We start from the raw sequence: 57,671 nt of genomic DNA on the forward strand, positions 1-57,671 counted from the left end.
CAGGATCGCGTACATGATCTCGTCGGTGATCGCGCGCAGGACGGCCTTCTCGTTCTCCATCCCGGCGTAGCGGGAGAAGTCGAGGGGCTTGCCGAAACGGATCACCACCGGGTGCAGGTTCGGGACGACCTTGCCGGGTGGCTGCGCCTCGAAGGTGCCGATCATCGCGCACGGAATCACCGGCACGCCGGCCCTGAGCGCCATCACCGCGACGCCGACCTTGCCCTTGTAGAGCCGCCCGTCATGGGAGCGCGTGCCCTCGGGATAGATGCCGAGCAACTGGTCCTTGCTCAGCACACCGAGGCCCTCGCGGATCGCGGCCTGACCCGCCTCCTTGCCCGAGCGGTCCACCGGGATCTGACCGGCGCTGCGGAAGAAGGCCGCGGTCAGACGGCCCTTCAGGCCGGGGCCGGTGAAGTACTCCGCCTTGGCGAGGAAGGTGATGCGCCGCTTCAGGACGGCGGGCATCAAGAAGTGGTCGGAGAAGGACAGATGGTTGCCGGCGATGATCGCGGCACCCGTGTCCGGTACGTGTTCCAGGCCCTCTATCCGGGGCCGGAAGACAAGTCTCAGCAGGGGGCCCAGCAACACGTACTTGAGCACGTAGTAGAACAACGGGTCGCTCCTCACTCCGGCGGTGGGCCGGGCCGCCGTGTTCCAGCAGGTCAACCGGCGTGCTGTGGGGGTGTCAAGTGTAGGGGCAGGACGGGAGGGGCGAAACCGCGTCCGGTCCATCACCCCGGCCCGGACGAGGGCCCGTTGGGGATTGCCCGGACGACCCGACCCGCAGGGCTTCCCCGTCCGGCCCCGGGGTGGTGCCCTCACAGCCGCACCACGATGAGCGCCGTGTCGTCGGTGGCGCCTCCCGGGGGCAGCAGTTCCAGCAGGACGGAGTCCGCGAGGACCTCGGGGTCGGCCCCGCGATGCCGGGTGAGCGAGGCGGTGAGCCGGGCGAGGCTCGTGTCGATGTCCTCGTGGCGCCGCTCGATCAGGCCGTCCGTGTACAGCACGAGGGTGGCGCCATCGGTGAACGCCGTGTCGGCCTGGGGTCTGGGGGCCGGGTCGGGACGCGCGTCGAGCGGCGGGTCGGTGGCCCGGTCGAGGAACTCCGTCCGGCCGTCCGGATGCACCAGCACCGGCGGTGGATGTCCGGCGCTGCTGTAGGCGATGGTGTGCAGGTCGAAGTCGATGAACGTGGTGACGGCGGTGGCCGATTCGGCACCGTCGACCACGTGCGCGTAGCGCCCCAGCACGTCCAGCGCCTCGGCGGGGCCCTCGGCCACCCGGGAGGCGGCGCTGAGGGCGCTGCGCAACTGGCCCATGACGCCGGCGGCCTCCAGCCCGTGGCCGACCACGTCGCCCACGGACACCCCGAGCCGATGGCCGCCGACCAGGTCGATCAGGTCGTACCAGTCGCCGCACACGTTCAGCGCGCCGACCGCGGGCCGGTAGCGCACCGCCGCCCGGTGGTCGCTCACCTGGCGGCCGGCCGGCAGCATCGCCTCCTGGAGCGCCAGGGCCACCTCGCGCTCACGGGCGTGCAGGCGCCGCAGCCGTTCGTTGAGCTCCTGGAGCTCACGGGCGCGGGTGTACAGCTCGGCCTCCAGCACCCGGGCCTTGCCGGTGTGCGCGCCGCCGCGGGCCTGGATCAGTTCGGTGACCTCCTCGACCCGGTGCACCAGCAGCACCACCGTTCCGTCCGGGCCGAGCACCGGCGCGTTGACGGGGCTCCAGTAGCGCTCCTGCCAGTGCCCGGGCCGCTCCGGGTCCTCGATGTCATAGCGCTGGAGTGCCATCGCGTCGCGCTCACCGGTGGTCAGCACCCGCTGCAGGGAGGCCTCCAGATTGCGCCTGCCGGTCGCCGAGGGGTCGTTGGGATTGTCCGGGAAGACCTCGAACAGATGGCGGCCGATCACCTGCTCCCGCCTGCGGCCGGCGGTGCGCAGGTACTCCTCGTTGACGTCCACGAACACGAGGTCGGGCGTGAGCAGGGCGACGATTCCGGGCAGGGCCTGGAACGCCGCCGCGTAGTCGACCGCCGAATCGTTCATGGCTCCCGCTCTCGCCACCGAGATCACCCCAGTTTCGCACGATATGCGGTGTTCTACGTCATGCCGATGGCTCCGTCAGGGGCTGCTCGGCCCAGATGATCTTCCCTTCGGGGGCGAAGCGGGTTCCCCACCGCTGGGTGAACTGGGAGACCAGCAGCAGCCCGCGCCCGCCCTCGTCCGTGGTGCGCGGATGACGCAGGTGCGGTGCGGTGGCGCCGCCGTCGAGCACCTCGCAGATCAGTGCCCGCTCCTTGATCAGACGCAGCCGGATGGGCCCGGAGGCGTACCGGATGGCGTTGGTGACCAGTTCGCTGACGACCAGCTCCGTGGTGAACGCCAGCTCCTCGAGGCTCCACTCGGTGAGTTGCCGGGTGGCCGCCTTGCGCGCCTCGGCCACCACGGCCGGGTCACCGGGCAGGTCCCAGTCCGCGACCTGGTCGGCGCCGAGGAGCCGGGTCCGCGCCATCAGCAGGGCCACGTCGTCGTCCGGATGCTCCGGCGCCAGCGCGTCGACCACGCTCTGGCAGCGCACGTCCAGCGAGGTCGCCTCCCGCTCCAGGGCCCGTCGCAGCCGGTCCCGGTCCGAGTCCACGGACCGCTTCGGACCATGGGCCAGCAGACCGTCGGTGTGCAGGGCCAGCGTGCTGCCCTCCGCCAGCGCCAGCTCGACCGCCTCATAGGGCGGCCCGCCCACGCCGAGCGGCGCCCCCTGCGGAAGATCGACGAAGGTGATCGTCCCGTCGGGCAGCACCACAGCGGGCGCGGGATGGCCCGCGGCGGCCATCGAGCACCCACCGTCGGCGGGGTCGTAGACGACGTAGACACACCCGGAGCCCACCGCCTGGGTGCTGTCCGCGCCCACCGGATCCGCCTCGACGCCCTCCTCGCGGGCGGTCCGCGCCACCAGGTCGTCCAGGTGGGCGAGCACCTCCTCGGGCGGCAGCTCCAGCGCCGCGAGGGTCCGTACGGCGGTCCGCAGACGTCCCATCGCGGCCGCGGCCCCGATGCCGTGCCCGGGCACCTCGCCCACCACGAGGGCGACCCGCGCGCCCGACAGCGGGATCAGGTCGTACCAGTCGCCGCCCAGGCCGGTCAGCTCGTCGGCCGGGCGGTAGCGGACGGCGACCTCCACCGCGAACTGGTCGGGCAGCCGGTGCGGCAGCAGGTTGCGCTGCAGGACCAGGGCGGCGTCCCGTTCGCGGGTGTAGCGGCGGGCGTTGTCCACGCACACGGCCGCCCGCGAGACGAGATCCTCGGCCAGATGCAGGTCGTCCTCGTCGAAGGGCTCCTGGTGGCCCCGCCGGACGAACGTGCTGACCCCCAGGGTGACCCCCCGCGCCCGGACCGGCACCACCATGACACTCTGCGGGCCCGGCTCGGAGGCGTCGGGGCCCTCGAGGGAGTCGGTGTCCCACTCCGGGGTGAACGGGTCGAGCCGCTCCCGGAGCCAGGACCGGCCGGTGGTCAGACAGTGGACCGGTGGCGACCCGGGTGGGTGGACGACGTCCTCGCCGATGCCGACGGTCCAGGCGACCACGGCGTCCGCCGACCGACGTCCGGCCCGTCGCAGCCGCACCGGAGCGACCCCGTCCAACGGGCCGGGGGCCGGTTCCGCGCCCCGCAGCACCGACTCCAGCAGGTCCACGACGACGTGGTCGGCGAAGGCCGGGACCGCCACGTCGGCCAGCTCCTGCGCCGTTCGCACGATGTCCAGACCGCGACCGATCCGCTCACCCGCCCGGTCCAGCAGGGCCAGCCGCTGCCGGGTGCGATGGTGCGCGGTGATGTCGACGACGGTGTAGTAGACGCCCATCGGGTGACCTTGCTCGTCGTCGAGCCGGGTGAACGACAGCATCTGCGCGGTCTCCCGGTGCGGTGAGGACCGCAGATTGCCGATCTGCTCGTATCCGATGACCGACTCCCCGGTCGCCAGGACGTGGCGCATGTGCGCCTCGGCCTCGTCGGTGTCCAGGCCCGGCTGTACGTCCCGCAGCCGCAGCCCCAGCCGCTGCTCGGGCGGCCCGCCACCGAACCGGGCCATCGCGGCGTTCGACCAGACGAACCGCAGGTCCGTGTCGACGATGGCGATCCCGATCGGCGAGCGGGCCACCATCTGCTCCAGCACCGTGCGGTGCATGTCCCACCCCGAGGCCCCCGTCAGTTCCGACAGCAGCATCAGCCACCGCGAGGGCCCCCGGGCCTCCTCGGTGGAGGCGACCCGCGCCATGACCCTGACCGGCCCTCCGTCGCCGCGCCGGACCGTCAGCAGCCCCGCCCAGCCGCCGTCCCGGTGCCACCGCTCGATCAGGCCCGGCACCCGACCGGCGTCCTCGGCGGACACCAGATCGGCCAGGCTCGTGCCCACCGCCTCGGCGGCGGGGTGGTCCAGCAGCCGTTGCGCCTGGGCGCTCCAGCTCGTCACCACCCCCGCGGAGTCGAGCAGCAGGGGTGCGGCATCCGCCACGTCGAACCGCCGACGGGCAGTGTCACGCTCCTCGTCTGTGCCCACGGCCGACCTCTCTGTAGCCGAGAGTGGTCTACCACCCCGTGACTCAATCTTGCCCCTTTCGGCAGAGATCGCGCGGTCGGCCGGTGCCCGCCGGGGCGGCACCGAGGGGACGGACGGCGCCGCACCGGCCGACCGCCCGGGTCACCCCCTGCCCAGCACCCTCTCCAGCGCTCCCAGCGCCATGGCGAGCTCCTCCTCGGTGATCGTCAGCGGCGGGGCCAGCCGGATGGTCGAGCCGTGGGTGTCCTTGACCAGGACGCCCTCCCGCAGCAGCCGCTCGCCGATCTCACGACCGGTGCCCACGGCCGGGTCCACGTCGACGCCCGCCCACAGCCCACGCGCACGGAAACCGACCACGCCGCTGCCGACCAGAGCCGTGAGCCCGTCGCGGAGCACCGTGCCGAGATCGGCGGCCCGGCGCTGGAACTCGCCCGTCTCCAACAGCTCCACCACCGCCGTGCCGACCGCGGCGGACAACGGGTTGCCGCCGAACGTCGACCCGTGCTCGCCCGGCCGCAGCACGCCGAGCACGTCCCGGCGGGCCACGACCGCGGACACCGGGACGATGCCGCCGCCCAGCGCCTTGCCCAGCAGCAGCACGTCCGGCACCACACCCTCGTGCTCCACGGCGAGCGTGCGTCCCGTGCGGCCGAGCCCCGACTGGATCTCGTCGGCGACGAAGAGACAGCCCAGGCGTCGGGTCAGCTCCCGTACGCCGGTCAGATAGCCCTCGTCCGGGACGACCACGCCGGCCTCGCCCTGGACGGGCTCGATCAGCACCGCCGCGGTCGTCTCGTCGACGGCCGCCTCCAGAGCGGCCAGGTCGTTGTACGGCACCACCCGGAAGCCCGGCGTGAAGGGGCCGAAGCCCGCCCGGGCCGTCTCGTCCGTGGAGAACGACACGATCGTCGTCGTACGGCCGTGGAAGTTGTCCGCCGCCACCACGATCGTGGCCCGGTCCGCCGGGACGCCCTTCACGTCGTACGCCCACTTGCGGGCCACCTTGATCGCGCTCTCCACCGCCTCGGCGCCGGTGTTCATCGGCAGCACCATGTCGAGCCCGGTCAACTCCGCGAGCCGCTCGGCGAATTCGGCGAGCCGGTCGTTGTGGAAGGCGCGCGAGGTGAGCGTCAGCCGGTCCAGCTGGCGGTGCGCCGCCTCGATCAGCGCGGGGTGCCGGTGACCGAAGTTGAGAGCCGAGTAGCCGGCCAACAGGTCGAGGTAGCGGCGGCCCTCCACGTCCTCCACCCAGGTGCCCTCCGCTCGGGCCACGACCACGGGCAGCGGATGGTAGTTGTGCGCCAGCACCGGCCCCTCGGCGTCGATCAGGTCGGCGGACGAACGCGTGCGGACGGGAGCGGTCATGAGCGGATCTCCTGAGTGCAGCACTTGATGCCGCCGCCGGCCTTCTGGAACTCCGAGAGGTCGACGGGGACGGGGACATAACCGCGGTCGGCGAGGCGGGTGGCCAGTGCCTCCGCGCGGGGCGCGATGAAGACGTTGCGGCCGTCGGAGACGGAGTTCAGTCCGAACGTCATGGCGTCGTCGCGGGTGGCGAGCACCGCGTCCGGGTACAGCCGCGCGAGGACCTCCCGACTGCCGTGGGAGAAGGCCTGCGGGTAGTACACGATGTTGCCGTCGTGCCCGCCGTCCAGGACGAACAGGGCCGTGTCCAGGTGGTAGAAGTACGGGTCCACCAGCGTCAGGCTGATCACCGGGTGCCCGAAGAACTCCTGCACCTCACGGTGTGCCTCGCGGGTCGTGCGGAAGCCGGTGCCGGCCAGCAGGTACCGGCCCGTCCACACCAGGTCGCCCTCGCCCTCACAGACGGACGTGGGGCGGTGGACGTCGTAGCCGGCCGCCTTGAACCAGGTGTTGTAGTGCGTGGACTCGGGGCGGCGCTCCGGCGCGTGGAAGAGCGAGCCGAAGACCCGGCCGCCGACCACGACCGCCGAGTTGGCGGCGAAGACCATGTCCGGGAGGCCCGGGACCGGCTCCAGGGTGGAGACCTCGTGGCCGTGGGCCCGGTAGGCGCGGATCAGCTCCTGCCACTGCTCGTGCGCCAGATCGGTGTCGACTCGGGTGTCGGGATGCATCCAGGGGTTGATCGCGTACTGCACGGCGAAGTGTCTGGGTTCGCAGACGAGGAAGCGCCGTCGGCGCGGCACACGGGTATCGGTCACAGAGGGGTTCCTCCGCTTCCTGCGGGTGTCGACTGAGGGTTGACACCAAGGTAGGAAGAGGTGGATACACCCGACAAGAAACAAGAAGTGCGCGCTTGCGCAGGATTGCTGCGTCTTCGGCCTATTCAGCGCACGTCCGTTGCGCCGCCCGGGTTTTCCTCCGGCGCGGGCTGGCTGGCGCCCGCCTCCGGGCTCTCCGGGAGCAGGTGGGACAGCACCATCACACTGATCGTCTTCCGGATGAACGGCTCCGTCCGGATCCGCTCCAGCACCTCCTCGAAGTGGTCCACGTCCCGCGCCCGCACATGCAGCAGCGCGTCCGCCCCGCCCGTCACCGTCATCGCCGCGGTGATCTCCGGATGGTGGCGGACCATCTGAGCGAGCCGCCGGGGCGGGGCCGCGCCCTCGCAGTACACCTCGACGTAGGCCTCCGTGAGCCAGCCCAGCGCCGACGGCCGTACCGTCGCCGTGAACCCGGTGATCACACCGGTCTCGCGCAGCCGGTCCACCCGCCGCTTCACCGCCGTCGCGGACAGCCCGACCACCGCGCCGATCTCGGCGAAACTGGTCCTGGCGTTCGCCATCAGCGCGGTGAGGATCTTCCGGTCGAGGTCGTCGAACGGTGTGGGCCTGCTGTTCATGCGGGCACTGTATCCAGCACCCGCGGGGCACCCGCCACCGGCGCGCACCTCCGCACGCAGGCACATGTCCAGTCGTACGAATTGCTCCTACACTCCACCTTCATGCTGCGCGCCCTGGCTGTCGACGACGAACACCCCTCACTGGAGGAACTGCTCTACCTCCTGAACGCCGACCCCCGCATCGGCAGTGCGGAGGGCGCCGGTGACGCGACCGAGGCGCTGCGCCGGATCAACAGAGCCCTGGAGTCCGGTCCGCTCGGGCCGGAGGCGATCGACGTGGTCTTCCTCGACATCAACATGCCCGGCCTCGACGGGCTGGACCTGGCCCGCCTGCTGACCGGGTTCGCGAAGCCGCCGCTGGTGGTGTTCGTCACCGCGCACGAGGACTTCGCCGTCCAGGCCTTCGACCTCAAGGCCGTCGACTACGTCCTCAAACCCGTCCGCAAGGAACGCCTCGCGGAGGCCGTCCGCCGGGCCGCCGAGCGCAGCGACCTGAGCCCCCGCATCCCCGTGCACGAACCCGACCCGGACCACATACCCGTGGAGCTCGGCGGCGTGACCCGCTTCGTCCTGGTCGACGACATCACGCACGTCGAGGCGCACGGCGACTACGCCCGGCTGCACACCGACAAGGGCAGCCACCTCGTACGGATCCCGCTGTCCACCCTGGAGGAACGCTGGCGCTCGCGGGGCTTCGTCCGCATCCACCGCCGCCACCTGGTCGCACTGCGCCACATCGGCGAACTCCGCCTGGACGCGGGTACGGTGAGTGTCCTGGTCGGCGCCGAGGAACTCCAGGTCAGCCGCCGCCACACCCGTGAGCTGCGGGACCTGTTGATGAGGAGGCCGTGACGGTGCCCCAGCACCCCACCGAACGCCGGGTCGTCGTCACCGGCCCGCCCCGACGGGAACGCCGCGTCCTCGGCTACTACCGGCCGCGCACCGAGATCGACGAACAGACCACCCTCGGCCACACCTACGTCCGCTCCCTGATGCGCAGTCAACTACGGGCCGCCCTGACCGTGTTCGCGGTCCTCGCCCTGCTGGTGGGCCCGCTGCCGCTGCTCTTCGCGGCGATGCCGGACGCCCGCCGCCTGGAATGGGCCGTCCTCGGCTTCGGCCTCTACGCCCCCCTGGTGCTGCTCGCCCGCTGGTACGTGCGGCGCGCCGAACGCAACGAGCGGGACTTCGTGCGCCTCGTCGAAGACCGCTGAACAGATCGCGGATGAACTCGAACTACGCCGTCCCCGCCGTCGCCCTCGTGGTCGTCGCGACCGTCCTCGTCGGCGCCTTCGGCCTGCGCATCTCCCGCACCACCTCCGACTTCTACGTGGCCTCCCGCACCGTCGGCCCCCGCCTGAACGCGACCGCCATCAGCGGCGAGTACCTGTCCGCCGCCTCCTTCCTCGGCATCGCCGGACTGGTCCTGGTCCAGGGCCCGGACATGCTCTGGTATCCCGTCGGCTACACCGCCGGCTATCTGGTCCTGCTCCTGTTCGTCGCCGCCCCGCTGCGCCGCTCCGGCGCCTACACGCTGCCCGACTTCGCCGAGGCCAGACTCGCCTCCCAGGCCGTACGGCGACTGGCGGGCGCCTTCGTCGTCGGGGTCGGCTGGCTGTACCTGCTGCCGCAACTCCAGGGCGCCGGGCTGACGTTGACGGTGCTGACGGGGGCACCCGAGTGGCTCGGGGGAGTGATCGTCGCGGTCGTGGTGGTGGCCACCGTCGCCGCCGGCGGCATGCGCAGCATCACCTTCGTGCAGGCCTTCCAGTACTGGCTCAAGCTCACCGCCCTGCTGGTCCCCGCCCTTTTCCTGTTCCTCGCCTGGCAGGGCGACGGGACACCCCGGCACGCCTTCGAGGAACCGGTGACCCTCCGCGAGCAGCGCGTCGTCCGGGTCGACGACAGCCTCGACCTCAAGCTCGACGGGCCGCTGACCGTCACGGTCACCGGCACGGTCGACGGCCGCCCGCACGAGGGGCAGCGCCTGCGCCTCCCGGCCGGCACTCACCGCATCGAGCAGGGCACCCGGCTCACCTTCGCCAAGGGCGCCACCGTCCCGGCCGCCGACCGCGGCACCAACGGCGGCATGTCGACCTCGCTGGCCGCGAGCCGTGAGGAACGCCCGCTGTACGCCACCTACGGACTGATCCTCGCCACCTTCCTCGGCACCATGGGCCTGCCGCACGTCGTCGTCCGCTTCTACACCAGCCCGCACGGTGTCGCCGCCCGGCGCACCACGGTGGCCGTGCTCGCGCTGATCGGCGTCTTCTACCTGCTGCCGCCGGTCTACGGCGCCCTCGGCAGGCTCTACACCCCCGAACTCACCCTCACCGGCAACACCGACGCCGCCGTCCTGCTGCTGCCCGACCGCATGATCGGCGGCGTCGGCGGCGACCTCCTCGGCGCGCTGGTGGCGGGCGGTGCCTTCGCCGCGTTCCTGTCCACGGCCTCCGGGCTGACCATGGCCGTCGCCGGCGTCCTCACCCAGGACGTGCTGCCCTCGCGCGGAGTACGGCACTTCCGGCTCGGCACGGCCCTTGCCATGGCGGTACCCCTCGCCGCGAGCGTCCTGGTCGGCGGACTGCCCGTCGCGGACGCGGTGGGCCTGGCCTTCGCCGTGTCGGCCTCGTCGTTCTGCCCGCTGCTCGTGCTCGGCATCTGGTGGCGCAGGCTGACCCCGCCCGGCGCGGCCACCGGGATGCTGGTCGGCGGCGGCTCCGCGTTCGTCGCCGTGGCCGCGACCATGGCGGGCTTCCCGGGCACCGGCCCGCTGCACGCCCTGCTCGCCTGGCCCGCGCTCTGGTCGGTACCGCTGGGCTTCCTGACCATGGTGCTGGTGTCCCTGGCGACGGCGGGACGGGTACCGGCGGGGACGGCGGCGATCCTGGCGCGCTTCCATCTGCCGGAGGAACTGCGGGCGGAGGTGAAGGCATGAGCGTGCCTCACCGGGGGGCGGCGTCACCATGAGCGGATTCCTCGCCGGGCTGTGCGTGGCGATCCTGCCCCTGCTGGCCGCCGGTTTCTGGCTCGGCCGACGTACGGGGCGCCCGCAGCACCTCGGCGGCCTCGGCACCCCCGTCGAGCACGCCACCTTCGAGACCCTGCACACCGCCTCCCTCGCCGCGCCTCCGCTGCGGGCCGGCCTGACGGAGGAGACCGCCCGCAAGTCGGCCCGCCGTCTGCGCACCCTGCTCGGCACGGACGCGCTGTGCCTGACCGACCAGCAGGACGTCCTGGTCTGGGACGGCGTGGGCGGCCACCACCGCTCCGAGATCATGGACCGTCTTGCGGGCCCCTTGGAGACCGGCCGCGGGGAGGCGTTCCGGCTCAGGTGCGACGCCCCCGACTGCCCGGTGCGCTGGGCGGTCGTCGCCCCACTCACCGTCGACGACCGGGTCCACGGCGCCCTGGTCGCCTGCGCGCCCCGCGAGTCCGCCGTCCTGGTCAGGGCCGCCGGAGAGGTCGCGCGCTGGGTCTCCGTACAGCTGGAACTCGCCGACCTCGACCAGTCCCGCACCCGCCTCATCGAGGCCGAGATCAAGGCCCTGCGCGCCCAGATATCCCCGCACTTCATCTTCAACTCGCTCGCGGTGATCGCCTCGTTCGTCCGCACCGACCCGGAGCGGGCCCGCGAACTCCTCCTGGAATTCGCCGACTTCACCCGCTACTCGTTCCGCAGACACGGCGACTTCACCACCCTGGCCGACGAACTGCACGCCATCGACCACTACTTGGCGCTCGTCCGGGCACGCTTCGGTGACCGCCTCTCGGTGACCCTGCAGATCGCCCCGGAGGTGCTGCCGGTCGCCCTGCCGTTCCTGTGCCTGCAGCCCCTCGTCGAGAACGCCGTCAAGCACGGCCTGGAGGGCAAGGCCGCGCCAGGCAAGAGCCACATCACCATCACCGCACAGGACTCCGGCGCCGAGGCCCTGGTCGTCATCGAGGACGACGGCGCCGGAATGGACCCCGCGCTGCTGCGCCGCATCCTCGCGGGTGAGATCAGCCCGTCCGGCGGCATCGGCCTGTCCAACGTGGACGACCGGCTCCGCCAGGTCTACGGCGACGCCTACGGCCTGGTCATCGAGACTGCCGTGGGAGCGGGCATGAAGATCACCGCCCGGCTGCCGAAATACCAGCCGGGGGTGCACTCCGCGAGCCGCCTCAGTGGCGGCTGACGGTCAGGTGCTGCGCGTGGCCACCATCCCGAGGGTGATCAGGCCCAGCACGACCCAGCCGAACCACAGCCAGCCGTTACTGCCGAGAGCAACCGTGTAGGCGGTCACCGCGACGAGTCCGCCGACGGTGAGCACCCCCATCGTTCTGATCGAGCCGTCCGGGGAACCGGGCATCGCAACACCCTCCTCATGGTTCGTCTCCCTCCATGGTGCCCCCGTTCTGCCTCAGAACGGCGCAGACGACGAAATGTGTGCCGCTGTTCCGCCTGCGGTGGCCGCCCGACGGCCCGTGCACGGGCCCGTGCGCCCCCAGCACCAGCGCGAGCGCCGGCCCCAAAGCACAGGCGACGGCGGCTCGCCGCGTGAGTCAACGCCCGCGTGAGTTCAATGAGGCCAGATAGGCGTTGTATGCCTCGAGTTCCTTGTCGCCGTCCCGGTCGGCGGCCCGGTCCTGGCGCTTTGCCTGCCGCTGCTCGGATCCGTACCACTGGAACAGCAGTGCGACCAGTACGAGCACGGACGGAATCTCACTGAACGCCCACGCGATCCCGCCGGCCGCGTTCTGGTCCGACAGCGCGTCGATACCGAGGGAGGCGGGCGGGTTCTCGAACGTCTTGACCATCGGCGTGGACGCCATCATGAGCGCGATGCCGAAGAAGGCGTGGAACGGCATGCCGGCGAACAGCTCCAGCATCCGCATGAGATAGCCGGGACGGTTCGGGCCCGGATCCACCCCCATGATCGGCCAGAAGAAGACCACGCCGACGGCGAGGAAGTGCACCATCATCGCGACGTGCCCGGTCTTGGACCCCATCAGGAAGTCGAAGATCGGGGTGAAGTACAGCGCGTAGAGGCTCGCGATGAACAGCGGGATGGTGAACGCGGGGTGCGTGATGATCCGCATGTAGCGGCTGTGCAGGAACATCAGCAGCAGTTCCCGCGGACCCTTGCGGCCGCGCCCCGCCGGTGGCAGCGCGCGCAGGGCCAGCGTGATCGGGGCGCCGAGCAGGATCAGGATCGGCGACAGCATGCTGATCACCATGTGCTGCACCATGTGCACGCTGAACATGACCATGCCGTAGTCGTTCAGCCGGGTGCACATCACCAGCGCGATGGTCAGGACCCCCACGACGTACGCGACCGTCCGTCCGACCGGCCAGGCGTCCCCACGCCGCCGCAGCCGCACGACCCCCCACCCGTACAGGCCGAGGCCCACCAGGCAGGCCACCAGGAAGAACGGGTCAGCCGACCACTGAAGACCCCGCCCCAGCGTGAACGGCGGCAGATCCATGGTCATGCCGTGCCCGCTGTGATCCATTCCGCCGGCTCCTGATTCGTGGGGGTTGTACGGTTTCGATCCGCCCCAAGACTAGAACCGCCCCCGGCCACTGATGTGACCGGGGGCGGGACAACCGGCTCGACGGCACGCGCCGAGCTGTCATCGGCACGTCACAACACGCACTCCGCTTCCGCGTACCGCTCCGCCGGCACCGTCTTCAACGTCTCCACGGCCTCCGCCAGCGGCACCATCACGATGTCCGTCCCGTGCAGGGCCGTCATCTTCCCGAACTCACCCCGGTGCACCGCCTCCACCGCGTGCCACCCGAAGCGGGTCGCCAGCACCCGGTCGTACGCGGTGGGCGTGCCACCCCGCTGCACATGCCCGAGGATCACCGGCCGCGCCTCCTTGCCCAGCCGCTGCTCCAGCTCGATCGACAGCTGCCGCGCGATCCCCGCGAACCGCTCGTGCCCGTAGATGTCCTTGCCGCCCTCGTCGAAGGTCATGGTGCCCGGCGCAGGCTTGGCGCCCTCCGCCGCGACGACGATCGCGAACCGCTTGCCCGCCTCGAACCGCTCGCCGACCCTGCGGGCCAACTCCTCGATGTCGAAGGGCCGTTCCGGTACGACGATGGCGTGGGCGCCGGCCGCCATACCGGACTGCAGCGCTATCCAGCCGGTGTGCCGGCCCATGACCTCGACGACCAGGACACGCTGGTGGGACTCGGCGGTGGTCTTGAGCCGGTCGAGGGCGTCCGTCGCGACACCCACGGCCGTGTCGAAGCCGAAGGTGACATCGGTGACCGCGATGTCGTTGTCGATCGTCTTCGGCACGCCCACGATGGGCAGACCGCCGTCCGACATCAGCCGGGCCGCCTTCAGCGTGCCCTCGCCGCCGATCGGGATGACCGCGTCGAGGCCGAGCTCCTCGAGATGGCCCCGGGCCCGCTCCACACCGTCCCGCAGATGCGAGGGCTGGACCCGGGAGGAGCCGAGGATCGTGCCGCCGCGAGCGAGGATGCCGCTCACCGCGTCGAGGTCGAGTTTGAGGTAGTCGCACTCCAGGAGGCCCTTCCAGCCGTCCCGGAAACCGATGACCTCGTCGCCGTGGTCGGCGACGGCACGGTGCACGACGGACCGGATGACCGCGTTCAGCCCGGGGCAGTCGCCGCCGGACGTCAGGACACCAATGCGCATAGCCCGAAATACCTTCTCAACGTGGGCCGGGTCCGGACCACGTCGTCCGGCTGGATTCCGGCCACCTTATCGGCGTCTGGGGGTGGCTCCGTAGCAGGCGTCCGCCTGATGGACGCAGCCGCACAAGTGAGCGGATGACGTGTCAGGCGGGCTCGACGACGACGATGCCGGACGGTACCAGCGGCCGCCTGGAGTTCCCCTGGAACGCACGACGGGCGCGCCCGAGGTCTCCCTCGTACGCGCCCGTGGCGAAACCGGCCCGAACCTCACGCCGGCCGCCGTGCGGCCGCCCTCACGCGGGCTGCTGCGCGGCTGTCCTCACGCGGGCTGCTGCGCGGCAGCGATGCGCTCGTTGCGCAGCGCCTCGTACCACCGGTCGTCGGTCGGCGGCAGCGCGTTCACGTCGAGCGCCAGCTTCAGCAGCAGGTCGGCGATGAGCGGGTTGCGCGCCAGCACCGGGCCGTGCATGTACGTGCCGAAGACCGTGTCGTTGTACGCGCCCTCGGTGCCGTCCCCGGTGCCGTTGCCGTTGCCGAAGCGGACCTGGCAGAGCGGGCGGGCGGTGGGGCCGAGGTGCGTGACGCCCTGGTGGTTCTCGAAGCCGGTCAGCGGGGGCAGCCCCAGGCGGGGGTCGATGTCCCCGAGGACGTCACCCACGCACCGGGCGCCCTCGCCGCGTACCGACACCACGTCGAGCAGGCCGAGGCCGGGCTCGCGCTGACCGAGGTCGTTGATGAACTCGTGGCCGAGGATCTGGTAGCCGGCGCAGACCGAGAACACGATGGCCCCGTTCTCCACCGCCCGCTGCAGACCGCCGTCCCGGCGCAGCCGCTCGGCCGCGAGCCGCTGCGGGCGGTCCTCGCCGCCGCCGATCAGGTAGATGTCGCCGGAGGTCGGGATCGGCTGGTCGCTGCGCACGTCCAGACGGGCCACGTCGAGGCGGCGCTGCCGGGCCCGGCGCTCCACCACGAGGACGTTGCCCTGATCGCCGTAGGTGCTGAGCAGGTCGGGATAGATCCAGACGACCCGCAGTTGGTTGTCGCTCACAAAAGTCCCCTGAAGTCCGGTGCTCAGTTGCCGACCCGGCGGCGCAGGTCCTGGAAGGCGGTGTAGTTGGCGATGACCTCGATGCGGCCCGGCGGGCTCAGCTGCACCGCCTGGTCGAGGTTCTCGCACACCTGGAAGTGCTGGTTGGCCACCTCCAGACGCACCGCGAGGTCCAGCTTCCGATCCCCGATCACGCAGATGGGGTGGCCGGTCAGACGCGTGTAGTCGACGTCCCACAGCCAGGAGGTGTCGGTGCCGTCGGCGCCGCGCGCGTTCACCGAGAGGATCACCGGGGTCGGCGGCGGGTCGATCAGGCTGAACGTCTCCAGCCAGCCGGCCGGGTTCTTCGCGAGCAGCAGTCGCAGGTCGCGCTCCATGAACTGGACCACGTCGTACCGTCCGGCCACCGCCTGCACCTGGTACATGCGCTCCAGCGCGACCTGCGGCGGCACTCCGAAGACGGCGGCGACGGCCGCCGAGGAGGCGGCGTTGGCCTTGTTGGCGCGGCCCGGCAGCTGGAGGTGGATCGGCCAGGCGGACCCGTGCGGATCGAGGACATGGTCCCCGGACAGGGCCCAGCTGGGCGTCGGCCGCCGGAATCCGCACTCGCTGCAGAACCAGTCGTCGCCCGGCCGCTGCATCACGCCGCCGCAGGACGGGCAGGACCAGGCGTCGTCCTTCCACATCTGCCCGGCGGCGACCCAGATCACATTGGGGGAGGATGACGCGGCCCACACGACCAGCGGGTCGTCCGCGTTGGCCACGATCACGGCCTTGGAACCGGCCAGGCCCTCCCGCCAGTTCTCGGCGAGCATGCGGGTCTCGGCGGCGCGGTCGAGCTGGTCGCGGGAGAGGTTGAGCAGCGCGATGCACTTCGGGTCGGTGTCCTTGGCGACACCGGCCAGGTACTTCTCGTCGACCTCGATGACGCCGTAGCGGGCGTCCGAGCTGCCCGCCAGCGCCGAGGTGATGCCGGCCGGCATGTTGGCGCCGAGCGCGTTGGAGACGACCGGGCCGGCCGCCCGCAGTGCCTCGGCGATCAGCCGGGTCGTCGTGGTCTTGCCGTTGGTCGCCGACACCAGCACGACGTCCAGGTGCTGGGCGAGCCGGGCGAGCAGGTCGGGGTCGAGTTTGAGCGCCACCCGGCCGCCGATCACGGAACCGCTGCCGCGTCCGGCGGCGCGCGACGCCGCCGCGACCGCCTTGCCCGCGGTCACGGCGATCTTGGCCCGCGGCGAGAGCGGGTCCGAGTTGCCTGCCATCAGTTCTCGATCCTCCTTGCGTACGCGCCGCGCTCCTGCCTCCGGCAACGTGGTGTGGACCTCAGCCTATCGAGATCCATTCGCACTCCCGAATCGCGGCGCCCGTACGGCCTTCGCGTGACAAAGAGGACCGTACCCTTGCCGCCATGCGAAACGGCTCCATCCCGGGCTCCCGAGGGCGCGTGAGGCCCCTCGCCCTGCTCGGCGACCCGGCACTGCACGCCCCCTGCGAGGAGGTCGCCGACTTCGGCCCCGAACTGGGGCGTATCGTCGAGGACTTGTTCGCGACGATGTACGCGGCCAAGGGCGTGGGCCTGGCCGCCAACCAGATCGGCGAGCCGCTACGGGTGTTCGTCTACGACTGCCCGGACGACGAGGAGGTCCGTCACCTGGGCCACGTGGTGAATCCGCGCCTGGTGGACGCGGACGGGGTGGTGCTGCGGGGCCCCGAGGGCTGCCTGTCCCTGCCGGGTCTGGAAGCCGGAACCGAACGCTACGACCACGCGGTGGTCGAGGGCTTCACGGTGACCGGGGAGCCGGTCACCGTGCACGGGACGGGCTTCTTCGCGAGATGCCTGCAACACGAGTGCGACCACCTGGACGGCACGGTCTACGCCGACCGCGTGAAGGGCTGGCGCCGCGCCAGACTGATGAGACAGGCAGGGCGAGCCTCTTGGCACAGGGGGACTGAAACGGCTTAGGGGCGCGGGGAACTGCGCGACCAGCCCCTACCGACCCGCAGCCGCCCACAATGCGACAGGCAGGGCGAGCCCCTTGGCGCAGGGAGCTTGATCCCACCCAGGGGCGCGGGGAACTGCGCGACCGGCCCCCATCGACCCGCAGCCGCCCGCAATGCGGCAGACAAGGCGAGCCTCTTGGCGCAGGGAGCCTGATCCCACCTAGGGGCGCGGGGAACTGCGCGGCCGGCCCCCACCGACCCGCAGCCGCCCACAACCGTCAGAACCCCGGGCTGCCGATCTTGTCCCCCGCCGCGGCCAGCCGCCCCCACAGCAGATCCGCCAGGCTCCGCACCAACTCGGCCCGCGAGCACGGCCGTTCCTGCAGCCACCAGTCGCCGGCCGCGTGCATCATCCCGACGATCCCGTGGCCCCACACCCGGGCCAACTGCTGCCCCCCGGGCCCGAGATCCAGCCGGTCCTCGATGACCTGGGCCAACTCCTCGCCCATCCGCCGCAACAGCGGAATCGAGTGCTTGCCGACATCGAACGCCGGGTCCCCGGCCTGCCCCCCGTCGGCGTGGCCGCCGTCCGCCGGGTGCATCAGGAACCGGTACACCTGGGGCCGGGCCTCGATCGCCGCGAGATACGTGTCCAACGTGGCCTCGACCCGTTCCCGCCGCTCCGCGGGAGCGTCGAGCGCCGCCCGCAGCGAATTGAGCAGGGCGTCGGTGTGCCGCTTGGCCAACGCGGCGTAAAGTCCGCCCTTGTCGCCGAAGTGGCGGTAGAGAATCGGCTTCGTGATGCCGGCTTCCGCGGCGATCGCGTTCATCGAGGCCTGAGGTCCGTCGCGCAGCACCACTCGGTCCGCGGCCTCCAGTAGCTCGCGTCGGCGGCGGTCGGCGGACCGTTGCTGATCGGTCCGCTGCGTGGTGTCCATGTGCTCTCCCCACCCGTTGGTTCAGGTAACGCCTGCGCAAACTAACACCAAGGATGCACCGCACATCGAACGGGCGGTCGGGCAGTCACCAGGAGTTGACTTTGCCGATCAAGAGTTGACTTTTCCTACCCGCGAGTAACACACTCGGTGTTACCGTAAGTAACACGCACGTGCTTCGCCGCTGGAGGGGACATGGCCGAGTTCACCATGGAGCTCAATGACGAGCAGAAGGAGGTCAGGGACTGGCTGCACGGCTTCGCGGCCGACGTCATCCGCCCCGCGGCAGCCGAATGGGACGAGCGGGAGGAGACTCCCTGGCCGGTGATCCAGGAGGCCGCCAAGGTCGGGATCTACTCCCTCGACTTCTACGCCCAGCAGTACTTCGACCCCACCGGCCTCGGCATCCCGATGGCCATGGAGGAACTGTTCTGGGGCGACGCGGGCATCGCCCTGTCCATCGTCGGCACCGGCCTCGCCGCCGTCGGCGTCCTCGCCAACGGCACCGAGGAGCAGATCGGCACCTGGATCCCGCAGATGTACGGCGATGCCAACGATGTCAAGGTCGCCGCGTTCTGCTCCTCGGAGCCAGACGCCGGCTCGGACGTCTCCTCGATGCGTACCCGCGCCGTGTACGACGAGGCCACGGACGAGTGGGTGCTCAACGGCACGAAGACCTGGGCGACCAACGGCGGCATCGCCAACGTCCATGTCGTGGTCGCGGTCGTCGACGCGGAGCTGGGCTCCAAGGGCCACGCCTCCTTCATCGTCCCGCCGGGCACGCCGGGTCTCGCGCAGGGCCAGAAGTTCAAGAAGCACGGGATCCGTGCCTCGCACACCGCCGAGGTCGTCCTCGACAACGTGCGCGTCCCCGGCTCCTGCCTGCTCGGCGGCAAGGAGAAGCTCGATGAGCGGCTGGCGCGGGCCCGGGAGCGGGCCAAGGCCGGTGGTGAGAGGGTCAAGAACGCGGCGATGGCCACGTTCGAGGCCTCACGTCCGGCCGTCGGCGCGATGGCGGTCGGTACGGCCCGTGCCGCGTACGAGGAGGCCCTCGACTACGCCAGGACGCGCGAGCAGTTCGGCCGGCCCATCATCGACAACCAGGGGGTGGCCTTCCAGCTCGCGGACATGCGCACCTCCATCGACGCGGCCCGCCTGCTGGTCTGGCGGGCGTCCTGGATGGCGGTCAACGGCAAGCAGTTCACGGCCGCCGAGGGATCGATGTCGAAGCTGTTCGCGAGCGAGACGGCGAAGAAGGTGACGGCACAGGCGGTCCAGATCCTGGGCGGGAACGGCTACACGCGGGAGTACCCGGTGGAGCGGATGCACCGGGACGCGGCGATCTACACGATCTTCGAGGGAACGAGCGAGATCCAGCGGCTGGTGATCGCCCGGACCCTGTCGGGGATGCCGATCCGGTAGCGCCCGTCAGGGGTGTGGGTCCGTAGCGCCGACGGCCGTCCGCGGCCGGTGCGCCCACGCGCGCGGCTCAGCCGCGATGCGACACGGCCCCACACCCGCGGGCCCTCACCAGGAATCCAACCGATGCGAGGGGTGCCGCCTACGGCGTGGTCCCGCTGCTGTGCGCGATGCACGCCACGTCGATCCGGTCGGCGAGCTTCGCGAGCTCGATGGTCAGGGCCGCCACCGTGTCCTCGTCGAGCCCGTCCTCCCCGGCCTCGACGAGGTGCAGCCAGCGACCACCCACCGTCCGCAACAACTTGCTGACTTCGGCGGCAGCCACCTGCAAGGTCCCGCGGTCGTCGACGATCAGAGGCAGAGTCACTTCGCGGTTCACAAAGGGGATCGTAGTCGCGGAAGCGTCACGCTCCGTGCCATACCGTGGTGATGTTGCAGAACTCCCGGATTCCGTGCCCGGACAGCTCACGTCCGTACCCGGACCTCTTGACTCCGCCGAACGGGAACGCCGGGTGGGACGCGGTCATCCCGTTCACGTACACCCCGCCTGCCTCCAGGTCCCGTACGAACCGGTCGACGTCCGTCTCGTCCCGCGTCCACACATTCGAACTCAGGCCGAACGGTGAGTCGTTGGCGATGAGCACCGCCTCGTCCAGGTCGGCCGCGCGATACAGCGTGGCGACCGGGCCGAAGGCCTCCTCCCGGTGGATGCGCATCTCGCGGGTGATGCCGGCCAGCACGGTCGGCGGGTAGTACCAGCCGTCCCCGTCGGGCCGTTCGCCCCCGCACAGCACACTCGCGCCACCGCGCCTCGCGTCGTCGACGAGTTCCTCCAGGTCGGCCCGCCCCCGCTCGCTGGACAAGGGCCCGACCTCGGTGTCCTCCTCCAGCGGATCGCCGACCTTGAGCGCCTTCATGCCCTCGACGAACCGCTCGGCGAACGCGTCGTAGACGTCCGTGTGGACGATGAACCGCTTGGCGGCGATACAGGACTGCCCGTTGTTCTGCACCCGCGCGGTCACCGCCACCTGGGCGGCCCGGTCGACGTCGGCGGAGGGCATCACGATGTAAGGGTCGCTGCCGCCCAGCTCCAGCACCGTCTTCTTGATCATCTCGCCGGCGGTGGACGCGACCGCCCGGCCCGCGGGCTCGCTGCCGGTGAGGGTGGCCGCCTTGACCCGGTCGTCCCGCAGGATCTCGTCGACCGCGCTGGATCCGATCAGCAGGGTCTGGAAGGTGCCCTCGGTGAAACCCGCGCGGTGGAAGAGGTCCTCCAGGTACAGCGCGGTCTGCGGGACGTTGGAGGCGTGCTTGAGCAGGCCCACGTTGCCCGCCATCAGGGTCGGCGCCGCGAAGCGGACCACCTGCCACAGTGGGAAGTTCCACGGCATCACCGCGAGCACCGGGCCCATCGGCCGGTAGCGGACCAGGGCGCGGGAGGCGCCGGAGTCCTTCACGTCGTCGGAAGCGGGTTCCTCGTCGGCGAGCAGTTCCTCGGCGTGGTCGGCGTACCAGCGCATCGCCCTGGCGCACTTCGCGGCCTCGGCGCGGGCCTGCTTGACCGGCTTGCCCATCTCCGTCGTCATCACGCGGGCGATGTCCTTCTGGTCCTCGTCGAGGAGGTCGGCGGCCCGGTGCAGCAGGCGGGCGCGCTCGGCGAAGGACGTGGTCCGGTACGTACGGAACGTGGCCTCCGCGAGCTGGAGCCTGCGCTCGATCTCCTCCTCGCCCATGGCTTCATAGGTCTTGAACGTCTCGCCGTTCGCCGGGTTGACGGTTGCGATGGGCATGGCTGGCCTCCCTGGGACGGCTGTGTTTCCGACCTTCCCGCGCGGCGGTGCGGGCCGCAACGCGGGTGCGTCTGCCTAGAGCCTCGCGTTTGGATCACGCCCGGCTCGCGGGCCTGATCCAGACGAAGGACCCTAGACCGAGTGCTCCGTCAGCCGGTCGAGAAACGCGGCCTGCGCCTGCACGATCACCGCGCGGGCGGCGTCGAGGCCGAACCACGCCACCCGGTCCAGCTCGGGGAACTCCTGGGTCTGTCCGGACTTCGGCGGCCACTCCATGCGGAACGTGCCCGGCGTGATCGTCGCCGGGTCGAGGTCCGCCGCCACCGCCCACGCCGTGACGATCTTGCCGTTGGTCTGCCGGACCTCGCCCAGCGGCACGGCCTCGCCGTCGGGCGGCGGCAGCCCCAGCTCCTCCTGGAACTCGCGCCTGGCCGCGTCCCAGGCGGGCTCGTCGGGTTCGTACTCGCCCTTGGGCACCGTCCAGGCCCCGGTGTCGCGCCGCGCGAAGAAGGGGCCGCCCATATGCCCGAGCAACACCTCCAGCCCCTGATCGGTGTGCCGGAACAGCAGCAGGCCCGCGCTGCGTTTCATGGCCTCACCTCGGGGTGGGCGGCCAGCAGCGTCTCGATGGTGTCGGCGTCCTCGGGGCGTTTGTCCTCGCGGTAGCGGACCACGCGGGCGAAGCGGAGGGTGACGCCGGCCGGGTAGCGGGTGGACCTCTGCAGACCGTCGTAGGCGATCTCGACGACGAGCTCGGGACGTACGGTCACCACGTACCCGTCGGCGTCCAGGGCCAGTTCCTGGAGCCGCTCGGTCTGCCAGGCCAGCATCGCGTCGGTCATGCCCTTGAAGGTCTTGCCGAGCATCGCGAACGAACCGTCCGCGGTCCGAGCCCCCAGGTGCAGGTTGGACAGCTTCCCGGTGCGGCGGCCGTGGCCCCACTCGGCGGCCAGGACCACCAGGTCGAGCGTGTGCACGGGCTTGACCTTCAGCCAGGAGGCACCCCGCCGACCCGCGCTGTAGGGAGCGTCGAGGGATTTGGCGACGACGCCCTCGTGGCCGCGCTTCAGGGTCTCGGCGAGGAACTCCTCGGCCGCCCCCACCTCCTGCGGGCCGGGCACCAGGGTCCGCCGTACCCTCATCGGTTCCGGCACCAGCCGGGCCAGCTCCGCGTGCCGCTCGGCGAACGGCAGGTCCAGCAGGTCACGGTCGTCGACGGACAGCACGTCGAAGAAGACGGGGGAGACGGGGACCGCCCGGGCTGCCGTGGTCACGTCCACCCGGGAGCCCACCCGCCCGGCGGTCTCCTGGAAGGAGCGGGGGCGTCCGGCGGCGTCGAAGGCGATCACCTCGCCGTCCAGGATGAACCTCTCGCCCCTCAACTCCAGTGCCGCCGAGGTCAGTTCGGGCAGCCGGTCGGTGATGTCGTCGAGGGTGCGGGTGTACAGCCGTACGGAGTCGCCGTCCCGGTGCACCTGGACGCGGATGCCGTCCAGCTTCTCCTCCACCGCGCACGCGCCGAGCTTGTCGACCGCCTCCGACACCGAGGAAGCGCTGTGCGCCAGCATCGGCAGGACCGGGCGGCCGACGGTGAGCCGGAAGCGGTCGAGGGCGCCCGGGCCGTCCGAGAGCAGGGCCTCGGCCACCGTCTGCAGGGAGCCCGCGAGCATCACGGCCCGCCGTACGTCCGCCGCCGGCGCCCGGGTGGCCTGGGCGAGGCCCTCGATCGCGACGGCGTCCAGCGCGCCCTGCCGTACCTCGCCGCTGATCAGTCCGAGCAGGAACCGCTGCTCGTGCTCGGTGGCCGCGCCCATCAGCTCGCCGACCAGGCGGGTCCGCTCGGCCTGCGATCCGGCGCCCGAGACCTCGCCGAGCGCGCTCAGCAGGTCGTTCGTGTCGCGCACGGTCAGGCTCGGCTCGGCGGCCGGGGGGACGGGCCGGCTCAGCACCTTCCAGCCGACGCCGAGCCGCCCCTGGGGCAGCCGCCCGGCGAGGTACGGGATGACGATCGGCACGTCCTCCGCTTCGGCGTCCCGGAACAGCTCGGCGAGAAGCGCGATCTTCCGGGAGCGCGCCGAGGTGGCGGCCACCTCCTGGGACACCTGGGCCAGCCGGGTCAGCAGCATGCAGCCATGGTGCACCGCGGACGCGCGCTCTACACCCCGACGACCGCGTCGAGGTCCGCCATCAGCAGGTCCCCGTTGATGGTCGCGCCCGCCCGGTAACCGCCGGCCGCCGCGTTGACGACCTGTTCCCCGAAGCCCATCGCGTTGCCCGCCGACCAGACGCCCGGCACGGTCGTCAGACCCGTCTCGTCGACCACCGGATACGCGCCGAACGGGGTCTCCCGCAACTCGGCCCCCAGCTGCCGCAGCAGACCGGTCCGCGGGACGGCACGGGGCGCCACGAACAGCACCTCGCGCTGGTGGACCGCACCGTCCGCGAGACGGATTCCGGTGAGCCGATCGTCCGCCACGACCAGTCCGGAGACCTCGCCCGGCACCACCGCGACCCCGGCCGCGGCCAGCCTGCGCAGGTCCTCGTCGGACAGCTCCTCCTCGGCGAGCCGGTGGAGGAAGAACGTCACGTCCTTGGACCACTGGGAGACCATCAGCGCCTGGTGCACACTCATCGGGGTCGTCGCGAGCACGCCGAAGGCCTGGTCCCGCACCTCCCAGCCGTGGCAGTACGGGCAGTGCAGCACATCCCGCCCGAAGCGTGCGGCGAGGTCGGTGACGTCCGGCAGTTCGTCCCTGAGGCCGGTGGCGATCACCAGGCGCCGGGCGCGCACCGTCCGGCCGCCCGCCAGACCCAGGGCGAAGTCCCCGTCCCGGGTCACGTCGATCGCCCGGTCCCGGACGAGTTCCACCCCGTAGCGCGCGATCTCCTCGCGGCCCTTCGCCAGGAAGTCGGCGGGCACCATGCCGTCCCGGGTCAGATAGCCGTGCATGTGCGCGGCGGGCGCGTTGCGCGGCTCGCCCGCGTCGACGACCAGCGTCCGGCGCCGGGCGCGGCCCAGGATCAGCGCGGCGGACAGTCCGGCCGCGCCGCCTCCGACGACGACCGCCTCGTAGGTGTCGTGGTCCTTCTCGGTCATGGTGACCACCTCCACTCAGACAGTCGCTCGTCCCTGCAACATTGACAAACTGGTTTGCCGAAACTGCAATGGACGGCATGAATGACGACGGTATGGACGAGGTCCTCGCGGAGGTCGGCCCGCGACTGCGCCGGATCCGCAAGGAGCGCGGTGCGACACTGGCCGGACTGTCCGGGGCGACCGGTATCTCGGTGAGCACGCTCTCCCGGCTGGAATCGGGTCTGCGCAGGCCCAGCCTGGAGTTGCTGCTGCCGATCGCGCGGGCGCACGAGGTGGCGCTCGACGAACTGGTGGGCACCCCTTCGGTGCGCGACCCGCGGGTGCGGACCGCGCCGATCTCCCGGCACGGGCGCACCTACTGGCCGCTCACCCGCCAGCCCGGCGGACTCCAGGCCTTCAAGGTGCTGGTTCCGCAGGGGACCGAGGAACCGGAGCCGCGGACCCACGAGGGCTACGAGTGGCTGTATGTGCTGTCCGGGCGGCTCCGGCTGGTGCTGGGCGGCCATGATGCCGTCCTGACGGCCGGGGAGGTCGTCGAGTTCGACACGCGGGTGCCGCACTGGTTCGGATCGACCGGGGAGGGGCCGGCGGAATTCCTCAGCCTCTTCGGGCCGCAGGGGGAGCGGATCCACGTACGGGCCCGGCCGAAGCGGTCGAAACGGTCTGCACGCGAGGGTGACGAGGAGGACTGACGTCCCACCGAAGACGACGGCCGACACCTGTTCCCTGATCAGCAAGCGACCGCTTAGTATGCGAGGGACCCCGGTCAGACGAAGCAGTCCTGTGGAGGCCCCGCATGCAGGCATGGCAAGTGCACGAGAACGGCGAGCCGGGCGAGGTGATGCGCCTGGCGGACGTGGCGCGGCCCACGCCCGGTGACGGCCAGGTCCTGCTGAAGGTGCGCGCCGCGAACATCAACTTCCCGGACGTGCTGATGGCCCGGGGCCACTACCAGGTCAGGCCGCCACTGCCGTTCACACCCGGCGTGGAGATCTGCGGCGAGACTCAGGACGGGCGCCGGGTCGTCGCCAACCCCGCTCTGCCGTACGGCGGTTTCGCGGAGTACGCCGTCGCGGACGCCGCCGCTGTCCTGCCCGCCCCCGAAGCGCTGGACGACGCCGAGGCGGCCGCCCTGCACATCGGGTACCAGACCGGCTGGTTCGGCCTGCACCGCAGGGCCGGGCTGGAAGCCGACGAGACGCTGCTCGTCCACGCTGCCGCAGGAGGGGTCGGCAGTGCGGCCGTGCAGCTCGGCAAGGCTGCCGGAGCGACGGTGATCGGTGTCGTCGGCGGCGCCGACAAGGTCACCGTCGCCCGGCAGCTGGGTTGCGACGTGGTGATCGACCGGCGCCGCGAGGACGTCATCGCCGCCGTGAAGGAGGCCACCGGCGGCCGGGGCGCCGACGTGATCTACGACCCCGTCGGCGGCGAGGCCTTCACCCAGTCGACCAAGGTCGTCGCCTTCGAGGGCCGGATCGTCGTCGTCGGCTTCACGAGCGGCACCATCCCCAGCCCGTCGCTCAACCACGCCCTGGTGAAGAACTACACGATCCTCGGCCTGCACTGGGGCCTGTACGGCACCAAGAACCCGAAGCTGGTCCAGCACTGCCACGAGCAGCTCACCGAGCTGGCCGCCCGGGGCGCGATCAAGCCGCTGGTCAGCGAGCGGGTGCCGCTCAGCGGTGCCGCGGCCGCCGTGCAGCGGGTAGGGGACGGGGTGACGACCGGACGGGTCGTGGTCGTCCCCGCCCTGACGGTAGGAGCGACGGCATGACCGACGCAGCCGAACTGAGGCGCCGCACAGCGGAGTTGCTGGCCGCCTGCCCGCCCGCCGACACCGACCGACTCGACTTCCTCAAGGCCCGGTTCGACGCCGGACTCGCCTGGGTGCACTACCCCGAGGGACTCGGCGGCCTCGGAGCCCCGCGTTCCCTCCAGGCCGTCGTGGACGCGGAACTGGAGGCCGCCGGAGCCCCCGACAACGACCCGCGGCGCATCGGCATCGGCCTCGGGATGGCCGCGCCGACGATCCTGAAGTACGGCACGGACGAGCAGAAGCAGCTGCTGCGGCCGCTGTGGGTGGGCGAGGAGGTCTGGTGCCAGCTCTTCAGTGAGCCCGGCGCCGGATCCGACCTCGCGGCGCTCGGGACGCGGGCGGTCCGGCAGGGCGACGACTGGGTCGTCAACGGGCAGAAGGTGTGGACGTCCAGCGCGCACCTCGCCCGCTGGGCCATCCTCATCGCCCGCACCGACCCGGACGTTCCCAAGCACCGGGGCATCACGTACTTCATCTGCGACATGACCGACCCCGGGGTCGAGGTCCGGCCGCTGCGCCAGATCACCGGCGAGGCCGAGTTCAACGAGGTCTTCCTCACCGACGTCCGCATCCCCGACTCCCGGCGCCTCGGCGAGGTCGGCGACGGCTGGCGGGTCGCCCAGACCACGCTGAACAACGAACGCGTCGCCATCGGCGGCATGCGGCTGCCCCGCGAGGGCGGCATGATCGGCCCGGTCTCCCGGACCTGGCGGGAACGCCCCGAACTGCGCACTCACGACCTCCACCAGCGCCTGCTGAAGCTGTGGGTCGAGGCCGAGGTCGCCCGCCTCACCGGCGAACGCCTGCGCCAGCAGATGGCCGTCGGCCAGCCCGGCCCGGAGGGCGCCGGCATGAAGCTGGCGTTCGCCCGCCTCAACCAGGAGATCAGCGGCCTCGAGGTCGAACTCCGCGGCGAGGAGGGACTGTTGTACGACGACTGGACCATGCGCCGACCGGAGCTGGTCGACTTCACCGGCCGCGACGCCGGCTACCGCTACCTCCGCTCCAAGGGCAACAGCATCGAGGGCGGGACCAGCGAGGTCCTGCTGAACATCGTCGCCGAGCGTGTCCTGGGCCTGCCCAGCGAACCGCGCACCGACAAGGACGTCGCCTGGAAGGACCTCGCCCGATGAGCACCGAGCCGGACCTGCTGTACTCGGAGGAGGAAGAGGCGCTGCGCGCCGCCGTCCGCGACCTGCTCACCGACCACTGCGACCCGGCGGGCGTGATCGCGCGGACCGAGTCGGCCACGCCTCACGACCGCGAGACATGGAAGGCCCTCACCGAGGGCATGGGCCTCGCCGGGCTGCTGGTGCCCGAGGCGCACGGCGGCCAGGGCGCGACCCACCGCGAAGTCGCCGTCGTCCTGGAGGAGTTGGGGCGGGCCGTGGCGCCCGTGCCCTACCTGACCAGTGCCGTCGTCGCCACCGAGGCGCTGCTGGAATGCGCGGCCGACGACCTGCTCGCCCCGCTGGCGTCCGGCCGGACGATCGCCGCCCTCGCCGTCGCGCTGCACACGGCACCGGGCGCGGCCTTCACGTCCGTACGGCTGGAGAACGGCACCCTGTACGGGGAGCTGACCGGGATCGCGGACGCGGTCGTCGCCGATGTGCTGCTCGTCCCGGCCGAGGACGGCGGGTTGTACGCCGTCGACGCGGACGCCGTGACCGTCACCCCGCAGGTGCCGCTGGACCTGACCCGGCCGCTCGCCACCGTCACCCTTCACGGTGCGTCCGCCCGCCGGATCGGTGACGCCCGCCCCGCCGTACGCCGCGCGCTGCGCACCGCGGCCGGGTTGCTGGCCTCCGAACAACTCGGCCTGGCGGAGTGGTCGTTGACCGAGACGGTCCGCTACCTCAAGGAACGCAAGCAGTTCAACCGGCCCGTCGGCGGATTCCAGGCGCTCAAGCACCGGCTCGCCCAGCTCTGGCTGGAGGTCGTCAACCTGCGGGCGGCGGCCCGGGGCGCGGCGGACGCCCTCGCGACCGGCGAGGACGTCGACGTGGCGGTCGCCGTCGCCCAGGCCTACGCGGCCCCCGTCGCGGTCCGCGCCGCCGAGGAGGCCCTGCAACTGCACGCCGGCATCGGTATGACCTGGGAACACCCCATCCACCTGAATCTGAAGCGGGCCAAGGCCGACTCGATCGCCTACGGCACCGCGGGCGCCCACCGCGCGACCCTGGCCGGACTGGTCGACCTCCAGGCACCCTGACGTCCACGAGGCGAAGCCCGCCCGCCCGGCGCATGTCCAGCGGGCGGGCTTTTCCGTGTGCCCCGCACGGATGAAATGAACGGACAGCGGCAGTCCAGCCAACTCCTGTGCGGGCACTGCCCCTTGGGGCCGTACGGATCGCATACTCACCCCCAACCCCGAATTCGCTCGACCCGGGGGACCGGGGACCCCCGTCGATCCCGTACGGCCCACCAGGGAGGCAGAGAATGGCCCTCACCACCCGACGCAGAGCCCTCACCACCCTCGGCGCCGCCCTCACGGGCGCGGTCGCCCTGCCCGCTGCGGACGCGTTCGCAGCCGAACTCCGGCACCGGCCGCGCCCGTTGTGGCACGCCCACGCGCACAACGACTACGAGCATCCGCGGCCCCTTCTCGACGCCCTCGACCACCGCTTCGGCAGCGTCGAGGCCGACATCTACCTCGTCGGCGACCAGCTGCTCGTCGCCCATGACCCCGTCGACCTCGACCCGGCCCGCACCCTCGAATCCCTCTACCTCGACCCGCTGGCCGCCCGTGTCCGGGCCAACCACGGCTCCGTGTACCGGGGTTGCCCCAAGCCGCTGCAACTGCTGATCGACATCAAGACGGAGGGTTCGTCGACCTACCTCGAACTCGACCGTCATCTGCGGCGCTACAAGCACCTCTTCACGACCTACGCCCACGGCCGGGTGCACCCGGGCGCGGTCACCGCTGTCATCTCCGGCGACCGTGCGGCCCGTCCCCCGTTGGAGGCCCAGATCGTCCGCCGGGCCTTCTACGACGGCAGGCTCGCCGACCTCGGCGGTGCGGCGCCCGCCTCCTTCATCCCGCTGATCAGCGACAACTGGACGCTCAACTTCAGCTGGACGGGTGTCGGCGCCTTCCCCGACGCCGAACGGCAGAAGCTGCGCGGCATCGTCCGGGCGGCTCACCAGCGCGGTCAGCGGGTGCGGCTGTGGGCCACCCCCGACCTGGCCGGCCCGGCACGGGACGCCGTGTGGGCCGAACTGCTCGCCGCCGGCGTCGACCACATCAACACCGACGACCTGGCGGGACTGGAGGGGTTCCTCGACGCCCACCAGGCGACGTAGCCGCCGGCCGACGTAACCACCACCCGCCGGACACCACACGTTCGGCGGACAGGTCAGCCGCCCGGACGAACCCTCCGCTACGCCACACTTGCGGCCGAACGCCGCGAACCAGACATGTCGGCGTGGCGGAGGAGGTTGATGATGGCGATTTCCATCTCTGTGGTGCTGCTGCTGGTGATCCTGGCGACGGTCTTCTTGCGCAGTGGCGGACTGAAGGTCTCCCACGCGCTGGTGTGCCTGCTGCTCGGCTTCTACCTGGCCGGCACGGACATCGCACCCAGCATCAACAGCGGTCTGATGGCGACGGCGGACATCGTCAGCGGCCTCAGACCGTGAGCGTCAGCGGGTCGTGAAGACCCCGATGCCGTTCGGGACGGGCCGTTCCGCGCCCCCGGAGGGATGGTTGCGTACGGTGACGGTGCTCGCGCCGGGCACCCGGGCGGCCAGGGTCGTGGAACCGCCGCCGTCCAGACTGAAGGCCTCGACCGACCCCAACTCCCGCATGACTGCGGCGACTTCGGCGATGGTGAGCCCGCCGCGGTACTGGGTTGCGCCGTCCAGCGCGAGCAGCAGCAGGCGCCGCCCGCCGTCCGCGGCACCCACGGCGGTACGCACCGCCGCGGTGGTGTCGTCGAGGCCGGGCAGCGGCAGCCCGTCCCGCAGGACGGGGTAGCCGCCGAGCGCGAAGCGGTACGGGGCCCGGGTCGAGGACGACACCAGGCGGTGCCGCACCGTCACCCGCTCGCCCCGGGAAAGCGTCCGCAGCTGCCGCGCGCCCGCCTCCCGGCCCACCAGCACGGTGGTCCCCGCGGCGATGGGGCCACTGCCGGGAGTGTCGGACACCGACACGACCCGATGGTGACGGACGGTCACCTCGTAGGTGTCCGTGCTGCACCCAGCGGCCCGGTCCACGTCGGTGCCGCAGGTGGCGCGCACCCGGGAGGCGCTGCCCCAGTCGGAGGTGAACGCGCCGACTGAGCCCTCCGGCAACGCGTACTGGTTCAGCCCGCCGAGCGGCAGTCGCCTCACCGACGTACGGATCGAACCGTCCAGGGCCAGGGCGTCCAGCCGGGCCCGTCGGTCCACCCCCACGCCGAACACCTCCTCGGTGCCGGTGCCGGGCGGCAGCGCCGGGCCGAAGCGCTGCCCGTCGGGCACCGCCGCCTTGAGGACGTGGCCCCGGGTGATCGCCGGGCCCACGGTCGCGCCGGTCGCCTCGACACCCGGGTGCTGGGTCTCGGTGATGTTGAAGAAGTCGCCGTTGACGCCCGCCACGGCCCCGGCCGCGTCGGCCATCCCGGAGACGGGGGTACGCGCGGCCACCGCCCCCGGATACAGCAGGTCCAAGCGGACCCGAGGATCGCGCAGGTCGACGGTCAGCACATGGGCGTGGGCCAACCCCTTTGCCGCCGGGACGTCGAACTCCCGGTAGGCGACACCGGGCGCGAGCGTTCTCCCGTCCGCTACGGCACCGGCCGGTGCCGCCCCCACCAGGGCCGCACCGGCCAGGGTGCCGAGCGCCGCGAGCAACGCCAGCACGTTTCTGCCCGCACCGAACCGTCTTTGACGACGCGTCACAGTCCCCCCTGATGATGTCTCGTCCCGTTCTGATGTCCCGTCAACTGTTCCAGGACCCAGGGGAAGTGCACCAGACGGCCGGGAGCGGCACGGCGTCTAGGCGTCGACGACCCGCGAACGGGTGAGGAAACGCACTCCCTCGGGTGCCTCCAGCGAGAAGCCGCTGCCGCGGCCCTCGACCACGTCGACGATCAGCCGGGTGTGGCTCCACACCTCGTACTGGCTGCGGGACATCCAGAACGTCACCGGCTCCTCGATCCCCTCCACGACCAGCTCGGCGAGCAGCACGTCCGATCCGCCGGTACGGAACTCGCCCGCCGCGAAGCACATCGGCGCGCTGCCGTCGCAACAGCCGCCGGACTGGTGGAACATCAGCGGGCCGTGCGTCTCACGCAGCCGGCGCAGCAGGTCGGCTGCCGCGTCGGTCAGCTCGACGCGCGGGGTCTCGTCGTACACGGCGCGTGCGGATTCCTCGTCCATGGTCCCCGAGTGCAGCACGGCCAAGGTTGCGAAAGGGTTGCACGCGCCCGTGCGGTCATGGGGCGTACGGGGTGAAGTGGGCGGGGGTGTGGTCAACCGGCAGGTCGGGGCGCCACGCGGTGAGTCCCTGGGCGCTGCACACGAACAGGTTCTCCGGCAGCCGGTCCAGGGCGAACCAGCGCCAGTCGCCGACGCGTTCGCCGGGCTGGTCGGCCGGCTCACCACGCCAGGCCGTGACCCGGGCGGGCACCGTCACCCGTACGACGTCGCCGACATGGTCGAGGAGGGTGCCCAGGAGGTGTACATCGGCGGGGCTCGCCTCGATCCCCGTCTCCTCGGCGAGTTCGCGCACCACCGTCTCCTGGAGCGACTCACCGGGTTCCACCGTGCCGCCGGGCAGCTCCCAGGTGCCCCGGCGGTGCCGCCCCAGCAGCAGGCCCCGGGGGCCGTGCAGGATGGCGCCGACACCGAGCGCGCCGTGCGGGACCGGCGGCCCGGCGCCGCGGGGACGGGAGGAGACCCGCAGCGGACGGGTGACGCGGAGGATCCGGTGGGAGCTGCGGTCCGTCTCGTCCGGCGCGTCGAGGACCTCGACGTGTTCGACGCGCAGCCCGTTCTCGGCGAGCAGGTCGATCCAGAGGTCCGGCGTGAGCACCCACCGTCGGGCGCCGTCCGCGCCGCGCGGCTCGACCGACGATGAGGGGCCGTCGCCGCGGGAGTCCGTGTGCGGTACGCCGAAGCACAGCGTCCCGCCGGGTCGGAGCGCCGAGGCGAGGGCGGGCAGCAGGCGGCGGGGATCGACGGACGCGACGGTGTCGACGGAGTAGATGACGTCGTACGGTTCCGCGCTGCTCAGGTACTCCACCGCGTCGGCCCGCACCAGACGCAGTCCCGGCAGCGAGCCGTGCTCGGCGTGCGCCCGCTCGCAGGGTCCCGAGTCGACCGCGTCCACCGAGGCGCCGTACGCGCGGACGAGGTGGGCGGCGTGCCGGGCGGCGCCGCAACCGAGGTCGAGCACCCGCCGCCCCGAGATGTCGCCGAGGATCCCGGCCCCCGGGCCGGCGCCCGGGAAGCCCCAGTCGAACGGCGCCGCGGCGTCGTCGGGACGGAAGGTCTGCGACGGCAAGCTGCCTCCTGTGGACGAGGGGTCAATGGGATCCGGTCACCACTCATGATGACCGAGCGGCCGCCGGTGTCCTCAGCTCGTCCGGGGACGCGGAAAGGTCTCCAGCGCCTCGGCCAGGCCCGCCGGATCGGTGCCGACCTTGCGGTACACGGAAGACAGCAGCTGTCGCACACCCTGTTCCTTGAGGCGGAGATCCTTCGCGACCACGGCTGCCGGGTGGCCCTGAGCCGTCATCTCGGCCGCTTTGCGTTCGTGGGCCGTGAGCGTGTCCGTCTGCGGGTAACGCAGCGGCAGCGGGCGCAGGCCGGCCGCGGAGAGTTCGGCCCTGGCCCGGGCTGCCAGCGCGTCGGCACCGCAGTGCACGGCCCCTTCCAGGCCCTGGTAGAGCCGGTCCGCGGCGTCGTGGAGCTGACCGTACCGGGCCAGCGAGGCACCGTGGCCGACCAGCGCGCGGGCCAACTCGTAGGCGGCGGGCGACCGTTCCAGATGCTCCACGGCGGCGGCGTGCAGATCGAGCGCCGCCCGCCCGCCGGTCACCTCCGCCAAGGTGTGCATCGCCTGTCCGATCGCGGACGCCGCGCCGAAGTCCCGGGCACGTTCGAGGGCCTCCTGGGCGTGCCGCACGGCCCGGTCGGGGGCGGAGCGCGCCACGGCGGACGCGAGACGCAGCTGCCAGGGACACCAGGCGGGGTTGCGCCAGTCCCGTCCGTCCAGCCAGTTCCCGACCTCGGTCAACAGGCATTCGGCCTCGGCGAGGCGTCCCTCCGCCAGGAGCAGCTCGGCATACACCGTGCGGGGATCGGGGTAGATGACGGCATTCGGGATGTCCCCGCCGTAGTCATGACGGTCGGCGATCCGGCGGGCGTCACGGGTTCGCCCGCGAGCCAGCAGCGTCTGGATGAGGATGCCGACGGCGAACCACTGCGCGGGCACCGCCCCTTCGACCCGCTGCGCCGTGCGCAGACCCTCACGCACCCAGTGCTCCGCCTCCGCCAGACAGCCCCGGCGGTGACGGATGTAGGCGAACAGGGCCTGGCCGACGGCCAGATGAGAGCCCCGCCACCCCTTGGTCTCGCACTCCGCCATCCCCTTGGTGAACAGTTCCTCGGCCCGTCGCGGCCGGTCGCAGTACATGTAGGCGAGGGCCACGGAGACGGGGACCTCGAAGCCCCGGTTCTCGTCGGTCCAGCTCATTCCGCCGCGCAGGGCGTCCTCGGCGTGTTCGAGGACGGTCCGTCGGGGCTCGCCACGCAGCAGCGCGTCCCACGAGCGCAGGCCCAGGATGCAGCGTTCCTCGAGGCCGCGGTCGGCCGGCCGCCCCCGGTCCGCCAGCCGTGCGGCCAGCCGGGTCAGGGTGCGGGAGCGGGCGGACGAGTCGGGTTCGTCGGTGCGGTTCATGCTCCAGACGAAGTGGTCGGCCTGCATCCGCAACCGGACCCGGGCGTTACTGGTCAGCCGTGCCTCCTCGGCGGCCACCTGCGCGGCCTCGGCCAACCGGTCCGTGTGGGCGAGTGCCTGGGTGAGCCGGTAGACGATGGAGGCGCGCAGTTCGGGGTCGATCCCGGGCTCCGTCAGGGCCGCCCTCAGATGTTCCACGGTGGCCGTGGGTTCGATGAGGAAGGTCGAGCCCGCGAGTTCGTGCAGGAGGGCGGCGCGCTCCTCCGGCAGGCAGGGCTCCTGCAACGCCCGGGTCAGCAGGCGGCGGGCCGCTTCCGGAGAGCCCGCCCGCAGGGATTCACGGGCGGCTTCCCGGAGGCAGTCCACCGCTTCGGGTTTGCCGTCGCAGGGGACCTCGAGCAGGTGCCGGGCGGACGCGGTCGGGCCGAACCCGGCCGCGCGCAGGGCCTCCGCGGCCGCGTTGTGCATGCCGACCCGCAGACCCGACGGGATCGACTGGTAGATCGTGGTGGCGATCAGCGGATGGACGAAACCCAGGTCGCCGCCGGGCCCGTCGGTGTCGGCCAGGATGCGGGCGGCGCGCAGCTTCTCGGTCGCCTCGGCGGCGGCCTCGCGGCCGATCGCCGCGATGGTGGCGGCGAGGTCGGGGGAGAACGGCGCACCCAGGACCGCTCCCGCGTACGTGAAGCGGACGGTGTTCGTGCCGAGCCGCCGCAGCCGCTCGATCAGCCCGGGTCCCTTCACCGCCAAGGCCAGGGCCCGCATCGTCGGCAGCTCGTCCTGGCTGCCCCTGAGGCCGCGCTGGCCCATCCGGATGGCGAGTTCCACGGTCTCGAACGGGTTGCCGCCGGTGACCGTGTGGCACTCCGCGCAGAACTCGTCCTCCGCGCGTGTGCCCACCTGTTCCCGCACGATCCGCGCCACGCCCGCGGCGGTGAGCGGTGCGAGTGGGTGGGGGCGGCTGCCGTGACCGTCGACCAGGGCGCGGAACGCGGTGGCCTCGTGCGGCAGTTCGTCGGGCCGGTAGGCGACCACGATCAGCAGCGGCAGGTCTGCGGCCCGGGGAGCGAAGGAGGCGAGCCAGCCGAGGGACTCGATGTCGGCCCAGTGCAGGTCGTCCAGGAGCAGCACGACGGGCGCCTTCTTCGTCACCGTCAGACGGGTCATGACCCAGTCGAGTCCGTCGCGTACGCCCGTCGGGTCCGGTACGTGCGAGGTGTTCGCCGCCTCCAGGCCGAGCGTGGCGGCGATGATGGCGTGCCAACTGCCCAGGAACGCTTCCCGTTCCGCCTCGTCCATGGTGGCCAGCGCGGGTTGGACGAGCTGGCGGACCACGTGGAACGCCAGCTCCTGGTCCGCCTCGCCGCCCCTGCCCGAGAGCACCCTGAAGCCCGCGGCCGTGGCGCGGGCGCGGGCTTCGGTCATGAGGGCCGTCTTGCCCAGCCCCGCCGGGCCGGTGAAGGCGAGCAGCCCGTTGTGCCGGGTGCACGGACTGCCGTGGGCGACGGCTCGCAGATCCGACAGCGCCGCGTCGAGCGCGTCGAGCTCCTGTGTGCGTTCGAGCAACTGCCGGGACGATGTGCTCGGTTGCCGTGACCCATGCGCCATGTGCCTTACCGCTTCCTGTCGTTCGACCACCGGGAGGCAGGCAGGAGCGTACGCCCCACGACATGCGGTATGGGCGAATTCGCGAACGAATGTGCCAAGTATGGATGAATCACCCGCTCTCGTGGCTTGACAGGTTCCTCTCGTGGGTACGGTCGACCGAATGTGCCGCCTCCGGAAGTACCGTGACGGAAGGTCTCACGACGCGGGCTCGGTCGCCGTGTCCGCGTAGCGCGGCACCGTACGGGACCAGTGGTAGCACCCGCCGATCCAGCCGGCCATGCCCTCCACGCAGTCGAGTCCCGCGGGACTCAGGACCGGTTCGATCTGCGCGCGGAGCCTCTCGAACTCGTCGATGGCGCTGTTGATCTGCCGGATGGCCAGGGTGATGGCGACCGGCAGGGAGCACCCCCGGGCGCGCTGGTGGGCCAGGGCCAGATTGATCAGACCTCCCGCTCGTTGTTCCTTCACCGCGGAGAACAGGTCCGCGGTCCACACGGCCGCGTCGACCGACAGGCGCCGCATGCGCCGCATGACCGGATGGTGCAGCTCCTCGGGGGCGGACTCGCCGCGCCGTGCGGCCTCGTACAACGGGTAGAAGGGCTCGACGCCCGCGGTCAGCGAACGTACGGAGGTGCACAGGCCGGTCCGCAGCGGGAAGGCACCGTTCTGGGCCACGGATTCGTACAGCAGCCCATGGACGTACTCCCGGCTCGTCCAGGCCCAGCGCGCCGCCTGCGCCGGGGTGCAGCGCTCCTGGACCTGGCGGTACAGGTCGGCCAGAGCCGCCCCGAGGGCCGTGGTGGGCGGCTGGCCGTCGCGCAGGATCGCCACGCTCTCGCAGAGCATCGGCAGCAACCGGTCGGGCCACCGACGGCCGACCTCCTCCGCCCGGTCGTCGAAGACGAACTGATAGGCGATCTGGTTCGCCACGATCTGGAGGACGTCCGCGTCCACACCCGGGCTGGTGCGGGACGCCAGCTCGGCGGGGCGGGTGCGGCGGAGCATCTCCGGTACGCCCGGTTCGCGGTCCAGTCCCTGCGCGCGGAGCCACTCCTCGACGCCCGCCGCAGCCAGCGACTCGTGGGGGTTCCTGCGGAGCGCGAAGGGCATGTGGAGGTGAGTGTCGACCAGTTCCTTGAGGGTGGGGGCGTGCGGTGGGCCGTGCGGTGAGCCATGCGGGGTGATCATGCTCTCCTCATGCGTCGTCGGCACCGGTGTCACCTGCCGTTCGGGTGTCCGTGGCTCGAGGGACGACATCGGCCCTGAGCGCGGGCGTGTCCTCCCGGGCCGATATGTCCGTCGTACGGTGGACACGGGGTTCACAGGTCATCACCAGCGACCTCGGCCCCAGCGTCACCACCGGGCGCTGCGGCCCGACCGGGCCGGGCAGGTGTCGCAGCCGCCAGCGGCCCGCGACGACCGCGACCACCGCGATCGCCTCCGTCATGGCGAACGTGTCGCCCAGGCACTTGCGGGTCCCCGCGGCGAACGGGAGCAGCGCGGTCTGCGATCGGGGTGCCGCCTGGGGCGACGGCGCGGGTTGCGGTCCGGGCACGGCCCGGGGCCCGTGCGTGAGGGCTGGTTCCGGCGCGGTCCGTGACCCCGCCGGTGCTGGTGCCGGTGCCGGTGCCGGCAGCCAGCGACCGGGCAGGAAGCGGTCGGGATCGGGGAACGACGCGGGGTCGTGATGCAGGAGGTAGGGGCTGTACAGAACGGTTGACCCCTTGGTGAGACGGCGCCCGGCGAGTGTCGTGTCCCGCGTCGTGACGCGGGTGAAGAGCCAGCCCGGCGGGGAGTGGCGCAGTGTCTCGGTGATGACGGCGCGGGTCTGCGCGAGGCGCGGGAGATCCTCGGGGGTCAGGCGGGGGCGCCCGGCGAGCACGGTGTCGATCTCGGCGTGCAGACGTTCCTCCGCCTCCGGATTCCGAGCCAGCAGGGCGAAGGCCGAGGCCAGGCACAGCGCGGTGGTCTCCACTCCGGTCAGCAGCAGGGTGATGAGCTGGTCGTGGATCTCCTGCTCACTGACCGCCGGTCCTCCGTCGCCGCCGCCCCGCGCGGCTTCCAGCAGTGTCCCCAGTAGATCGTCGCGGGGGGCACCCGCGGTGCGTCGGCGACGCTCGGCGATCACACCGTCGATGATCGTGTGCAGCCGGGCGACCGCGTGCCGATAGCGCCGGTTCGCGGGCGTGGGGAGACGGAAGACGGCGTCGACGGGGACGACCGTGCGCAGGAACAGGCCCCGCACGAATTCTTCGAGACAGTGCCGCACCTCGGCGGTCGTCGCCGCGTCGAGGGAGTCGGAGAAGAGGATGCGGCTGATCACCCGGGTGGTCATGGCCATCATGGCCGCGCTCACGTCGACCTGCCGGCCGGGGCGCCACTCACGGCACACCAACTCGGCCTCGTCCAGCATCAGTCGGGTGTGCTCGGCGACCCGTGACGGGCGGAACGCGGGCTGGACCAGTCTGCGTTGCCTGCGGTGTTCCGCGTGCGGGCAGGTGACGACGCCGTCGCCCATCAGCAGCCGTAGCCGGTCGTACTGCGTGCCTCCCCGGTCGTACGTACGGGTCTCTCGGAGCATCTCGTGGACCAGGTCCGGGTGGCACACCACCCAGGCGCGCAGGGGACCCAGCCGTATCTGCACCAGATCACCGTGTGCGGGCAAAGAATTCAGAAACTCCAGCGGGCGTCGGAACAAGGCGATACCGTGAGCGATGGAGGGGAATATGCTGGGAGCAGTACCCACTCTCCACTTTCGCTCCGGCTCGGGGGCAAAGGTGTTCATCGAATACCACCGTCTCGGCCAGAATGTGGAATGCGAAATTCAGTGATGTTTCGCCGACGTGGTGCTTGAACCGTTTCCTGCCCAGTCCACCTGCCGCCCGACGTGCCGACACCTTGCCTCAAGGGGGCGCACGGGAGCGCGCTGGAGCATTTCGGGCCGCAACCCTTTTCCGTGCGCAACGATCTGGTTCGGATTCCTGCGCGTGTGGAATTCAGTCGGAATGGGATCGTCCGCAGGTGCGGTATCCGATCAGGGGAATCACAGACGGATGACGATCAGCGCCGTGTCGTCGGCGCTGCCGCCGGCGGGGAGGAGGTCGGTCAGAAGGGCGTCGGACAGAGGCTCGACGTCGGCATGCCGATGGCGGCTCAGGGAGTCGGCGAGGCGGGCCAGGCCGGTGTCGATGTCCTCGTCGCGGCGTTCGACGAGGCCGTCCGTGTACAGGACCAGGGTGGAACCCTCGGTGAAGGAGGCACGGGCCTGCGGGCGAGGAAGGTGCTCCGGGCGGGCGGCGAGCGGGGGATCGGTGGCCTCGTCCAGGAAGGTCACGTTGCCCTCCGGGTCCACCAGGGCGGGCGGCGGGTGGCCGGCGCAGCTGTAGGTGACGGTGTGGCTGTCCCAGTCGATGAAGGTCGTCACCACGGTGGTCGCCTCGGCGCCCTCGACAAAACGGGCGTACAGGCCGAGCGCCTCCAGGGCCCGGGCCGGGCCGTCGGCGACCCGGCAGGCCGCGCTCAGTGCGCTGCGCAGCTGTCCCATGGTGCAGGCGGCCCCGAGGCCGTGGCCGACGACGTCGCCGACCGCGACCGCCAGGTTGTCGCCGGGCAGGTCCACCAGGTCGTACCAGTCGCCGCACACGTTCAGGGCGCCGACGGCGGGCCGGTAACGCACGGCCGCCTCGTGCGGACCGATCGGGCCGGGCGCGGGCAGCATCGCCGCCTGCAGCGCCAGGGCGACCTCGCGCTCCCGGGCGTGCGCCTGGCGCAGCCGGTCGTTGATGTCCTGCAGCTCCCGGGCCCGGGTGTACAGCTCCGCCTCGAGTACGCGGGCCCGGTCCTCGTCACCGACCGGTCCGCCACGGGCACGGATGAGTTCCGTGACCTCTTCGACCCGGTGTACGACGAGCGCGACCTTTCCGTCGGGGCCGAGGACGGGCGCGTTGACCGGGCTCCAGTAGTGCTCCCGCCAGTACCCCGGGCGCGCGGGATCCTCGATGTCGTAGCGGATCAGTGCCATCGTGTCGCGCTCACCGGTCTCCACCACCCGCAGCATCGACGCCTGCGTCTCCTGCATGCCCGCCGCGGCCGGGTCGTTCGGGTTCTCGGGGAAGACATCGAAGATGTAGCGGCCCAGCAGTTGCTCGCGGGTGCGGCGGGCCAGCCGCAGGAAGTCGTCGTTGGCGTCGGCGTACACCAGCTCAGGGGTGAGCAGTGCCACCATGCCGGGCAGGGCCCGGAAGACCGCCGCGTAGTCGATCTGCGGTTTCCTCATGTGCTGTCTGCCTCGACACGGGTCGTCATTACCTGATTTTCCACGATAGACGGAACGCGCCACCGACGAGGGGCGGACCGGATGGGGCTTGGGCTGCTCGGCGGTGCGCCGTGGCCGGACGGAGCCGGTGAAGGCCGCCGCGACCCGGGCCGTCGGGCCCGCGTGGATCAGCAGCGCGGTCGGGGGCGAGTCCGTCGGTCCCGGGAGTGCGCTCGCGGTAGGTGTCGGTGACGAAGCCGAGGAAGGTGTCGACGTCGGCCTGGTTGGAGGACAGGCCGAGGGACACCCGGACGGCGCCGCCGGAGGGAAGGCCGAGGCCGGCGAGGTAGTCGTCGACGGTGCCGTCGGGACTGGGGCTCAGGCCGCGCAGGGCCGACGGGTCGACGCCGAAGGCGGCCTCGCCGGCGCCCGGGTTGCAGAAGCAGCCGGTGCGCAGGGAGATCCCGCGGGCGGTACTGTCGCGGCTGACCGGGCGTTCGTCGATGACCTGCCCCCGGGTCAAGGAGGTTCAGGCTGACGGTCGCGTCGCGCCTGTCCGTGACGAGGGGGCCGTAGAGGCGGAAATGGGCTCGCCGTTCCCGTGTCGCAGGGTGCGCAGGCCGTCGAGGAGGGAGTGGTTCAGGCCGGTGACGTGGTCTTGGACGGGCCGGTGCCTCCGTCCCGCCCGCGGTCAGCGGCCGGGCCCGCCGAACGCCTTCAGGATGCGCTCCGCCGCCAGCGTCGCCGTCAACGCGCCGTCGCGCACCTGCTGTTCGAGACCGGGCGCGATCTCCCGCACGGCCGGGTCGGCGTGCAGTCGGCCGAGCAACTCGTCGCGGACCATGGACCACGCCCAGTCGACCTGCTGTTCGCTGCGTTTGGCGGTGAGCCGCCCGGTGGAGTCCAGCAGGGCGCGGTGCTGCTCCAGACGCTCCCAGACGGTGTCCAGGCCGGTCGACTCCCGGGCGCTGCAACTGAGCACCGGCGGGGTCCAGGCGGCGTCCTTGCCATGCATGAGGCGCAGCGCGCCCGTCAACTCCCGTGCCGCCGCGCGGGCGTCGCGCTCGTGCGGGCCGTCCGCCTTGTTGACGGCGATGACGTCGGCCAGCTCCAGGACGCCCTTCTTGATGCCCTGCAGCTGGTCCCCGGTGCGGGCCAGGGTGAGCAGGAGGAACGAGTCGACCATGTCGGCGACGGCCGTCTCCGACTGGCCGACGCCGACCGTCTCGACCAGGATCACGTCGTACCCCGCCGCCTCCATCACCACCATCGACTCGCGGGTGGCCTTGGCGACCCCGCCGAGGGTGCCCGCGCTGGGGGAGGGACGGACGAAGGCCGCCGGGTCGACGGCCAGCCGCTCCATACGGGTCTTGTCGCCCAGGATCGAGCCGCCGGTCCGGGTGGAGGACGGGTCCACCGCCAGCACGGCCACCCGGTGGCCCAGCGAGGTCAGCATGGTGCCGAACGCGTCGATGAAGGTCGACTTGCCCACCCCGGGCACCCCGCTGATCCCGATCCGCCGGGCCCGGCCGCTGTGCGGGAGCAGCTCGGTCAGCAACTGCTGTGCCAGCTCCCGGTGCTGAGGGCGGGTGGACTCGACGAGCGTGATGGCACGCGCAACGATCGCCCGCTTCCCGTCGAGCACGCCCTTCACATACGTGTCGAGATCGATCACCGCGGATGCCCGAGGCCGGCCGACAGCCGCGTCACCAGGTCGTGGGCCGCGTCCGGGATCACCGTCCCGGGCGGGAACACCGCCGCGGCGCCCATCTCCAGCAGGGTCGGCACGTCCTGCGGCGGGATGACACCCCCGACGACGATCATGATGTCCTCGCGGCCCTCCTCGGCGAGCTGCTCGCGCAGCGCCGGTACGAGGGTCAGATGGCCCGCGGCCAGCGAGGAGACCCCGATGATGTGCACGTCCGCCTCGACGGCCTGACGGGCCACCTCGGCCGGGGTCTGGAACAGCGGGCCGACGTCCACGTCGAAACCGAGGTCGGCGAAGGCGGTGGCGATCACCTTCTGCCCGCGGTCGTGACCGTCCTGGCCCATCTTGGCGACCAGGATGCGCGGCCGCCGCCCCTCGTCCTCGGCGAAGGCGTCCACCAGGGCCCGGGTGCGGTCCACGGACGGGGACTCGCCTGCTTCGTTTCGGTACACGCCGGAGATGGTACGGATCTGGCTCGCGTGCCGGCCGTACACCTTCTCCAGGGCGTCGGAGATCTCCCCGACGGTGGCCTTCGCGCGGGCCGCGCGCACCGCCAGCTCCAGCAGGTTGCCGTCGCCCCCGGCCGCCCGGGTCAGCGCGTCCAGCGCGTCCTGGCAGGCCCGTTCGTCGCGCTCCGCCCGCAGCCGCCGCAGCTTCTCGATCTGCTGGGTACGCACCGAGGAGTTGTCGACCTTCAGTACGTCGATCTTCTCGTCGGTCTCGACCCGGTACTTGTTGACGCCGATGACCGGCTGGCGCCCGGAGTCGATGCGCGCCTGGGTGCGGGCCGCGGCCTCCTCGATGCGCAGCTTGGGAATGCCGGCGTCGATGGCCTTGGCCATGCCGCCCGCCGCCTCGACCTCCTCGATGTGCTGCCAGGCCCGGCGGGCGAGGTCGTAGGTCAGCTTCTCCACGTACGCGCTGCCGCCCCACGGGTCGATGACCCGGCCCGTGCCCGACTCCTGCTGGAGCAGCAGCTGCGTGTTGCGGGCGATGCGCGCCGAGAAGTCGGTGGGCAGCGCGAGGGCCTCGTCGAGGGCGTTGGTGTGCAGCGACTGGGTGTGGCCCTGGGTCGCGGCCATCGCCTCCACACACGTACGGGTCACGTTGTTGAACACGTCCTGTGCGGTCAGCGACCAGCCCGAGGTCTGCGAATGGGTGCGCAGGGAAAGGGACTTGGCGTTCTGCGGGTCGAACTGCCGGACCAGCTTGGCCCACAGCAGTCGTGCCGCCCGCAGCTTGGCGATCTCCATGAAGAAGTTCATGCCGATCGCCCAGAAGAAGGACAGCCGGGGCGCGAACGCGTCCACGTCCAGCCCGGCCTCCCGCCCGGCCCGGATGTACTCCACGCCGTCCGCCAGCGTGTACGCCAGCTCCAGGTCGGCCGTCGCACCCGCTTCCTGGATGTGGTAGCCCGAGATGGAGATGGAGTTGTAGCGCGGCATCCGCTGCGAGGTGAACGCGAAGATGTCGGAGATGATCCGCATCGACGGCTTCGGCGGATAGATGTACGTGTTGCGGACCATGAACTCCTTGAGGATGTCGTTCTGGATGGTCCCGGCCAGCTTCTCGGGCGGTACGCCCTGTTCCTCCGCCGCCACGATGTAGAGGGCGAGCACGGGCAGCACCGCGCCGTTCATCGTCATCGACACGGTCATCTTGTCCAGCGGGATGCCGTCGAAGAGCTGCCGCATGTCGTAGATCGAGTCGATCGCCACGCCCGCCATGCCGACGTCGCCGGTCACCCGCGGGTGGTCGCTGTCGTAGCCGCGGTGGGTGGGCAGGTCGAAGGCGACCGACAGGCCCTTCTGGCCGGCCGCGAGATTGCGGCGGTAGAAGGCGTTGGACTCCTCGGCGGTGGAGAAACCCGCGTACTGGCGGATCGTCCACGGCTGGTTGACGTACATCGTCGGATAGGGGCCGCGCAGGTACGGGGCGACTCCCGGGTAGGTGCCCAGGAAGTCCAGGCCCTCCAGGTCACGGCCGGTGTACAGCGGCTTGACCGCGATGCCTTCCGGGGTCTCCCAGAACGCCTCGTCCCCGCCGGTCGCCTTCTCGACGGCCTTGCGCCACTCGTCGGCGCTGCCGTCGGTGGTGGGCGTCCCCAGCTCGATCCCGGTGAAGTCGGGGATTCCCATCAGGACACTCCCATGCGGTCGAGGGTGGCGGAGAGTACGGCGACGGCGTCACAGCCCGCGAAGACATAGGCGTCGACATCGGTGTACTGCCCGGGACGGCCGGCCAGGAACACCTGGCGGGCACCGGCCGCCCTGAGGGCTCGGGCGGTGCTGTCGGCCTGCGCCTCGTACAGCGTGTCGCTGGAGCACAGGCAGACCTCGGTGGCGCCGCTGTCCTCGAAGGCTCCGTCCGTGACGGGCTCGATGCCGCCGGCCTGGAACAGGTTGGCGGCGAAGGTCGTGCGCGCGGTGTGCGCGGACGCCGGGCCGATCGCGGCCAGATAGACGCGCGGCCTGGATCCGGTGGCGGCGAGATGGGCGTCGGAGCGCGCCCGCAGGGCCTCGTACGCCTCGTCGCGCCGCACCCGCGGCAGCCCGCCGGACGGCGGCTCGGGAGCCGGTTCACGCTCCACGGGACGTTCGGCGAGGTGCGGGAACTCGCTGACCCCGGTGATGGGTTCGCGCCGCTTGGCCAGCTTCGCGCTGCGCGCCTCCCAGGTGTCCGCCAGGCCCTGACCGAGACGGCCCGAGCGCAGGGCGGCGGCTTGACCGCCGACACCCTCGATCCGCTGGAAGAACTCCCAGCCCGCGTGGGCGAGTTCGTCCGTCAGTCGCTCCACGTACCAGGAGCCGCCCGCCGGGTCGATCACCCGGGACAGATGGGACTCCTCGACCAGGATCGTCGAGGTGTTACGGGCGATACGACGTGCGAACGCGTCCGGCAGGCCCACGGCGTGGTCGAAGGGCAGCCCGGTGACGGCGTCGGCGCCGCCGACCCCGGCGGCGAGCGTGGCGATGGTCGTGCGCAGCATGTTCACCCACGGGTCACGGCGCGTCATCATCACCGGCGACGTCACGGCGTGCTGCGTCTGCGCCCCCGCGCCCGGAGCCCCGCACACCTCGGCGACCCGCGCCCACAGCCGTCGGGCCGCGCGCAGCTTGGCGATGGTGAGGAACTGGTCGGCGGTGGCCGCATACCGGAACTCCAGCTGCGCACAGGCCTGTTCGACACTGAGCCCCGCCCCGGTCAGCTCACGCAGGTAGGCGACGCCGGTCGCCAGAGAGGCGCCCAGTTCCTGCGCGGCCGAACCGCCGGCCTCGTGGTACGGCAGCGCGTCCACGGTCAGGGCCCGCAGCCCCGGGTACGCGTCGGCGCACAGCCGCGCGAGAGCGGCCACCGGCGCGAAGTCCGAGGCGTCGCCCGTACGGGCCTCGTGGGCCAGCGGGTCGGCGCCCAGGTTGCCGATCGCCGCCTGCTTGGCGACGCCCCGCTCCTCGTACAGGCCCAGCAACTCCCGTGCGGCGGCGTCGAATTCGCCCCCCGCGTCCAGCACGACGGGCGCGAGGTCGAGATGGACGCCGTCGAGGACCCGGCCGAGGGAGCCGAGCGGCAGGCCGCCCGTCCCGACGACCAGCCACAGCGAGGTGGCGCCGTTCTCCAGATCCCCGAGCACCGCGTCGCCGCCGGTCGCGGCGTGCCGTTGCCGTACGTCCCAGCCGCCGGTGACGCTTCCCTCGGCCCGGCCGCCCCGTACGAACGGGGGGAACCCGGGGAAGCCGGGCTCGGGCGTCACATCGTTCGCGGTGTACAGGGGGCGGGTGCGCAACCCGTCCTCCAACGCGGTGGACAGGGCGTCTTCCGCTGCTTCCCCCGAGACTTCCTTTCCCGACTTGCGCAGGACGCCCGCCACCAGGCGTTGCCACTGCTCGTGCGTCGCGTCAGGGAACTCGGCGGCCAGCGAGAGCCCGTCGTCAGGCAGGACCGTCATGCTCGGATGCTAGGCCAGACCGTCAAAGGAGCGTCAGAGGACACCGCTGTGACCTTGCACTCCCTGCCACTGTGACCTGCGTTGCCCTGCCGGGCCCGGCCACGTGCCGACGGGACGACGGCCCCGCCCCGCGCTGCCCCTCGGGCCGGTGCGACAACGTGATAATTTGCCCAAGCCAGTCAAGGGAATCCGGTGCGAATCCGGAACTGACGCGCAGCGGTGAGGGTGACGGGCGGGGCAAGGCGAGCCACTGGACGACGGTCACATGTGACCAGGGTCCGGGAAGGCGCTCCGGCCGGGTGATCCCGAGTCCGAAGACCTGCTGGCGACCCGTACGAACGGGCCCCGCGACCGGGCCCTCGACGCCAGAGGATGTTGTGTGCCCGTCACCCGTGCAGTCCGCCGCTCCGCCCTGTTCCTTTCCGGGACGTTCCTCCTGACGGCCTGCGGCGGCTCGTCCACCGGACCCCCCGGCTCACCCACCACCGCGACGGGCCGCACCCTGGACAACTGCGGGCAGCGGATCCGGATCCCGTCGCCGCCGAAGCGAGCGGTGTCCCTGAACCAGGGCACCACCGAGATCATGCTCTCCCTCGGCCTCGCCGACCGGATGGCGGGCACCGCCACCTGGACCGACCCCGTCCTGAAGGGCCTCGCGAAGGACAACGCCCGGGTGCCCAGGCTCTCCGACGACCAGCCCTCCTTCGAGAAGGTCCTGGACACCGAACCCGACTTCGTCGCCGCCTCCTTCGCCTCCACCCTGAGGCAGGGCGGCGTGGCCCCGCGCGAGAAGTTCGAGGAGCTGGGCGTGCCGACCTATCTCTCACCGGCCGACTGCGAGGGCAAGGACAACAGCGGTGACGGCGACGGTGCCCGCACCGAGCCGCTGACCATGGAATCGGTCTACGGCGAGATACGGGACCTGGCGAAGATCTTCGGCGTCGAAGCACGGGGCGCGAAGCTCGTCGCGGCACTGAAGACCCGCGTCGCCAAGGCCACCTTGGGGATCGACGCCTCCGACACCTCGGTCCTGTACTGGTTCGCCAACCAGGAGTCCCCCTACATGGCGGGCTGCTGCGGAGCCCCCGGCATCATCACCGAAGCGCTCGGCGCGAAGAACGTCTTCGACGACACCAAGCAGGAATGGCCGCAGATCAACTGGGAGACCGTCGCGGACCGCAACCCCGACGTCCTGGTCATAGGTGATCTCACCCGCGACTCGCAGACCGCCGAGACGGCCGCGCGGAAGATCGCCTTCCTGGAGTCCGATCCGGCGACCAGGAACATGGACGCGGTGAAGAACAAGAGGTACGTCACGCTCAGCGGCCAGGCCATGAACCCCACGATCCGCACCGTCGACGGCGTCGAGAAGGTGGCCGCGGCCCTGCGCGCCGACGGGCCCGCCGGGTGACGACCTCGTCCGTCACGGCCACGGCGTTGCGGACGGTGGCCGGCCTCGTGACCCTGGCCGGGTCCCTCGCCGTGGCCGTCACCATCGGCCCGGCGGACATCGGCGTCGGCGACGTCTGGTCGGCGGTGGCCGCTCATCTCGGCGGGGGACCCTCGCGGCTGACCCCGATCCGGGACGGCATCGTGTGGAACCTGCGCCTGCCCCGCACCCTGCTCGCCGCCGTCTGCGGCGCCGGGCTCGCCGTGTGCGGAGCGGTCATGCAGTCCCTGCTGCGCAACCCGCTCGCCGACCCCTTCGTCCTCGGCGTCTCCTCCGGAGCCTCCACCGGCGCGGTCGTGGTGGTCGTCCTCGGCGCGGGTGGCGGCGCGCTGTCCGTCTCCGGCGGCGCCTTCGTCGGAGCCGTCTGCTCCTTCGCCCTGGTGCTGCTGCTCAGCCACACCCTCGGCGCCACGACCGACCGGGTCGTACTGGCCGGAGTCGCCGCCATGCAGCTGTTCTCGGCGCTCACCTCCTTCGTCGTCCTGACGGCCGCCGACGCCCAGACCACCCAGGGAGTCCTGTTCTGGCTGCTCGGCTCGCTCGGCGGCGCCGACTGGAACGACGTGTGGCTGTGCCTGACCGCGCTGGCGGCCGCCCTCGTCGTGTGCCTCGGATCCGCGCGGACGCTGGACGCCTTCGCCTTCGGTCAGGACGCGGCGGCCTCGCTCGGGATCTCCGTCGCCCGGACCCGGCTGGTGCTGCTCTGCGTCACGGCCCTGCTGACCGCCGCTCTGGTCAGCTCGGCGGGCGCCATCGGTTTCGTCGGGCTGGTCCTGCCGCACGCCGCCCGTGCCCTCACCGGCCCCGGGCACGCGCGGCTGCTGCCGGTGACCGCACTCACCGGGGCGGTGTTCCTGGTGTGGGTCGACACCCTGGCCCGTACCGTCCTCGACCCGCAGGAGATACCGGTCGGCGTCGTCACCTCCCTGATCGGCGTACCGGCGTTCGTCCTCGTCCTGTACCGCACCCGGAGGGCGCTCCGATGACGCTCATCGCCGACCGCCTCTCGCGTACCGCCGCCGGGCAGCTGATCCTGGACGGGGTCAGCCTCACCGCGGCCCCCGGATCCGTCACCGGCCTGCTCGGCCCCAACGGCTCCGGCAAGTCCACACTCCTGCGCCTGCTCGCCGGCGTTCTCACCCCCACCTCCGGCGTCGTCACCCTCGACGGCCACCCGTTGCGTGAGTACAGCCGCCGAGCCATCGCCCGCCGGCTGGCGGTCGTCGAACAACAGGCGGACACCCAGACCGAGTTGACCGTCCTGGACGTCGTACGGCTCGGTCGTGTCCCACACCGTCGCGCCTGGACCCCCACCACCCCGGCCGACGAGCGGGCCGTACGCGCCGCCCTGGACCGCACCGGCCTCACCGAGCGGGCCGGCCGCCTCTGGCACACCCTGTCCGGCGGCGAACGCCAACGGGTCCAGATCGCCCGCGCCCTCGCCCAGGAACCACGCGAACTCCTCCTGGACGAGCCCACCAACCACCTCGACATCCAGCATCAGCTCGACCTCCTGACGCTTGTCACGCGACTCCCCGTCACCACCGTCATCGCCCTGCACGACCTGAACCTGGCGGCGATGTACTGCGACCACCTCGTCGTGCTGAACCAGGGCCGGGTAGCTGCCGCGGGCGGCCCGGCAGAGGTGCTCTCCGAGGACCTCATCGCCCAGGTGTACGGCGTGCGCGCCACCGTCACCCCCGACGCTCCGGGAGACCGGCCCCATGTACGGTTCCTCGGCACGCTCCCTCAAGACACCGTCAGGTCGCCCTGACCGTACGGCCGCCCCGGTGACGTCCCACCCCCGGCGCTAGTGTCGGCACATGACCCAGGACTCCCCGCGCTCCGTCACCGTCGAGCGCATCAGCACCGGCCACTTCGTCGCGACGAACGCCCGCGGCGCCACGATCACCTTCGGTACGAGTTCCGGTGCTCACGGGGACAGTGCGTTCACCCCGGTCGAGTTGTTGCTCGCCGCGATCGGAGGGTGTTCGGCGGCGGACGTCGACGTCGCCACCAGTCGCCACGCGGAACCCGCCACGTTCTCCGTCGCGGTGACCGGTGACAAGGTCAGCGACGAGCTCGGCAACCGGATGACCGGCCTCAGGGTCGCCTTCTCCGTCACCTTCCCGGACGGCGAGGGCGACGGCGCGGACCGGGCCAGGACGATCCTTCCGCGAGCGGTCAGGACCTCCCACGACCGACTGTGCACGGTCAGCCGCACGGTCGAGATCGGCACGCCCGTCACCGTGACGATCGAGGATTCCTAATGGAGTTGTCAAGTGGCCGGAGTGACGGGCGGTATGGGGTTGTAGCACCGTCTGTCACGAAGGAGGGCCCACAGGACGTTGACTCGACGCCGGGCGAGCGCCATGACGGCCTGGCAGTGTCGTTTACCTTCGGCGCGCTTGCGGTCGTAGAAGCGGCGGGATTCGTCGCAGCAGCGGATGCTGATCAGCGCGGAGGTGTAGAAGACGCGTTGGAGGCGTCGGCTGTAGCGCGTGGGGCGGTGCAGGTTGCCGCTGATCTTCCCGGAGTCACGAGGCGTCGGGGAAACTCCGGCGAAGGCAGCCAGCCGGTCCGCGCTGCCAGGGGGCCGACGTTGCCCAGGTCGAGTTCGCGTTCCAGGCCGGGAAAGATCTCGGTGAGGTGGCCGCGGAGCCGGTTGATGGTCCGGGTGCGGTCGTCGCTGAGGTCCCGGCGGTGGCGGGTGAGGATCTTCAGCTCGGACACCAGCTCGTCGCCGGGCGGCAACGGGGTGAGATCCCGTCGGATACGCGCCTGGTCGGCGATGACCGCCGCGTCCTTGGCATCGGTCTTGCCGTCGCCCCGGTAGCCCTCGGAAGCCCTGCTGACCGTCCGCCCCGGGATGTAGAGGAGCTGCTGGCCGTGGTTGAGCAGGACCGCAATGACCAGGGCGGCCCCGCCGTCCGCCAGGTCAATGCCCCACAGGGTGTCATTGCCCAGGCCGAGCACGTCGCCCAGGAGCTTGAGCAAATCGGTCTCGTCATTGGCGACGCGTCGGGACAGCAGCCGCTTGCCGGTGTCGTCGATCACCACGCAGTGGTGATGTGTCTTGCCGGCGTCGATACCGGCCCAGATCGCTGTCACGTGCTTCTCCGCGGGTCGTGTTCGTACAGGTACCACGGACGACCTCGCTGTCGAGTCCCTACTGAGCGATCAGTGCCGCAATTCCTAATGAGCAGCCGAGTCGTCGTAGGGCGCCGGGCGGCCAATCCTCTAAAGCCACAGACACGGCAGACGACTGAAAGCCACACCCAGCGCCCCTGGGTGAGCCAACCCTACGAATGGCTCGCTCATCCCGATCAACAAGGTAGGGACGACTGACCCTCAGCCGCTCGTCCCCCCTGACGCCGTCGGCATGGACACCGCACGCACGTACCCCGACGGCAACCGTGGCAGAGGTCCTCAGAGCCGCGCCCAGCCGGGCTCTGAGGACGTGCTCGCGTTTCTGTCACAGCCCACCGAGGTTCTCCGCGGGCTCCAGCTTCCTCCGCGTGAGCCCCGGGACGGACTCCTCCCCGGTGCCACGGTCCGGAACGAGGACGCGGCCCACGATCACGGCGTAGAACAGTCCGGAGGCCAGCACCAGCGCGAAATCGGGCGCGTACAGGGTGAGCATGCGCCAGACCGCGATGCCCACCCACAGCAGGGCCGTACCGCCGCTCCAGAGCCGGACGCCGATCAGGAAGCGCCGGTGGGTGTTCCGGCCGGCGGACGCCGAGCCGGTGGGACGCCACGCCTGTCGCCTGCCGCGTGCGATGTCCCAGATGGCGAACAGATGCGCCCAGCCGTACAACAGGCGCACGGCCCATGCTTCGATCCGGTAGGGGCACTTGTGCCACAAGGGGAAGATCAACACCGTGTAGACGACGCTGGGAAGGACCAGCAGCATGTACTCGACCTTGAGTTTTTCGGGCATGGCCACCAGCAGGACGATCGGGAGCAGTGGCGCCACGAAGGTGAAGAGCGCGGTGTGGAGGTAGTAGAAGAAGCCGGAGAAGTAGCAGAGCCGGGTGGTGAGTCTGAGCTTCGTGCTCCAGAACTTCTTGCTTCCCAGCAGGCTCATGGAACCCGAGCACCAACGGTATTGCTGGTGGTAGAACGCGCTCACGTTGTCGGGACAGTTGCCGGTGGCGAGGGGAATCGGCACATAGCGCAGACTCCAGCCCAGACGACCCAGGTCGAAGCCCGTGTGCACGTCCTCCGAATGCTCGATCAGAGTGGTACCGCCGTTGGCTTCCAAGGCTGCCCGCCGATAGACGGCGCAACTGCCCACACAGATGGCGCCGCCATGGCGCTGACGAGAAACCTGGATCGCCCGGTAGAACAGTTCCTGGACGGAACCCGCGCCGCGCTCGATCCACGTCTGCCGGTCGTTCACCCGGAAATACTGCGGTGACTGGACGATGCCGGTTTTCGGGTCCCTCTCCATGTACGGCAGCAGTTCCTCCAGCAGATCCGCCCGCGGGGCGAAGTCGGCGTCGAGGATGAGGATGTACTCCTCGTCGGAGATGCTCAGCCCGTAGTGCAGGTTGCCGGCTTTCTTGAACCAGCCGGGGCGGGGCCGGGTCCCGTAGACGAAACCGAGGTCCTTGGCCATGGTGGCGAGTTCCGGATTGGCGGAGTCGTCGAGTACGTATGCGGTGGCCTGGCCGGGATAACGGTCGGCGAGTCGGCGAACATGCCTCCAGGTGTTCTCCAGAATGTCGACGGGTTCGCCGCACACCGGCAGGAAGACGGCGACCGTCGGGTACTCCTCGGGGTGCCAGTTCTGAACCAGTCGGCGATGGCCCTGGAGATCGAAATCGGTTGTGAATGCGTTCACACGCAGTGAGGCGATGTAATACAGGACGCTGAAGCCCAGGCACGGCAGCAGGACGAACAGCCACGGTGACGACTGGATCAGCCGGAACTGGCTGAAGACGAGACAGCCCATGCTGATGAGCGAGGCCACCGTGAGTACCCAGAGATGACGTCTCGCGTAGGAGTACTTCTCCTTGTCATCCGGTGGCTTGGGGAGTACGCACGTGGCCGCCTGCTCGGACCGAGGGGGCTCCTTGAATGTAGTGGTCACCTCCAAACCACTAGCCAGACCGCGTGTGCCGTGTGCGTCCGGCTGGGCTGATTGCTGTACGGGTCGCTCGAAGGAAGGATTCTTCGGAGTGGCACCACCGCAGAGTCGAGAGATGGTCGCCGTCGGTTCCTGAAATCCGGTTGACGTGACTCGTCGTGAGATGTTCCGGCGACTCTCTGCCCGCCGCGATACCTCCAAATGGCTGACCGTGCCCCCACAGAGGTGAACATTCTTGCTGCTCGGACGAATCGCGGTGGTGCCGCGCCACAGGTGACGGGTCAGTTCGTCATATTTGCCCATCGGTACCCTCTCCAAGGAACTGGAGGCAGAAATGCATTCACTGAATTCCCGCAGCCGTCGCGCGGCCTGGACCTCACTGGCCCTCGCGGGGACGCTGGGTCTCATTCCCGTGACCCAGGCGCACGCGGCGGAAAGCGCGCCGGCGCCCAAGGCCAAGACGCCGGTGCAGACATACGGCCAGCTCCACGTCTGCGGCACGAAGTTGTGCTCGCAGTCCAACAAGCCGGTCCAGCTGCGGGGCATGAGTACGCACGGCACGCAGTGGTATCCGCAATGCCTGACCGCCGCGGCACTGGACGCCCAGGCCTACGACTGGAAGGCGAGCGTTCTGCGCGTCTCGACGTACGCACGGGAGGGCGCGTACCTCAAGGATCCGAAGAAGTACACCGAACTGGCGAGCCGGCTCGTCGACATGGCGAGCGCCCGCGGAATGTACGTCATCGTCGACTGGCACACGATCCACCCGGGCGACCCGCACCAGGACCTCGACAACGCGCGCGCCTTCTTCAAGCAGATCGCCGAGCGCCACAAGCACAAGAAAAACGTGATCTACGAGATCGCCAACGAGCCCAACGGCGTGAGCTGGGCGACGATCAAGGACTACTCGGAGAAGATCATTCCGGTGATCCGCTCCCGTGCTCCGGAAAGCGTGGTCCTGGTCCCGACAAGGGGGTGGGCCACGCTCGGCCTGGCCGAAGCGTCCAAGGAGCAGGAGATCGTCGACGCTCCGGTACGCGCCAAGAACGTCATGTACACGTACCACTTCTACGCGACCGCGGGGAAGGAGCAGTTCCTGAAGCGTCTGGACCGCGCCTCGGACAAGCTCCCGATCTTTGTCTCGGAGTGGGCCGTCGCCTCCTGGAACGGCTGGGGCCAGGACTTCGCCATGGCGCAGAAGTACACCGACCTCATGGCCAAGAAGAAGATCGGCTGGACGAACTGGAGCCTCTCCGACAACCACAAGGACATCTCGGTCTTCAAGAAGGGCGCCTGCAGCGTCGGCAAGTTCACCGGCACCGCGCCCCTCACGGCCAACGGTGTCTGGGTCAGGGAGAAGACGCGGGGCTGAGCGTCTGACCGTTCCGCACGCCGGACGGCGTCACCAACTTCCGTTCCCCACGCCGACGTCTCCCTCGGGCCCGACACCGTTCCTGCGGGTCGGCCCCGAGGGGCGTGAGCCGGATTTCAGGAACCGGCGTCGACGCGTGTGACGAATTAGGTGAGGCGGCCCCAGATCCGTGTTCGCGGTGCCATCCGGTGTCAGTGGTGAATGAGCAGCATGATGGCCGTGCCCATGGCCGTCGATCCATGCCAGAATCGGTCGCAAGGGCCGCCGATGCCGGTGGAGACGTCCACGTCGCCCGAGGGTCCGCGCAGTCTGGGCATGCCCCGGGTCAGCGACCGGAGAGCGTAGGCCAGGAGACAGAGCGTCAGCACGCCGGTGATCACGTCGCCGGTTCCCGCGTCCGTGACGCCGCCGTGCCTCACCGGCATCCAAGCCATGGCGACCATACCGACCGCATAGGGCGTCCTCCGCACGAGGCCGACCAGCCTTCGGCCACGGCGGCTCAGGACCGAGGTCAACGGGAACCACAGTGCCACGGCGGCGAAGAAGACCGTCTGCCCCTGCGGCGGCACTTCGCTGCCCCGGTGCCACGGCATCACCGCCATGGCCGACGCCATGACGGCGTGCAGGAGGTGGTCGCCTCGTGCGCGCCGCCCGAAGCTTCGTGGCCGCACGACCTGCCACAGCGCGTAGACGGACGAGGCCACGAACAGCCCTGTCAGCATGGCGTACACGACATCAGTGGCGCTCATGCCTCACCGGCTTCTCCCTGGCAGCGGACAGCCACCGTTCGCAACCGACTACGGATCGGGCCGTGGACAGTCAGTCAGTGGGGCGTGGGGCGCGGAGATGGGCCCGTTGGGCCAATTCCTCCTCCGCGACCAGTTCGAGCATGGGCTTGCCCGGCGCACACAGCATCGTCACGACGAACCGGGTCCGCGCGTCGGGCAGCGCGTTGCCGTCCTGGTAGTGGATCGCGTCACCGCCGGGCTCCCAGAACGTCCCGCCCGCCTCGATCACGCGCTCGGGCTCGCCCTCGAGCTCGAAACGGACGGCGCCCTCGACGACGTAACCGAACGCAGGCCCCGAGTGGCGGTGGGGCGGAGTTCCCGGGTCTCCGGGCTCCCACTCGACGAAAATGGTCATCGCCGACGCGCCCTCGGGAACGATGAGCGGTGCGGTGTCCTGCAGCATCTTCGCAGCCGTCTTCCATCCCTCCGAGTGGGTCTGCTGCCCGTTCCCCTGCGTTGCCTCCGTGTCCGACATGCGTCGTCCTCCCTTTGACTCACCCGGCCATGGCCGTCATGGCCGTCATGGTGATGACCGGGCTCCGCACGGATCTGTGACACCCGCGGCCACATCAGTGTCACAACATTGGGGTGAGTCCTGTCCTAGATGGTGTGAGCAACTGACGTCGCCGCCGGCTTACGAAGCCATCCGATGGGTCACCGCCCCTTTGACAGGAAGGGGATCCCGGAATGCGAGTCGTTGTATCAGGAGCCCCACACCCCACACACCACACCTCACGCCCGACGCCCGACGCCCGACGCCCTGACAGGAAACGGCCATGAGTGAGCTCGACCAACTACCCGACCAGGACACCGAGGAGACCGCCGAATGGCAGGCGTCACTCGACGCCGTCGTGCGGAACGCGGGCCCGGACAGAGCCGTGTACCTGCTGCGGCGGGTGCACGAGTTCGCGGCCCGGTCCGGCGTGTCCGTGCCCGGGCTCCTGTCCTCCGACTACATCAACACCGTCCCCGTGTCGGCCCAGCCGGCCTATCCCGGTGACCTCGCCATGGAGTCCAGGATCACCGCCCTGGACCGGTGGAACGCGGCGGCGATGGTGACCCGCGGTGCCCGGTTCGGGCTCGGCGGCCACATATCCACCTATGCCTCGGCGGCCTGGCTGTACGAGATCGGGTACCACCACTTCTTCCAGGGCAAGGACGGCAAGGGAGGCTCGGGCGACCAGCTGTACTTCCAGGGGCATGCCTCGCCGGGCATCTACGCCCGTGTGTTCCTCGAAGGGCGCCTGAGCGAGGCGCAGTTGGACGGTTTCCGGCGGGAGGCCGACGGTCATGGACTGCCGTCCTACCCGCACCCCCGACGGCTGCCATGGTTGTGGGAGTTCCCGACCGTGTCCATGGGGCTCGGCCCGCTCGCCGCCATCCACCAGGCCCGGTTCAACCGGTATCTGCACGCCCGTGGCATCAAGGACACCTCCGCGTCGCGCGTGTGGGCCTTCCTCGGGGACGGTGAGACGGACGAGCCGGAATCGACGGCCGCGCTGGCGCTCGCCGCCCGGGAGCAGCTCGACAACCTCACCTTCGTCGTCAACTGCAACCTGCAGCGCCTGGACGGGCCCGTGCGACCGAACTCCAAGATCGTGCAGGAGCTGGAGGCCAGGTTCCGCGGAGCGGGTTGGAACGTGGTGAAGTCACTCTGGGGCGAGGCCTGGGACTCCGCCCTGTCGCAGGACACTACCGGCGCCCTGGTCCACCGCCTGGGCGAGGTGCCCGACGCCCAGATGCAGACGTACGCCGCCCGGGATGCCACGTACATCCGCACACACTTCTTCACGGGCGACGCGCTCTCCCGGCTCGCCGCGGGGCTGAGCGACAGCCGGCTGACCGAACTGTTCGGCAGCTCACGGGGCGGGCACGAACCCCTCAAGGTCTACGCCGCCTACCGGGCAGCCGTCGAGCACCGGGGCGCGCCGACGGTCGTCCTCGCCCAGACGGTGAAGGGGCACACGCTCGGCTCCGGCTTCGAGTCACGCAACGCCAACCACCAGATGAAGAAGCTGACCATGGCGCAGTTCCGCGAAATGCGTGACCTGCTCGAACTCCCCATCCCCGACAGCGCGTTCAGCGGCGACCTGGTGCCGTACTGGCATCCGGGGGAGAACTCGGAGGAGGTCCGGTACCTGCGCGAGCGGCGGGCGGCGCTGGGGGGCCCAGTCCCGGTGCGCAGGGTGGTCGCGAAACCGCTGAGGCAGCCGCCGGCCCGCCCGTTCGAAGCCCTAGAGAAGGGCTTCGGGCATCAGGAGGTGGCCACCACCATGGCCCTGGTCCGCCTGATCAAGGACCTGATGCGGGATGAGGAGACGGGACGGCGCTGGGTGCCGATCATCCCGGACGAGGCCCGCACGTTCGGCATGGAGTCCCTGTTCCCGACGGCCGGGATCTATTCGCCGGAGGGCCAGACCTACGAACCTGTCGACGCTGAGCAGCTGCTGTACTACAGGGAAGCAAAGAACGGCCAGTTGATCGACGAAGGCATCACCGAAGCCGGTTCCATGGCCGAGTTCACCGCCGCGGCGACCTCGTACGCCACCCACGGTGAACCCATGATCCCGTTCTACATCTTCTATGCCATGTTTGGTTTCCAGCGCACCGGCGACCAGTTCTGGGCGCTCGCCGACCAGATGGGACGCGGGTTCGTCATCGGGGCGACGGCGGGCCGTACCACGATGACGGGCGAGGGGCTGCAGCACGCCGACGGGCATTCCCATCTGCTGGCGTCCACGAATCCGGCCGCCGTGTCCTACGACCCGGCCTTCGCGTACGAGATCGCGGTGATCGTGCGGGATGGGTTGCGGCGTATGTACGGTGACCGGCCCGAGGACGTCTTCTACTACCTCACGGTCTACAACGAACCCAAGGAGCAGCCGGCGATGCCCGCCGGGCCCGGGGTCGAGGAAGGCATAGTGCGGGGCATCTACCTGTTCCGGCACGCCGAGCCCGCCGGAGCAGAACCACGGATCCAGCTGCTGGCCTCCGGTACGGCCATCCACTGGGCGCTGGATGCCCAGGAGTTGCTGCGGTCCCAGTGGGGCGTCCATGCCGACGTCTGGTCGGTGACGTCCTGGACGGAGCTGCGCCGCGACGCGCTGGACGCCGACCGAGCACGGCTACGGGGCGAGGAGCGCGTCCCCTATGTGACGGCGGCGCTGGCGGACGCGCCCGGGCCTGTGCTGGCGGTCAGCGACTGGATGCGGCAGGTGCCCGACCAGATCAGCCAGTGGGTCGGCCACGACTACTCGTCGCTGGGTACGGACGGCTTCGGGCTGTCGGACACCCGGGACGCCGTACGGCGCTACTTCCGGGTGGACGCCGAGTCGATCGTCGTCGCGGCCCTCGACAGTCTGGCACGTGCCGGCGCGATCCGTCCTGAGATGGTCGTGCGGGCGCGCGACCGGTATGGCCGGCGCGGGTGACCACTGTGAACTCACCGTCGGTCAACACCCGTGAGCGATGACGGGCACGTG

General features: G+C 71.0%; 49 protein-coding genes, 1 pseudogene and 1 riboswitch (1 of these 51 running past the window's edge). Of the genes and pseudogenes, 18 read left to right on the forward strand and 32 right to left on the reverse strand.

Features of this window, described 5'->3' with window-relative positions; translation table 11 throughout:
- The 6 genes from ABZ027_RS20970 to ABZ027_RS20995 all read right to left on the reverse strand — a co-directional run.
- Positions 1-615: the 5' portion of a lysophospholipid acyltransferase family protein gene (locus ABZ027_RS20970; protein WP_356770422.1), read on the reverse strand. It extends 111 nt beyond the left edge of the window; 615 of the gene's 726 nt are visible here — the first part of the coding sequence; the start codon lies at positions 613-615; the stop codon falls past the left edge of the window.
- Positions 616-821: 206 nt separating this feature from the next.
- On the reverse strand, positions 822-2,051 hold the full coding sequence (locus ABZ027_RS20975) for a SpoIIE family protein phosphatase (protein ID WP_356770424.1): 1,230 nt from the start codon (positions 2,049-2,051) through the stop codon (positions 822-824).
- Positions 2,052-2,109: 58 nt separating this feature from the next.
- Positions 2,110-4,560, reverse strand: a complete 2,451-nt coding sequence (locus ABZ027_RS20980; protein WP_356770426.1) for a SpoIIE family protein phosphatase — start codon at positions 4,558-4,560, stop codon at positions 2,110-2,112.
- Between the two features lie 141 nt (positions 4,561-4,701).
- Positions 4,702-5,925, reverse strand: coding sequence for an ornithine--oxo-acid transaminase (gene rocD, locus ABZ027_RS20985; protein ID WP_356770428.1), 1,224 nt, complete (start codon positions 5,923-5,925; stop codon positions 4,702-4,704).
- Positions 5,922-6,743 carry a dimethylargininase gene (ddaH, locus tag ABZ027_RS20990; protein ID WP_356770430.1) on the reverse strand — a complete coding sequence of 274 codons (822 nt, stop codon included), beginning with the start codon at positions 6,741-6,743 and terminating at the stop codon, positions 5,922-5,924. The genes rocD and ddaH overlap by 4 nt, the downstream gene beginning before the upstream one ends.
- Before the next feature lie 125 nt (positions 6,744-6,868).
- Positions 6,869-7,384, reverse strand: a complete 516-nt coding sequence (locus ABZ027_RS20995; RefSeq protein ID WP_356770432.1) for an Lrp/AsnC family transcriptional regulator — start codon at positions 7,382-7,384, stop codon at positions 6,869-6,871.
- Between the two features lie 102 nt (positions 7,385-7,486).
- Here ABZ027_RS20995 and ABZ027_RS21000 point away from each other — a divergent pair, with 102 nt between their 5' ends.
- The 4 genes from ABZ027_RS21000 to ABZ027_RS21015 are packed head-to-tail and all read left to right on the forward strand — an operon-like array spanning position 7,487 to position 11,562.
- Complete coding sequence (locus tag ABZ027_RS21000; RefSeq protein WP_356770434.1) at positions 7,487-8,236, forward strand: LytTR family DNA-binding domain-containing protein; 750 nt, start codon at positions 7,487-7,489, stop codon at positions 8,234-8,236.
- A 2-nt stretch (positions 8,237-8,238) separates the two neighbouring features.
- Complete coding sequence (locus tag ABZ027_RS21005; protein ID WP_356770573.1) at positions 8,239-8,598, forward strand: hypothetical protein; 360 nt, start codon at positions 8,239-8,241, stop codon at positions 8,596-8,598.
- 11 nt (positions 8,599-8,609) lie between these two features.
- Positions 8,610-10,322, forward strand: coding sequence for a cation acetate symporter (locus tag ABZ027_RS21010; protein WP_356770436.1), 1,713 nt, complete (start codon positions 8,610-8,612; stop codon positions 10,320-10,322).
- 28 nt (positions 10,323-10,350) lie between these two features.
- A complete protein-coding gene (locus ABZ027_RS21015) occupies positions 10,351-11,562 on the forward strand; it encodes a histidine kinase (RefSeq protein ID WP_356770438.1) in 1,212 nt (403 codons plus the stop codon).
- Positions 11,563-11,565: 3 nt separating this feature from the next.
- On the opposite strand, the gene ABZ027_RS21020 is transcribed toward ABZ027_RS21015, so the two are convergent.
- The 5 genes from ABZ027_RS21020 to ABZ027_RS21040 form a co-directional block, all read right to left on the reverse strand.
- Complete coding sequence (locus tag ABZ027_RS21020; RefSeq protein ID WP_356770440.1) at positions 11,566-11,736, reverse strand: hypothetical protein; 171 nt, start codon at positions 11,734-11,736, stop codon at positions 11,566-11,568.
- Between the two features lie 193 nt (positions 11,737-11,929).
- Positions 11,930-12,880 (reverse strand): cytochrome c oxidase assembly protein, encoded by a 951-nt coding sequence (locus tag ABZ027_RS21025; RefSeq protein ID WP_356770442.1) that lies wholly within the window; start codon positions 12,878-12,880, stop codon positions 11,930-11,932.
- Between the two features lie 131 nt (positions 12,881-13,011).
- Positions 13,012-14,037 carry a 6-phosphofructokinase gene (locus tag ABZ027_RS21030; protein WP_356770444.1) on the reverse strand — a complete coding sequence of 342 codons (1,026 nt, stop codon included), beginning with the start codon at positions 14,035-14,037 and terminating at the stop codon, positions 13,012-13,014.
- 318 nt (positions 14,038-14,355) lie between these two features.
- Positions 14,356-15,084 (reverse strand): glutamine amidotransferase, encoded by a 729-nt coding sequence (locus tag ABZ027_RS21035; RefSeq protein ID WP_356770446.1) that lies wholly within the window; start codon positions 15,082-15,084, stop codon positions 14,356-14,358.
- 23 nt (positions 15,085-15,107) lie between these two features.
- A complete protein-coding gene (locus ABZ027_RS21040; protein ID WP_356770448.1) occupies positions 15,108-16,346 on the reverse strand; it encodes a MurT ligase domain-containing protein in 1,239 nt (412 codons plus the stop codon).
- Between the two features lie 146 nt (positions 16,347-16,492).
- Here ABZ027_RS21040 and def point away from each other — a divergent pair, with 146 nt between their 5' ends.
- A complete protein-coding gene (gene def / locus ABZ027_RS21045; RefSeq protein WP_356770450.1) occupies positions 16,493-17,047 on the forward strand; it encodes a peptide deformylase in 555 nt (184 codons plus the stop codon).
- A 256-nt stretch (positions 17,048-17,303) separates the two neighbouring features.
- On the opposite strand, the gene ABZ027_RS21050 is transcribed toward def, so the two are convergent.
- Positions 17,304-17,963 (reverse strand): TetR family transcriptional regulator, encoded by a 660-nt coding sequence (locus ABZ027_RS21050; RefSeq protein WP_356770452.1) that lies wholly within the window; start codon positions 17,961-17,963, stop codon positions 17,304-17,306.
- A gap of 192 nt (positions 17,964-18,155) precedes the next feature.
- On the opposite strand from ABZ027_RS21050, the gene ABZ027_RS21055 reads away from it, so the two are divergent.
- Entirely contained in the window at positions 18,156-19,382 is a 1,227-nt protein-coding gene (locus ABZ027_RS21055) for an acyl-CoA dehydrogenase family protein (RefSeq protein WP_356770454.1), read from the forward strand.
- Positions 19,383-19,521: 139 nt separating this feature from the next.
- On the opposite strand, the gene ABZ027_RS21060 is transcribed toward ABZ027_RS21055, so the two are convergent.
- The 5 genes from ABZ027_RS21060 to ABZ027_RS21080 form a co-directional block, all read right to left on the reverse strand.
- Positions 19,522-19,758 carry a DUF6213 family protein gene (locus tag ABZ027_RS21060; protein ID WP_356770456.1) on the reverse strand — a complete coding sequence of 79 codons (237 nt, stop codon included), beginning with the start codon at positions 19,756-19,758 and terminating at the stop codon, positions 19,522-19,524.
- 25 nt (positions 19,759-19,783) lie between these two features.
- Positions 19,784-21,169, reverse strand: coding sequence for an NADP-dependent succinic semialdehyde dehydrogenase (locus tag ABZ027_RS21065; RefSeq protein ID WP_356770458.1), 1,386 nt, complete (start codon positions 21,167-21,169; stop codon positions 19,784-19,786).
- A gap of 132 nt (positions 21,170-21,301) precedes the next feature.
- A complete protein-coding gene (locus tag ABZ027_RS21070) occupies positions 21,302-21,760 on the reverse strand; it encodes an NUDIX domain-containing protein (protein WP_356770460.1) in 459 nt (152 codons plus the stop codon).
- Positions 21,757-23,295 carry an ATP-dependent DNA ligase gene (locus ABZ027_RS21075; protein WP_356770462.1) on the reverse strand — a complete coding sequence of 513 codons (1,539 nt, stop codon included), beginning with the start codon at positions 23,293-23,295 and terminating at the stop codon, positions 21,757-21,759. The genes ABZ027_RS21070 and ABZ027_RS21075 overlap by 4 nt, the downstream gene beginning before the upstream one ends.
- Positions 23,296-23,324: 29 nt before the next feature.
- Positions 23,325-24,266: an NAD(P)/FAD-dependent oxidoreductase gene (locus ABZ027_RS21080; protein ID WP_356770464.1), complete on the reverse strand. Its 942-nt coding sequence runs from the start codon at positions 24,264-24,266 to the stop codon at positions 23,325-23,327.
- 77 nt (positions 24,267-24,343) lie between these two features.
- Between ABZ027_RS21080 and ABZ027_RS21085 the strand changes: the two genes are divergently transcribed.
- The 6 genes from ABZ027_RS21085 (at position 24,344) to ABZ027_RS21110 (ending at position 29,721) form a co-directional block, all read left to right on the forward strand.
- On the forward strand, positions 24,344-24,958 hold the full coding sequence (locus ABZ027_RS21085; RefSeq protein ID WP_356770466.1) for an XRE family transcriptional regulator: 615 nt from the start codon (positions 24,344-24,346) through the stop codon (positions 24,956-24,958).
- A 104-nt stretch (positions 24,959-25,062) separates the two neighbouring features.
- Complete coding sequence (locus ABZ027_RS21090; protein ID WP_356770468.1) at positions 25,063-26,040, forward strand: NADPH:quinone oxidoreductase family protein; 978 nt, start codon at positions 25,063-25,065, stop codon at positions 26,038-26,040.
- The gene (locus ABZ027_RS21095; RefSeq protein ID WP_356770470.1) at positions 26,037-27,215 is read left to right on the forward strand and encodes an acyl-CoA dehydrogenase family protein; all 1,179 of its coding nucleotides are present in this window, start codon (positions 26,037-26,039) and stop codon (positions 27,213-27,215) included. Before ABZ027_RS21090 ends, ABZ027_RS21095 begins: the two co-directional genes overlap by 4 nt.
- Positions 27,212-28,294, forward strand: a complete 1,083-nt coding sequence (locus ABZ027_RS21100) for an acyl-CoA dehydrogenase family protein (RefSeq protein ID WP_356770472.1) — start codon at positions 27,212-27,214, stop codon at positions 28,292-28,294. The genes ABZ027_RS21095 and ABZ027_RS21100 overlap by 4 nt, the downstream gene beginning before the upstream one ends.
- A 227-nt stretch (positions 28,295-28,521) precedes the next feature.
- Positions 28,522-29,385, forward strand: coding sequence for a phosphatidylinositol-specific phospholipase C/glycerophosphodiester phosphodiesterase family protein (locus ABZ027_RS21105; protein ID WP_356770474.1), 864 nt, complete (start codon positions 28,522-28,524; stop codon positions 29,383-29,385).
- A gap of 141 nt (positions 29,386-29,526) precedes the next feature.
- Positions 29,527-29,721, forward strand: a complete 195-nt coding sequence (locus tag ABZ027_RS21110) for a hypothetical protein (RefSeq protein ID WP_356770476.1) — start codon at positions 29,527-29,529, stop codon at positions 29,719-29,721.
- A 3-nt stretch (positions 29,722-29,724) separates the two neighbouring features.
- Here the strand turns inward: ABZ027_RS21110 and ABZ027_RS21115 are convergent, their stop codons facing one another.
- The 11 genes from ABZ027_RS21115 to ABZ027_RS21165 form a co-directional block, all read right to left on the reverse strand.
- Entirely contained in the window at positions 29,725-30,924 is a 1,200-nt protein-coding gene (locus ABZ027_RS21115; RefSeq protein WP_356770478.1) for a phosphodiester glycosidase family protein, read from the reverse strand.
- Between the two features lie 135 nt (positions 30,925-31,059).
- On the reverse strand, positions 31,060-31,443 hold the full coding sequence (locus ABZ027_RS21120) for a DUF779 domain-containing protein (RefSeq protein ID WP_356770480.1): 384 nt from the start codon (positions 31,441-31,443) through the stop codon (positions 31,060-31,062).
- A 55-nt stretch (positions 31,444-31,498) separates the two neighbouring features.
- Positions 31,499-32,569, reverse strand: a complete 1,071-nt coding sequence (locus ABZ027_RS21125; protein WP_356770482.1) for a bifunctional class I SAM-dependent methyltransferase/NUDIX hydrolase — start codon at positions 32,567-32,569, stop codon at positions 31,499-31,501.
- 72 nt (positions 32,570-32,641) lie between these two features.
- The gene (locus ABZ027_RS21130; protein ID WP_356770484.1) at positions 32,642-35,575 is read right to left on the reverse strand and encodes an AAA family ATPase; all 2,934 of its coding nucleotides are present in this window, start codon (positions 35,573-35,575) and stop codon (positions 32,642-32,644) included.
- A 195-nt stretch (positions 35,576-35,770) separates the two neighbouring features.
- Positions 35,771-36,763, reverse strand: a complete 993-nt coding sequence (locus ABZ027_RS21135) for a (-)-alpha-amorphene synthase (protein WP_356770486.1) — start codon at positions 36,761-36,763, stop codon at positions 35,771-35,773.
- 7 nt (positions 36,764-36,770) lie between these two features.
- Complete coding sequence (locus ABZ027_RS21140) at positions 36,771-38,219, reverse strand: cytochrome P450 (RefSeq protein ID WP_356770488.1); 1,449 nt, start codon at positions 38,217-38,219, stop codon at positions 36,771-36,773.
- Between the two features lie 399 nt (positions 38,220-38,618).
- Complete coding sequence (locus tag ABZ027_RS21145; protein ID WP_356770490.1) at positions 38,619-39,851, reverse strand: SpoIIE family protein phosphatase; 1,233 nt, start codon at positions 39,849-39,851, stop codon at positions 38,619-38,621.
- Positions 39,852-39,879: 28 nt separating this feature from the next.
- Complete coding sequence (locus tag ABZ027_RS21150) at positions 39,880-40,353, reverse strand: hypothetical protein (RefSeq protein ID WP_356770492.1); 474 nt, start codon at positions 40,351-40,353, stop codon at positions 39,880-39,882.
- A gap of 168 nt (positions 40,354-40,521) precedes the next feature.
- Positions 40,522-41,505: a methylmalonyl Co-A mutase-associated GTPase MeaB gene (meaB, locus tag ABZ027_RS21155; protein ID WP_356770494.1), complete on the reverse strand. Its 984-nt coding sequence runs from the start codon at positions 41,503-41,505 to the stop codon at positions 40,522-40,524.
- Positions 41,502-43,676, reverse strand: a complete 2,175-nt coding sequence (gene scpA, locus ABZ027_RS21160) for a methylmalonyl-CoA mutase (protein WP_356770496.1) — start codon at positions 43,674-43,676, stop codon at positions 41,502-41,504. The genes meaB and scpA overlap by 4 nt, the downstream gene beginning before the upstream one ends.
- Positions 43,676-45,484 (reverse strand): methylmalonyl-CoA mutase subunit beta, encoded by a 1,809-nt coding sequence (locus ABZ027_RS21165; RefSeq protein ID WP_356770498.1) that lies wholly within the window; start codon positions 45,482-45,484, stop codon positions 43,676-43,678. The genes scpA and ABZ027_RS21165 overlap by 1 nt, the downstream gene beginning before the upstream one ends.
- Positions 45,485-45,643: 159 nt before the next feature.
- Positions 45,644-45,826: riboswitch (cobalamin riboswitch) on the forward strand.
- A gap of 37 nt (positions 45,827-45,863) precedes the next feature.
- On the opposite strand from ABZ027_RS21165, the gene ABZ027_RS21170 reads away from it, so the two are divergent.
- Genes ABZ027_RS21170 through ABZ027_RS21185 form a run of 4 tightly spaced genes read left to right on the forward strand, consistent with a single transcriptional unit; the run spans position 45,864 to position 49,204 of the window.
- Positions 45,864-46,895, forward strand: coding sequence for an ABC transporter substrate-binding protein (locus tag ABZ027_RS21170; protein WP_356770500.1), 1,032 nt, complete (start codon positions 45,864-45,866; stop codon positions 46,893-46,895).
- A gap of 26 nt (positions 46,896-46,921) precedes the next feature.
- On the forward strand, positions 46,922-47,920 hold the full coding sequence (locus ABZ027_RS21175; RefSeq protein ID WP_356770575.1) for an iron chelate uptake ABC transporter family permease subunit: 999 nt from the start codon (positions 46,922-46,924) through the stop codon (positions 47,918-47,920).
- Positions 47,917-48,708 carry an ABC transporter ATP-binding protein gene (locus tag ABZ027_RS21180; RefSeq protein WP_356770502.1) on the forward strand — a complete coding sequence of 264 codons (792 nt, stop codon included), beginning with the start codon at positions 47,917-47,919 and terminating at the stop codon, positions 48,706-48,708. The genes ABZ027_RS21175 and ABZ027_RS21180 overlap by 4 nt, the downstream gene beginning before the upstream one ends.
- Positions 48,709-48,757: 49 nt before the next feature.
- Complete coding sequence (locus ABZ027_RS21185; RefSeq protein ID WP_356770504.1) at positions 48,758-49,204, forward strand: OsmC family protein; 447 nt, start codon at positions 48,758-48,760, stop codon at positions 49,202-49,204.
- Between the two features lie 8 nt (positions 49,205-49,212).
- On the opposite strand, the pseudogene ABZ027_RS21190 reads toward ABZ027_RS21185, so the two are convergent.
- Both ABZ027_RS21190 and ABZ027_RS21195 read right to left on the reverse strand, forming a co-directional pair.
- Positions 49,213-50,045, reverse strand: a pseudogene (locus tag ABZ027_RS21190) (transposase).
- Positions 50,046-50,409: 364 nt separating this feature from the next.
- Positions 50,410-52,032: a glycosyltransferase family 2 protein gene (locus ABZ027_RS21195; RefSeq protein WP_356770506.1), complete on the reverse strand. Its 1,623-nt coding sequence runs from the start codon at positions 52,030-52,032 to the stop codon at positions 50,410-50,412.
- 331 nt (positions 52,033-52,363) lie between these two features.
- Between ABZ027_RS21195 and ABZ027_RS21200 the strand changes: the two genes are divergently transcribed.
- Positions 52,364-53,401: a glycoside hydrolase family 5 protein gene (locus ABZ027_RS21200; protein ID WP_356770508.1), complete on the forward strand. Its 1,038-nt coding sequence runs from the start codon at positions 52,364-52,366 to the stop codon at positions 53,399-53,401.
- A 191-nt stretch (positions 53,402-53,592) separates the two neighbouring features.
- On the opposite strand, the gene ABZ027_RS21205 is transcribed toward ABZ027_RS21200, so the two are convergent.
- Both ABZ027_RS21205 and ABZ027_RS21210 read right to left on the reverse strand, forming a co-directional pair.
- Positions 53,593-54,150, reverse strand: coding sequence for a DUF5134 domain-containing protein (locus ABZ027_RS21205; protein WP_356770510.1), 558 nt, complete (start codon positions 54,148-54,150; stop codon positions 53,593-53,595).
- Positions 54,151-54,220: 70 nt separating this feature from the next.
- Positions 54,221-54,592, reverse strand: a complete 372-nt coding sequence (locus ABZ027_RS21210; protein ID WP_356770577.1) for a cupin domain-containing protein — start codon at positions 54,590-54,592, stop codon at positions 54,221-54,223.
- 373 nt (positions 54,593-54,965) lie between these two features.
- Between ABZ027_RS21210 and aceE the strand changes: the two genes are divergently transcribed.
- Positions 54,966-57,620, forward strand: coding sequence for a pyruvate dehydrogenase (acetyl-transferring), homodimeric type (gene aceE / locus ABZ027_RS21215; RefSeq protein ID WP_356770512.1), 2,655 nt, complete (start codon positions 54,966-54,968; stop codon positions 57,618-57,620).
- Positions 57,621-57,671: the final 51 nt, after the last annotated feature.

Source organism: Streptomyces sp. NPDC006332 (genome assembly GCF_040612855.1).
GTDB lineage: Bacteria > Actinomycetota > Actinomycetes > Streptomycetales > Streptomycetaceae > Streptomyces.

Coding starts and splice junctions, on each gene's coding strand:
- ABZ027_RS20975 (WP_356770424.1), bottom strand. CDS start 2,051: ATGAACGATTCGGCGGTCGACTACGCGGCGGCGTTCCAGGCCCTGCCC.
- rocD (WP_356770428.1), bottom strand. CDS start 5,925: ATGACCGCTCCCGTCCGCACGCGTTCGTCCGCCGACCTGATCGACGCC.
- ABZ027_RS20995 (WP_356770432.1), bottom strand. CDS start 7,384: ATGAACAGCAGGCCCACACCGTTCGACGACCTCGACCGGAAGATCCTC.
- ABZ027_RS21000 (WP_356770434.1), top strand. CDS start 7,487: ATGCTGCGCGCCCTGGCTGTCGACGACGAACACCCCTCACTGGAGGAA.
- ABZ027_RS21010 (WP_356770436.1), top strand. CDS start 8,610: ATGAACTCGAACTACGCCGTCCCCGCCGTCGCCCTCGTGGTCGTCGCG.
- ABZ027_RS21015 (WP_356770438.1), top strand. CDS start 10,351: ATGAGCGGATTCCTCGCCGGGCTGTGCGTGGCGATCCTGCCCCTGCTG.
- ABZ027_RS21020 (WP_356770440.1), bottom strand. CDS start 11,736: ATGCCCGGTTCCCCGGACGGCTCGATCAGAACGATGGGGGTGCTCACC.
- ABZ027_RS21025 (WP_356770442.1), bottom strand. CDS start 12,880: ATGGATCACAGCGGGCACGGCATGACCATGGATCTGCCGCCGTTCACG.
- ABZ027_RS21030 (WP_356770444.1), bottom strand. CDS start 14,037: ATGCGCATTGGTGTCCTGACGTCCGGCGGCGACTGCCCCGGGCTGAAC.
- ABZ027_RS21040 (WP_356770448.1), bottom strand. CDS start 16,346: ATGGCAGGCAACTCGGACCCGCTCTCGCCGCGGGCCAAGATCGCCGTG.
- def (WP_356770450.1), top strand. CDS start 16,493: ATGCGAAACGGCTCCATCCCGGGCTCCCGAGGGCGCGTGAGGCCCCTC.
- ABZ027_RS21050 (WP_356770452.1), bottom strand. CDS start 17,963: ATGGACACCACGCAGCGGACCGATCAGCAACGGTCCGCCGACCGCCGC.
- ABZ027_RS21055 (WP_356770454.1), top strand. CDS start 18,156: ATGGCCGAGTTCACCATGGAGCTCAATGACGAGCAGAAGGAGGTCAGG.
- ABZ027_RS21065 (WP_356770458.1), bottom strand. CDS start 21,169: ATGCCCATCGCAACCGTCAACCCGGCGAACGGCGAGACGTTCAAGACC.
- ABZ027_RS21070 (WP_356770460.1), bottom strand. CDS start 21,760: ATGAAACGCAGCGCGGGCCTGCTGCTGTTCCGGCACACCGATCAGGGG.
- ABZ027_RS21075 (WP_356770462.1), bottom strand. CDS start 23,295: ATGCTGCTGACCCGGCTGGCCCAGGTGTCCCAGGAGGTGGCCGCCACC.
- ABZ027_RS21080 (WP_356770464.1), bottom strand. CDS start 24,266: ATGACCGAGAAGGACCACGACACCTACGAGGCGGTCGTCGTCGGAGGC.
- ABZ027_RS21085 (WP_356770466.1), top strand. CDS start 24,344: ATGAATGACGACGGTATGGACGAGGTCCTCGCGGAGGTCGGCCCGCGA.
- ABZ027_RS21090 (WP_356770468.1), top strand. CDS start 25,063: ATGCAGGCATGGCAAGTGCACGAGAACGGCGAGCCGGGCGAGGTGATG.
- ABZ027_RS21095 (WP_356770470.1), top strand. CDS start 26,037: ATGACCGACGCAGCCGAACTGAGGCGCCGCACAGCGGAGTTGCTGGCC.
- ABZ027_RS21100 (WP_356770472.1), top strand. CDS start 27,212: ATGAGCACCGAGCCGGACCTGCTGTACTCGGAGGAGGAAGAGGCGCTG.
- ABZ027_RS21105 (WP_356770474.1), top strand. CDS start 28,522: ATGGCCCTCACCACCCGACGCAGAGCCCTCACCACCCTCGGCGCCGCC.
- ABZ027_RS21110 (WP_356770476.1), top strand. CDS start 29,527: ATGGCGATTTCCATCTCTGTGGTGCTGCTGCTGGTGATCCTGGCGACG.
- ABZ027_RS21120 (WP_356770480.1), bottom strand. CDS start 31,443: ATGGACGAGGAATCCGCACGCGCCGTGTACGACGAGACCCCGCGCGTC.
- ABZ027_RS21130 (WP_356770484.1), bottom strand. CDS start 35,575: ATGGCGCATGGGTCACGGCAACCGAGCACATCGTCCCGGCAGTTGCTC.
- ABZ027_RS21135 (WP_356770486.1), bottom strand. CDS start 36,763: ATGATCACCCCGCATGGCTCACCGCACGGCCCACCGCACGCCCCCACC.
- ABZ027_RS21145 (WP_356770490.1), bottom strand. CDS start 39,851: ATGAGGAAACCGCAGATCGACTACGCGGCGGTCTTCCGGGCCCTGCCC.
- scpA (WP_356770496.1), bottom strand. CDS start 43,676: ATGGGAATCCCCGACTTCACCGGGATCGAGCTGGGGACGCCCACCACC.
- ABZ027_RS21165 (WP_356770498.1), bottom strand. CDS start 45,484: ATGACGGTCCTGCCTGACGACGGGCTCTCGCTGGCCGCCGAGTTCCCT.
- ABZ027_RS21180 (WP_356770502.1), top strand. CDS start 47,917: ATGACGCTCATCGCCGACCGCCTCTCGCGTACCGCCGCCGGGCAGCTG.
- ABZ027_RS21185 (WP_356770504.1), top strand. CDS start 48,758: ATGACCCAGGACTCCCCGCGCTCCGTCACCGTCGAGCGCATCAGCACC.
- ABZ027_RS21200 (WP_356770508.1), top strand. CDS start 52,364: ATGCATTCACTGAATTCCCGCAGCCGTCGCGCGGCCTGGACCTCACTG.
- ABZ027_RS21205 (WP_356770510.1), bottom strand. CDS start 54,150: ATGAGCGCCACTGATGTCGTGTACGCCATGCTGACAGGGCTGTTCGTG.
- ABZ027_RS21210 (WP_356770577.1), bottom strand. CDS start 54,592: ATGCTGCAGGACACCGCACCGCTCATCGTTCCCGAGGGCGCGTCGGCG.
- aceE (WP_356770512.1), top strand. CDS start 54,966: ATGAGTGAGCTCGACCAACTACCCGACCAGGACACCGAGGAGACCGCC.